Annotated in this window: 42 protein-coding genes, 2 tRNA genes and 1 pseudogene; 19 read left to right on the top strand and 26 right to left on the bottom strand. The window is 68.3% G+C overall.

Features of this window, described 5'->3' with window-relative positions; translation table 11 throughout:
- Window positions 1-233 precede the first annotated feature (233 nt).
- The 7 genes from cckA to SGCZBJ_RS15495 all read right to left on the bottom strand — a co-directional run bounded on the left by cckA (window position 234) and on the right by SGCZBJ_RS15495 (window position 9,004).
- Complete coding sequence (gene cckA / locus SGCZBJ_RS15525; RefSeq protein WP_101718898.1) at window positions 234-2,297, bottom strand: cell cycle histidine kinase CckA; 2,064 nt, start codon at window positions 2,295-2,297, stop codon at window positions 234-236.
- 172 nt (window positions 2,298-2,469) lie between these two features.
- A complete protein-coding gene (gene flhB / locus SGCZBJ_RS15520) occupies window positions 2,470-3,552 on the bottom strand; it encodes a flagellar biosynthesis protein FlhB (RefSeq protein ID WP_101718897.1) in 1,083 nt (360 codons plus the stop codon).
- 9 nt (window positions 3,553-3,561) lie between these two features.
- Entirely contained in the window at window positions 3,562-4,317 is a 756-nt protein-coding gene (gene fliR, locus SGCZBJ_RS15515) for a flagellar biosynthetic protein FliR (RefSeq protein ID WP_101718896.1), read from the bottom strand.
- Between the two features lie 13 nt (window positions 4,318-4,330).
- The gene (fliQ, locus tag SGCZBJ_RS15510; RefSeq protein WP_058349392.1) at window positions 4,331-4,594 is read right to left on the bottom strand and encodes a flagellar biosynthesis protein FliQ; all 264 of its coding nucleotides are present in this window, start codon (window positions 4,592-4,594) and stop codon (window positions 4,331-4,333) included.
- 376 nt (window positions 4,595-4,970) lie between these two features.
- Window positions 4,971-6,644 carry an alkaline phosphatase PhoY gene (gene phoY / locus SGCZBJ_RS15505; protein WP_101718895.1) on the bottom strand — a complete coding sequence of 558 codons (1,674 nt, stop codon included), beginning with the start codon at window positions 6,642-6,644 and terminating at the stop codon, window positions 4,971-4,973.
- Window positions 6,645-6,702: 58 nt separating this feature from the next.
- Window positions 6,703-8,247 carry a glycine betaine ABC transporter substrate-binding protein gene (locus SGCZBJ_RS26380; RefSeq protein ID WP_101718894.1) on the bottom strand — a complete coding sequence of 515 codons (1,545 nt, stop codon included), beginning with the start codon at window positions 8,245-8,247 and terminating at the stop codon, window positions 6,703-6,705.
- A complete protein-coding gene (locus SGCZBJ_RS15495; protein ID WP_101718893.1) occupies window positions 8,240-9,004 on the bottom strand; it encodes an ATP-binding cassette domain-containing protein in 765 nt (254 codons plus the stop codon). The genes SGCZBJ_RS26380 and SGCZBJ_RS15495 overlap by 8 nt, the downstream gene beginning before the upstream one ends.
- Before the next feature lie 118 nt (window positions 9,005-9,122).
- On the opposite strand from SGCZBJ_RS15495, the gene SGCZBJ_RS15490 reads away from it, so the two are divergent.
- Entirely contained in the window at window positions 9,123-9,305 is a 183-nt protein-coding gene (locus tag SGCZBJ_RS15490; RefSeq protein WP_101718892.1) for a hypothetical protein, read from the top strand.
- Between the two features lie 163 nt (window positions 9,306-9,468).
- Here the strand turns inward: SGCZBJ_RS15490 and SGCZBJ_RS15485 are convergent, their stop codons facing one another.
- The 4 genes from SGCZBJ_RS15485 to flgB all read right to left on the bottom strand — a co-directional run bounded on the left by SGCZBJ_RS15485 (window position 9,469) and on the right by flgB (window position 10,970).
- A complete protein-coding gene (locus SGCZBJ_RS15485; protein ID WP_117590382.1) occupies window positions 9,469-9,708 on the bottom strand; it encodes a CsbD family protein in 240 nt (79 codons plus the stop codon).
- A gap of 73 nt (window positions 9,709-9,781) precedes the next feature.
- The gene (gene fliE, locus SGCZBJ_RS15480) at window positions 9,782-10,087 is read right to left on the bottom strand and encodes a flagellar hook-basal body complex protein FliE (RefSeq protein ID WP_101718891.1); all 306 of its coding nucleotides are present in this window, start codon (window positions 10,085-10,087) and stop codon (window positions 9,782-9,784) included.
- 11 nt (window positions 10,088-10,098) lie between these two features.
- On the bottom strand, window positions 10,099-10,518 hold the full coding sequence (gene flgC / locus SGCZBJ_RS15475; RefSeq protein WP_058349397.1) for a flagellar basal body rod protein FlgC: 420 nt from the start codon (window positions 10,516-10,518) through the stop codon (window positions 10,099-10,101).
- Window positions 10,519-10,529: 11 nt separating this feature from the next.
- Entirely contained in the window at window positions 10,530-10,970 is a 441-nt protein-coding gene (gene flgB, locus SGCZBJ_RS15470; protein ID WP_101718890.1) for a flagellar basal body rod protein FlgB, read from the bottom strand.
- A 105-nt stretch (window positions 10,971-11,075) separates the two neighbouring features.
- Here flgB and SGCZBJ_RS15465 point away from each other — a divergent pair, with 105 nt between their 5' ends.
- Genes SGCZBJ_RS15465 through SGCZBJ_RS15455 form a run of 3 tightly spaced genes read left to right on the top strand, consistent with a single transcriptional unit; the run spans window position 11,076 to window position 13,147 of the window.
- Window positions 11,076-11,393, top strand: coding sequence for a flagellar biosynthetic protein FliO (locus tag SGCZBJ_RS15465; RefSeq protein ID WP_101718889.1), 318 nt, complete (start codon window positions 11,076-11,078; stop codon window positions 11,391-11,393).
- Window positions 11,393-12,190 (top strand): flagellar type III secretion system pore protein FliP, encoded by a 798-nt coding sequence (fliP, locus tag SGCZBJ_RS15460; RefSeq protein WP_420808164.1) that lies wholly within the window; start codon window positions 11,393-11,395, stop codon window positions 12,188-12,190. Before SGCZBJ_RS15465 ends, fliP begins: the two co-directional genes overlap by 1 nt.
- A gap of 45 nt (window positions 12,191-12,235) precedes the next feature.
- A complete protein-coding gene (locus SGCZBJ_RS15455) occupies window positions 12,236-13,147 on the top strand; it encodes a ribokinase (RefSeq protein ID WP_101718888.1) in 912 nt (303 codons plus the stop codon).
- Window positions 13,148-13,421: 274 nt separating this feature from the next.
- On the opposite strand, the gene mopJ is transcribed toward SGCZBJ_RS15455, so the two are convergent.
- The 5 genes from mopJ to SGCZBJ_RS15430 all read right to left on the bottom strand — a co-directional run bounded on the left by mopJ (window position 13,422) and on the right by SGCZBJ_RS15430 (window position 18,566).
- Window positions 13,422-13,919, bottom strand: a complete 498-nt coding sequence (gene mopJ, locus SGCZBJ_RS15450) for a motility/cell cycle regulatory protein MopJ (protein ID WP_101718901.1) — start codon at window positions 13,917-13,919, stop codon at window positions 13,422-13,424.
- 224 nt (window positions 13,920-14,143) lie between these two features.
- On the bottom strand, window positions 14,144-14,563 hold the full coding sequence (locus tag SGCZBJ_RS15445; RefSeq protein WP_101718887.1) for a Ros/MucR family transcriptional regulator: 420 nt from the start codon (window positions 14,561-14,563) through the stop codon (window positions 14,144-14,146).
- Between the two features lie 251 nt (window positions 14,564-14,814).
- A complete protein-coding gene (locus SGCZBJ_RS15440; protein ID WP_420808163.1) occupies window positions 14,815-16,026 on the bottom strand; it encodes a DUF2336 domain-containing protein in 1,212 nt (403 codons plus the stop codon).
- Between the two features lie 130 nt (window positions 16,027-16,156).
- The gene (locus SGCZBJ_RS15435) at window positions 16,157-17,041 is read right to left on the bottom strand and encodes a crotonase/enoyl-CoA hydratase family protein (RefSeq protein WP_101718885.1); all 885 of its coding nucleotides are present in this window, start codon (window positions 17,039-17,041) and stop codon (window positions 16,157-16,159) included.
- A 190-nt stretch (window positions 17,042-17,231) separates the two neighbouring features.
- Window positions 17,232-18,566, bottom strand: coding sequence for a cytochrome P450 (locus tag SGCZBJ_RS15430; protein WP_101718884.1), 1,335 nt, complete (start codon window positions 18,564-18,566; stop codon window positions 17,232-17,234).
- 204 nt (window positions 18,567-18,770) lie between these two features.
- Between SGCZBJ_RS15430 and SGCZBJ_RS15425 the strand changes: the two genes are divergently transcribed.
- The 4 genes from SGCZBJ_RS15425 (at window position 18,771) to SGCZBJ_RS15410 (ending at window position 23,299) form a co-directional block, all read left to right on the top strand.
- Window positions 18,771-20,309, top strand: a complete 1,539-nt coding sequence (locus SGCZBJ_RS15425; protein WP_101718883.1) for an acyl-CoA synthetase — start codon at window positions 18,771-18,773, stop codon at window positions 20,307-20,309.
- A 75-nt stretch (window positions 20,310-20,384) separates the two neighbouring features.
- Complete coding sequence (locus SGCZBJ_RS15420; protein WP_101718882.1) at window positions 20,385-21,398, top strand: nucleotidyltransferase family protein; 1,014 nt, start codon at window positions 20,385-20,387, stop codon at window positions 21,396-21,398.
- 53 nt (window positions 21,399-21,451) lie between these two features.
- The gene (locus SGCZBJ_RS15415) at window positions 21,452-22,783 is read left to right on the top strand and encodes an Nramp family divalent metal transporter (RefSeq protein WP_101718881.1); all 1,332 of its coding nucleotides are present in this window, start codon (window positions 21,452-21,454) and stop codon (window positions 22,781-22,783) included.
- A gap of 66 nt (window positions 22,784-22,849) precedes the next feature.
- Window positions 22,850-23,299, top strand: coding sequence for a MaoC family dehydratase (locus SGCZBJ_RS15410; RefSeq protein ID WP_101718880.1), 450 nt, complete (start codon window positions 22,850-22,852; stop codon window positions 23,297-23,299).
- A gap of 145 nt (window positions 23,300-23,444) precedes the next feature.
- On the opposite strand, the pseudogene SGCZBJ_RS15405 reads toward SGCZBJ_RS15410, so the two are convergent.
- A pseudogene (locus tag SGCZBJ_RS15405) lies at window positions 23,445-23,626 on the bottom strand (CsbD family protein); the annotation flags it as partial.
- A gap of 90 nt (window positions 23,627-23,716) precedes the next feature.
- Window positions 23,717-24,565 carry a trypsin-like serine peptidase gene (locus tag SGCZBJ_RS15400; RefSeq protein WP_101718878.1) on the bottom strand — a complete coding sequence of 283 codons (849 nt, stop codon included), beginning with the start codon at window positions 24,563-24,565 and terminating at the stop codon, window positions 23,717-23,719.
- A gap of 105 nt (window positions 24,566-24,670) precedes the next feature.
- Here SGCZBJ_RS15400 and SGCZBJ_RS15395 point away from each other — a divergent pair, with 105 nt between their 5' ends.
- Window positions 24,671-26,851, top strand: coding sequence for a S9 family peptidase (locus SGCZBJ_RS15395; RefSeq protein WP_101718877.1), 2,181 nt, complete (start codon window positions 24,671-24,673; stop codon window positions 26,849-26,851).
- Between the two features lie 136 nt (window positions 26,852-26,987).
- The gene (locus tag SGCZBJ_RS15390) at window positions 26,988-27,533 is read left to right on the top strand and encodes a GNAT family N-acetyltransferase (protein WP_165799335.1); all 546 of its coding nucleotides are present in this window, start codon (window positions 26,988-26,990) and stop codon (window positions 27,531-27,533) included.
- 87 nt (window positions 27,534-27,620) lie between these two features.
- Here SGCZBJ_RS15390 and SGCZBJ_RS15385 read toward each other — a convergent pair whose 3' ends face one another.
- Both SGCZBJ_RS15385 and SGCZBJ_RS15380 read right to left on the bottom strand, forming a co-directional pair.
- Window positions 27,621-28,058, bottom strand: coding sequence for a Ros/MucR family transcriptional regulator (locus tag SGCZBJ_RS15385; protein ID WP_058349415.1), 438 nt, complete (start codon window positions 28,056-28,058; stop codon window positions 27,621-27,623).
- 447 nt (window positions 28,059-28,505) lie between these two features.
- Window positions 28,506-28,579 (bottom strand) — tRNA-Gln (locus SGCZBJ_RS15380).
- 185 nt (window positions 28,580-28,764) lie between these two features.
- Here SGCZBJ_RS15380 and SGCZBJ_RS15375 point away from each other — a divergent pair.
- Window positions 28,765-28,841, top strand: a tRNA-Pro gene (locus SGCZBJ_RS15375).
- A 181-nt stretch (window positions 28,842-29,022) separates the two neighbouring features.
- Window positions 29,023-30,801 carry a signal peptide peptidase SppA gene (sppA, locus tag SGCZBJ_RS15370; protein ID WP_101718876.1) on the top strand — a complete coding sequence of 593 codons (1,779 nt, stop codon included), beginning with the start codon at window positions 29,023-29,025 and terminating at the stop codon, window positions 30,799-30,801.
- A 426-nt stretch (window positions 30,802-31,227) separates the two neighbouring features.
- On the opposite strand, the gene SGCZBJ_RS15365 is transcribed toward sppA, so the two are convergent.
- Window positions 31,228-34,050: a TonB-dependent receptor plug domain-containing protein gene (locus SGCZBJ_RS15365; RefSeq protein WP_101718875.1), complete on the bottom strand. Its 2,823-nt coding sequence runs from the start codon at window positions 34,048-34,050 to the stop codon at window positions 31,228-31,230.
- Window positions 34,051-34,519: 469 nt separating this feature from the next.
- Here SGCZBJ_RS15365 and SGCZBJ_RS15360 point away from each other — a divergent pair, with 469 nt between their 5' ends.
- Window positions 34,520-35,035 (top strand): hypothetical protein, encoded by a 516-nt coding sequence (locus SGCZBJ_RS15360; RefSeq protein ID WP_133149268.1) that lies wholly within the window; start codon window positions 34,520-34,522, stop codon window positions 35,033-35,035.
- Window positions 35,036-35,109: 74 nt separating this feature from the next.
- Entirely contained in the window at window positions 35,110-35,520 is a 411-nt protein-coding gene (locus SGCZBJ_RS15355) for a TIGR01244 family sulfur transferase (protein WP_101718873.1), read from the top strand.
- Window positions 35,521-35,528: 8 nt separating this feature from the next.
- Here SGCZBJ_RS15355 and SGCZBJ_RS15350 read toward each other — a convergent pair whose 3' ends face one another.
- Window positions 35,529-35,681, bottom strand: a complete 153-nt coding sequence (locus SGCZBJ_RS15350) for a hypothetical protein (RefSeq protein ID WP_101718872.1) — start codon at window positions 35,679-35,681, stop codon at window positions 35,529-35,531.
- Between the two features lie 66 nt (window positions 35,682-35,747).
- Between SGCZBJ_RS15350 and SGCZBJ_RS15345 the strand changes: the two genes are divergently transcribed.
- Window positions 35,748-36,644: an MBL fold metallo-hydrolase gene (locus tag SGCZBJ_RS15345; protein WP_101718871.1), complete on the top strand. Its 897-nt coding sequence runs from the start codon at window positions 35,748-35,750 to the stop codon at window positions 36,642-36,644.
- A gap of 176 nt (window positions 36,645-36,820) precedes the next feature.
- Here SGCZBJ_RS15345 and SGCZBJ_RS15340 read toward each other — a convergent pair whose 3' ends face one another.
- Window positions 36,821-38,872 carry a TonB-dependent siderophore receptor gene (locus tag SGCZBJ_RS15340; protein WP_205685396.1) on the bottom strand — a complete coding sequence of 684 codons (2,052 nt, stop codon included), beginning with the start codon at window positions 38,870-38,872 and terminating at the stop codon, window positions 36,821-36,823.
- Between the two features lie 52 nt (window positions 38,873-38,924).
- On the opposite strand from SGCZBJ_RS15340, the gene SGCZBJ_RS15335 reads away from it, so the two are divergent.
- The 3 genes from SGCZBJ_RS15335 to SGCZBJ_RS15325 all read left to right on the top strand — a co-directional run bounded on the left by SGCZBJ_RS15335 (window position 38,925) and on the right by SGCZBJ_RS15325 (window position 42,022).
- On the top strand, window positions 38,925-40,109 hold the full coding sequence (locus SGCZBJ_RS15335; protein WP_101718870.1) for an acetyltransferase domain-containing protein: 1,185 nt from the start codon (window positions 38,925-38,927) through the stop codon (window positions 40,107-40,109).
- 123 nt (window positions 40,110-40,232) lie between these two features.
- Window positions 40,233-41,429, top strand: coding sequence for a GAF domain-containing sensor histidine kinase (locus SGCZBJ_RS15330; protein WP_165799334.1), 1,197 nt, complete (start codon window positions 40,233-40,235; stop codon window positions 41,427-41,429).
- A gap of 98 nt (window positions 41,430-41,527) precedes the next feature.
- Window positions 41,528-42,022 carry a hypothetical protein gene (locus tag SGCZBJ_RS15325; protein ID WP_101718868.1) on the top strand — a complete coding sequence of 165 codons (495 nt, stop codon included), beginning with the start codon at window positions 41,528-41,530 and terminating at the stop codon, window positions 42,020-42,022.
- A 7-nt stretch (window positions 42,023-42,029) separates the two neighbouring features.
- On the opposite strand, the gene SGCZBJ_RS15320 is transcribed toward SGCZBJ_RS15325, so the two are convergent.
- The 3 genes from SGCZBJ_RS15320 to SGCZBJ_RS15310 all read right to left on the bottom strand — a co-directional run bounded on the left by SGCZBJ_RS15320 (window position 42,030) and on the right by SGCZBJ_RS15310 (window position 46,936).
- Complete coding sequence (locus tag SGCZBJ_RS15320) at window positions 42,030-42,353, bottom strand: hypothetical protein (RefSeq protein ID WP_101718867.1); 324 nt, start codon at window positions 42,351-42,353, stop codon at window positions 42,030-42,032.
- A 102-nt stretch (window positions 42,354-42,455) separates the two neighbouring features.
- The gene (locus SGCZBJ_RS15315; RefSeq protein ID WP_101718866.1) at window positions 42,456-43,937 is read right to left on the bottom strand and encodes an FAD-dependent oxidoreductase; all 1,482 of its coding nucleotides are present in this window, start codon (window positions 43,935-43,937) and stop codon (window positions 42,456-42,458) included.
- 92 nt (window positions 43,938-44,029) lie between these two features.
- Entirely contained in the window at window positions 44,030-46,936 is a 2,907-nt protein-coding gene (locus SGCZBJ_RS15310; protein ID WP_101718865.1) for a long-chain-fatty-acid--CoA ligase, read from the bottom strand.
- Window positions 46,937-47,196: 260 nt separating this feature from the next.
- On the opposite strand from SGCZBJ_RS15310, the gene SGCZBJ_RS15305 reads away from it, so the two are divergent.
- Entirely contained in the window at window positions 47,197-48,951 is a 1,755-nt protein-coding gene (locus SGCZBJ_RS15305; RefSeq protein ID WP_101718864.1) for a response regulator, read from the top strand.
- Window positions 48,952-49,037: the final 86 nt, after the last annotated feature.

Genomic DNA, 49,037 nt, shown 5'->3' with positions numbered 1-49,037 from the left:
TCGCCTGGATGTAGGCACGCACCTTCGGCGTCGTCGTCGCATTGCCATGCAGCTTCACGAGCATCGCTGTTCCTCCAGCCAGGCCAAACCGGAGGCTACACCCAAACCATCCCGCCAAGCTCTCGGGACACAACACCTTCGCGGGGACCCGGGTGTTCTATCGTCGAGCCCCGTGGATTTCAGAAAAAGCCTGGGTCCCCGCTTTCGCGGGGATTCTACGGAGAGGGTAGCGTCTAAGCCGCCTGGAGCTGCTGCTTCACGCGTTCGGCCAGGGTCTTGATGTCGATGGGCTTGGGCAGGAAGGTCACGCCGGTCTCGCCTTCCAGCAGGTCGCTGAACTCGGCCTCGGCATAGCCGCTGATGAACATCACCGGCGCATTGCCCAGATAGCCGCGGGCCTTCTTGAGCAAGGTGGGGCCGTCGATGCCGGGCATGATCACGTCGCTGATCAAGAGGTCGATTTGGCCGGCGTTCTCCTCGGCGATGACCAGGGCCTCCTCGCCGTCGCTGGCCTCGAGCACCTCGTAGCCGCGGGCGCGAAGCAGGCGGGCGGCGACGCCGCGCACGGCGTCCTCGTCCTCGACGAACAGGATGCGGCCGGCGCCCGACAGGTCGCGGGCGGCGCGCGGCTTGGGCGGCTCGGCGACCGCGACGGCCGCGGCGGCGGCCTGGGCCGGGGTCGGCTCGTGCACGGGCAGGAAGATGCGGAAGGCCGCGCCCTCGCCCGGACGGCTGTGGACGTGGATCCAGCCGTCGCTCTGCTTGACGATGCCGTAGACGGTGGCCAGGCCCAGGCCCGTGCCCTCGCCCACCGGCTTGGTGGTGAAGAACGGGTCGAAGATCTTGCCCATCACCTCGGGCGGGATGCCGGGGCCGTCGTCGCTGACCTCGATGAAGGCCTGGTCGCCCTCGGCGCCGGGGAAGCCCAGGCTGCGCGCCTCGTCCTCGTTGAGGCGGGCGGTGCGGATGCGCACCACGCCGCCGCCCTTGGCGGCGCGCACGGCGTCGCGGGCGTTGACGGCCAGGTTCATGACCGCGGTCTCAAGCTGGCTCTTGTCGGCCCGCACCTGCGGCAGGTCGCGGCCATAGTCGGTGATCAACTTGACGTCTTCGCGCAGCAGGCGGCGCAGCAGGACCTCGAACTCGGAGATCAGCTCGCCCAGTTCCAGCACCTCGCGCTGGACGGTCTGCTTGCGCGAGAAGGCCAGCAGCTTGCGCACCAGGTCGGCGGCGCGCACGCCGGTCTGGCGGATCTCGTTGAGGCCTTCGTAGGACGGATCGCCCACCGGGTGGCGGTGCAGCAGTTCGTCCAGGCGCAGCTGGATGGCGGTCAGCAGGTTGTTGAAGTCGTGGGCGACGCCGCCGGCCAGCTGGCCGATGGCCTGCATCTTCTGGGCCTGGGCGAGTTGCAGCTCCATCTGCTTCTGCTCGGAGACATCGATCAGATAGGCCACCAGGCGCCCGTCGGCGCGGTAGAGATAGAGATGGGCGATGCGCGAGGGATCGCGGGCCAGGCGCACCTCGAACGGGCCGGCCTTGCCTTCGGCGAGGCGGGTCTCGGCCTCGGCGCGCGACGGCGGATCGATAAGCTCGCCCAGCGCCATGCCGGCGCGAACGGCCCCGGCCATGGCCGAGAGGGCCGGATTGGCCTCGAGGATCGGCGAGTTGAAGGGATCCAGCCCCTCCAGCAGGGCGGCGCCGAACGGCGAGGCGCCGGAGAAGGCGTCGAGCGCGCGCGGCGGCGGGGCGGCCTGGGCGACGACCGGCGCGGTCGGCGGCAGCGGCGCGGCGATCGGCTCGGCGACGGCCGGCAGTCGGACCAGCAGGCGGCCGCCGGTCACGCGGGCGGCCAGGGCGGGACGGTCCTGGCCGGCGACGACGATCACGGCCTCGGCCGCCTCGCCCTTGCGGGCGCGGACCAAGGCCGAGAACAGCGAGGCGTCCTTGGGCAGGCGGCGGGTCTCGCCCAGGGTGTCGCGCCAGGCCTGGTTGGCGGCCAGGATGCGGCCGTCGGCGGCGGTCAGGGCCGCCGGTTCGCCCAGGGCGTCGATGAAGCCGTCGACCACGTCGACGCCGTTGTCATGCGCGGCCGAGGCGCGGATGGCCACCAGGCCCAGGATCGCCACGCCCGCCACGCCCGCCAGCAGCAGCAGGCCGGCCAAGGTGGCCGGGCCGGCGCGCAGGGCCGGAGCCGTGGCGAAGCCGGCGGCAAGAACGAAGAAAACGGCCGCGCCCCAGATCAGGGGGTCGGCGCGGCGGCGGGTCGCCGTCATGTCTTTTCCGGGCGTCTCGGCCATGCCGACCGAAATCCTTCTGCAACCTGGTCGGGTGGAGGGCCCGACGATTCGTCCGGTAAGGATACTCCTTACGCGGCGCGAGAGCGCGTTTATCAAGCAGGCCACTGATTCTACGGCGGAAATGTGATTTCCCGGCGGTTGCGTACCAGGCCTAGGAACGATCCGTTCACCATCAATCGGCCCAGGCGCGCCGCTTGGACTGCTTGTTGCTGAGCACGAAGCCGATGACCTTGGCCACCGCCTCGAAGTGCTCGGCCGGGATCTGCTGGTCGATCTCGACGGCGGCGTAGAGCGCCCGCGCCAGGGGCGGGTCTTCCAGCACGTGGACGCCGGCCTCCTCGGCCACGGCGCGGATCTTCAGGGCCAGCTCGTCGAGGCCCTTGGCAACGCAGATCGGCGCGGGGGTTTCGCCCTGCTCGTACTTCAGCGCCACGGCGTAGTGGGTCGGGTTCATGACGACCACGGTGGCCTGAGGCACGGCCTGCATCATCCGCTGGCGCGAGCGCTGCATCTGGATCTGGCGGCGCTTGGCCTTGATGTGCGGGTCGCCGTCGCTGTCCTTGTGCTCGTCCTTGACCTCTTTCAGGGTCATGCGCATGCGCCTGTTGAAGCGCAGGCGCTGCCAGAACCAGTCGAAGCCGGCGGTGACGACCAGGAAGATCAGCACGGCCCAGAACAGCTTCTTGCACAGGTCGACGGCCAGCGGGAGCATGGCGGCGGGGTCCATGCCGACGAGGCCGATCACCATGCTGGCGTCGGGCTTGAGCACGAACCAGGCGATGACGCCGGTGACCAGGAACTTCAGGGCCGACTTGGCGAACTGCATCAGGCCGTCAGGCCCGAAGATCCGGCCCAGGCCCTTCATCGGGTCGAGCTTGTTGAGGTCGGGCTTCATCTTCTCGGCCGAGAACAGGAAGCCCGACTGGGCGATGTTGGCGGCGGCCCCCATCAGGCCCGAGACCACCATCACCAGCACCAGCGGCGGCAGGGCGGCCATCAGCACCTTGCGGGCGATCAGGTTGGCGCCGCCCTCGATGTCCATCTGGCCGGCCTGGGCGATGAACGGCACGAGCGCCTGGACCATGTCGCGGGCCAGCCAGCCGCCGGCGATGGCGATGACGCCGAACGCGCCGGCCAGCGAGGCCAGCTGCGAGAAGTCCTGACTTTTGGGAACGTCGCCTTTCTTCCGGGCGTCCGCCAGTTTCTTGGCTGACGGATCTTCTGTCTTCGATTCCTGGTCCGTATCGTCAGCCACGGCGCGCTCCTAGTTGAAGACGCCGAGCAGATCGCGATAGCGATCGCTCCACACCATGGCGATGCCGCCCAGGGACAGGGCCAGCAGCGAAAGGCCCAGGATCACGCTGAGCGGCGAGGTGACGAAGAAGATCTGGAACGAGGGCATGACCCGGCCCACCAGGCCAGTCGCCAGGTTGAAGACGATCGAGAACACGATCACCGGCGCGGCCAGCTGGACGCCGAGCATGAAACTTTGAGCGACGGTGCGGACGGCCAGGGCGGCGGCGTCGTTGACCGGCACGCTCTTGGTGAACGGGAAAAGCTCGTAGGACCTGGCCATGGCGCCGATGAACAGGTGATGCAGGTCGGTGGCCATGACCAGGGTCAGGCCCAGCATCGACAGGAAGGTGGCCACCGCCGTGCTCGACGGCGCACCGGACGGGTTGGTGGTCTGGGCGAAGGACAGGGTGGTCTGCAGCGAGACGATCTCGCCGGCGGTGGTCAGGGCGCTCATGAACAGCTTCAGCACCGCGCCGATCATCAGGCCGATCAGGATCTCGTGGATCACCTGGCCGGCCAGGCCGCCGAGCGTGGTGGGCAGCGGGCCGACGGTCTTGGCCACCACGGGGGTCAGGACGACGGCGATCAGCAGGGCGAAGGCCAGGCGGATGCGCGGCGGCACGGCCTGCTCGCCGATGCCCGGCATCAGCATGACCATGGCCCCGATCCGGGCGAAGACCAGACCGGCGACATAGACCTGGGCGGTCGTCGCGAAGCTGTCCACGCCCCGCCCTTCCCTACATCGCCGCGATGCGGGCGGCGATCTGGCGCATGAAGCCAGACATCAGCGCGCCCATCAGCGGCAGGAACAGCAGCAGCGAGATGAAGATGGCCACGATCTTGGGCGCGTAGACCAGGGTGGCTTCCTGGATCTGGGTCAGGGCCTGGAACAGGCCGATGGCGACGCCGACCACCAGGCCGACGATCAGCACGGGCGCGCACAGCTGAAGGGTCAGCCAGATCGCGTCGCGACCCACGTCGAGGACTTCGGCTCCGGTCATGAACGGGCTTTCTGCGTTCGCTCTGGTCGGTTTGGTGTGGCCGCCACCCTGCGCCCGACATGGTTAACAGGGAGTTAGGGACTGTTAACGCCGCGCCTGCGTCACCGCGCCGCAGAGGTGACGCCGCGGCGCCCGGCATTAGTTGCTAGCGAAACTATCCCGCGACATGCAAGCTTCACCAATCAGTCGGGAAAGTGTCATGCATACGAGTACGAATTGGCATTGGTGGCAGCGTCATCCCTTCGTCGGCCTGGCCGTGGGCTGGGCGGCGATCGCGCTCGGGGCGGACCTGGTCGCCCTTCTCCTGCGCCACTGAACGAAGAAGGGCGCGGATCGAAATCCGCGCCCTTCTCCCAAACGACAATCAGCGAAAGCCTCAGCAGTCGTGGCCCGCGCCCAGCGGGCGGCAGCGGCCGTCGATCGCCTTGGGGATCGGCACGCCGGTGACGGCGGCGATGGTCGGAGCGATGTCCACGGTCTCGATCGGCAGGATGCGCTCGCGCGGTTGCGCGCTCTTCCACCAGAACAGGATCGGCACGCGGCGGTCGTAGTCCCAAGGCGTGCCGTGGGTGGCGACATAGGTGTTGCTGGCGGTGGCCGGCACCAGGTTCGGCTTGAAAGCCACCAGGATGTCGCCCGAACGGCCCGGATAGGCGCTGCGGCGCAGGCGTTCCTTGACGCTGATGGTGTCGGGCGAGGTTCCCTTGGCGACCGGCGGCGTGGTCAGGAGGTCGTTGATCTCGTAGGCCTCGGCGACCTCGCCGCGCGAACGCACCAGCGCCAGGGCGGCCGAGGCGATGCGGGCGCGCTCAGTGGCCGGCGGGGTCTTCTTGTCGGCGCCGACGATCACCAGGGTGTCGATCCCGCCGGGAGCAACCAGCGGGTCGTAATCCAGCGACAGGTCCGTGCGCAGCTGCTGGTTCAGGCCCTTGAGCCAGGCCGAGGTGGCGATGCGCGAGACGTCGTAGCCTTCGTCATGCAGGCGCTCGGGGAAGTCCGAACCGCCGTGGTCGGCGCTCAGCACCACCAGCACCTCGCCCTTGGCCTTGCCGATGCGCGACAGGAAGGTGTCCAGGCGCGCGTCCAGGCGGCTGAGGTGGTCGCACATCTCCGGACCGCGGGTGCCGTAGCGGTGGCCGATGAAGTCGGTGGCCGACAGGCTGACGGTCAGCACGTCGACCTGCGGGCCGTCGCCCAGGCCGAACTCGTCGCGCAGGGCGGCGGCGGCTTCCAGGGTCACGGCGTCGGTATAGGGGCTGGCCGACAGGTCGCGCAGGGCCTCGGCGTTGTTCGTGGGCAGCGGACGCGGCAGCTTGGCGTCCCAGGTTCGCTCGCCGGTGGTCCAGGTCTTTTCGAGGGCGGCGCAGGCCTTGTTCTCGTAGGTCCAGACGAAGGGCTTCTTCTTCTGCTCGGCGGCCAGGCGCGCGTTGAGGGCGGCCACCGGCGCAAGCTTGGTCGCGGCGTCCTCGCCCGGCTTGACGTAGGTCGTGAAGCCAAAGCCCGCCTGGTACCAGAAGGCGCCGTCCGGATCGTGGCCGGCCATGGTGATCGCGCCGCGATCCTTGCCCGAGACGCCATAGACGCGGCTCTTGGGCGACACGGCCTTCAGCCACTCGCCATAGGTGGGGACCATCAGGTTCCTGGGGCTGACCGGGTCCTGTTCGGACGGCGCGGCCAGGGTCACAGACTCGTCGAGCAGGCAGTACGACTTCTTGCCGGTCGTGGCGTCGTACCAGTTGTTGCCGACGATGCCGGTGCGGTTGGGGTAGGCGCCGGTGAGCAGGCTGGAGTGGCCCGGGCAGGTCTCGGTCATGCCGTGCGACTGGTAGCCGTTGGGATAGGTCACCCCCTCGCGACCGAGCTTGCCGAGGCCGCCCTTCCACTGGCCGCGCCACTGCTCGAACAGGTTGGCGCTGAACTGGTCGATGGAGATCACCACCACCAGCTTGGGATTGGGCTTCACCTGGTCGGCCGCCTGGGCCGGGACGGAGGCGAAAAGGGCGACGCCGGCCAGCGCCGACAGCGCCGCCGTGTAGGTAAGCTTGCTCATGGCGCGCAACCTGCCCCAATGGCGGGACGGCCGCAAACAAAGCTTCAGCAGACGAAGTTCACTGAGCGACGACGCCCAGTTCGCGCGCGGCCGCGGCCGGAGACTGCTTGGCGGTGTCGCGATCGACGGCGTAGTTGGCGCGGCGCATGGCGTCGACGGTCAGCTTGCCCGACAGCGAGGCGGCCAGGGCGTTGAGGTCCGGATCGGCGGCTCGCCCGGGCGAGACCAGCAGCACCGCGTCGTAAGGCGGCAGCGCGCCTTTCGGATCGGCCAGCACCACCAGGTCGTCGGCGGCGATGCGGCCGTCGCTGGAGAAGGCCGAGATGACGTCGGCCTCGCCCGAGCCGAGGGCGCGGTACATGAAGGTGGGCTGGAACTGGCGGCGGGTCTTGAACTTCAGGCCGTAGGCTTTCTCAACCGCCGCCCATTCGGGCCGCGAGAAGAATTCGAGGTCGCCGCCCATGACCAGGCCGGGCGCCCTGGCGGCGAGGTCAGCCAGGCTCCTCACCCCGAGTTCCTCGGCCCGCTCGCGCTTCATGGCGAAGGCGTAGGCGTTCTCGAAGCCCAGGGGCGCGGCCAGGACGACGCCGTCGCGCCTGGCCAGTTCGCTTCGCAGCGTCTCGAGCACCGCCTGGCGGCCGGGATTGTCGGTGCGGTGCAGAACGTTGGCCCACAGGGTGCCGGTGTAGTCGACATAGGCGTCGATCTCGCTGGCGGCCAGGGCGCGGTAGGCCACCGCCGAGCCGAGATTGATCCGCCGCTCGACGCGGGCGCCCTGCCCTTCCAGCCGCTGCGCCATCAGTTCGGCCAGCACATACTGCTCGGAGAAGTTCTTGGCCCCGATGACATAGGCCTGGGGGCGAGGGGTCAGGGCCGGCGCGGCCAGGGGCGCCAGGGCCGCGGCGAGACCGAGGCCGAGCGCCGCCAGCGCACCGCCCCAGAGGACGGGCCTGCGCTGCTCCAGCCCGCGCCCGACCAGGCCCAGCAGCTGGTCGACGACGAGGGCCAGGCCCGCGGAGGCGGCGCAACCGACCAGCACCATGTCCCACGCCTCGGTCTGGAGACCCGAGAAGATGTAGTCGCCCAGCGAGGTCTGGCCGACGGGCGTGGCCAGGGTCGCGCCGCCGATGGTCCAGACGGCGGCGGTGCGCACGCCGGCCAGGATCACCGGCGCGGCCAGGGGCAGTTCGACCTTCACGAGGCTCTGGCGCGGGGTCATGCCGACGCCGCGGGCCGCCTCGGCCACGGCCGGGTCGACGCCCGCCAGGCCAGCGGCGGTGTTCCGCAGGATCGGCAGCATGGCGTAGAGCGACAGGGCCAGCAGGGCCGGCAGGAAGCCCAGCGCCGGAAAGCCGAAGCCAAGCGTCGCCTTCGCCAGGTTCGAGAGCAGCAAAAGCAGCGGATAGAACAGGGCCAGCAGGGCCAGGCTCGGGATGGTCTGGACCAAGCCGGTGACCGCCAGGGCGATCCAGCGCAGGCCCGGTCGACGCGCGGCGGCGAAGCCCAGCGGCAGGGCGACGGCGAGGCCCAGCGCCAGGGCGGCGGCCGACAGGGCCGCGTGCCAGGCCAGGCGCTGCGGCAGCAGGGCGAGCAGCTCAGCCATCCAGCAGCGCCCTCACCCGCTCGGCCTGGCGGCGCGGAGCGGCCATCAGAGCCTCGACGCGCGGGTCCTCATGGCCGGCCATCAGCTCGCGCGGCGCGGCGTCGGCGATAATGCGGCCCTGGTCGAGCACCACGATGCGGTCGGCCAGCAGCAGGGCTTCGGCCACGTCATGGGTGACCATCACCGTGGTCAAAGACAGCGCCTGGTGCAGGCGGCGGACGTCGTCGCCCAGGGCCTGGCGGGTGATCGGGTCCAGCGCGCCGAACGGCTCGTCCATCAGGAGGATCGCGGGGCGAGCGGCCAGGGCCCGGGCCACGCCCACCCGCTGGCGCTGGCCGCCCGAAAGCGCGGCCGGACGACGTTGCGCCACCGCGCGGGGCAGATCGACGAGATCGAGCAGTTCGTCGACCCGGGCGGCGATCTCGTCCCTGTTCCATCCCAGCAGGCTGGGCGCGACGCCGATGTTCTCGGCCACGGTCATGTGCGGAAAGAGGCCGATCTCCTGGAAGACATAGCCGATGCGGCGGCGCAGGGCCGGTCCGTCGAGGGCGCTGACGGCCTGGCCGTCGATCCTGACGACGCCCGTGGTCGGCGGCGCGAGGGCGTTGATAGTCTTGAGCAGCGTCGTCTTGCCCGCGCCCGAACCGCCGACCAGGGCGACGAACTGACCCTTGGCGATGGACAGGTCGACGCCTTGCAGAACGGCTACGCCGTCATGCGTCTTGCTGACCTCTTCGAGGGCGATGGCTGGCGTCATGCGCACTCACCTTTCCCGCTGCCGGGCGCTGCGACAAGCCGTCCCGCTTGCACCAAGCCAAATCAGACGCGTTAATAGTGATTAACGGGGGTAGTTCTGGCTGGCGTGGAGCATGACGATGGCCGCAACCCTGACCGCGCCCTCCCCGACGGGAGGCTTCAAGGCCCGCAAGCGCCGCAAGGCCGTGCAGCGCCGACTGCGCTGGGCGGTGGCCCTGATGGTGCTGCTGAACCTGGCCGTCTGGGCCGGCGTCGTGGCCGCCCTGCGGGGCGTGGACGTGGCGGGGTTGGTTCCGCTGTAGAAGCGCTCCTCCCCATCGCCCGTCATTCCCACCCTTGTGGCGGGACCCCCTGGTTCCGCTCGCAGGTGAGACGCAAGCGGCGTGCTGAGCACGCCGCCCCACTCGCCTTTGCGGCTGACGGAGGGCTTCCCGCCACGAGGGCGGGAATGACGGGAAAAGCGCCTTAGTCCTTGGCGTCCTTGGCGGCGGCCTTGAGGTCTTCGCCGGCCGACTTCACGCCGCCGACCACCTCGTCCTTCTTGCCTTCCTTCTGCAGGTCCTTGTCGCCGGTGATGTCGCCGACGGTGGACTTGATCTCGCCTTCGGTCTTCTGGGCGTGGCCGGAATCCTTGTCGCCGCAGGCGGTCAGGGCGAGCGCGGCGGCGGCGATGGCGACGAGGGAGAGAGGACGCGTGAGGTTCATGCGGTGGAGCTCCTTGTTCGAGCTCTCAACGCGCCTTCCAAGCCTTAGGTTCGATCCATCGACGGCAAAGCCGTCAGATCGACATCCGCATGATCTCTTGATAGGCCGAGATCACCTGGTCGCGGATCGAGATCACGGTCTCGAGGCTGGCTTCGGCCGACGAGATGGCGGTGACGACGTCGATCAGTTCGGCCTTGCCGGCCGCCTGCTGGGCGATCTTGTGCTCGGCTTGGCGCGAGGCCTGGACCGTGTCGGTCATCGCCGACTTCAGCATGTCGCCGAAGTCCATCTTCTTGGGCTCACCCACGCTCTTGCCGAGCGACAGCGGGGTCGCGCCGGTGGCGGCGTAGGCTTTCGAGGCGGCCAGAGCGGTGATCATCGCCTAGGCCCTTACTTCTTCAGGATGTCGAGCGTGCGCGACTGCATGCTGCGCGCGGTCTCGATGACGTTGAGGTTGGCTTCGTAGGCGCGCTGCGCCTCCTTCATGTCGAGCGCCTCGACCAGGGTGTCGACGTTGGGCAGCTTGACGTAGCCCTTGGCGTCGGCGGCCGGGTTGCCGGGATCGTACTCGGTCTTGAAGTCCTTCTGGTCGCCTTCGACGCGGGCCATCTGGACGCCCTCGGCGCCCTCGACCTTGGCCGGGCGGAACACCGGCACCTGGCGGCGATAGGGGTCGCCGCCGGCCGTGCGGGCCGTCGAATTGGCGTTGGCGATGTTCTCGGCGATGATGCGCATGCGGCCCTGCTGGGCCTTGAGCGCGCTGGCCGCCACGGCCATCGCCGCCGCCGACTGGGATCGGATCTCAGCCATCTAGACGTCCTCTAGCCGTTCGGGCGACGCGCGGCGGTGCGCAGCATCGACATGGAGCGTTGATAGAAGGAGACCGCCGCGTCGTAGTTCATGCGCGCATCGGTCATCTTGAGCATCTGGTCCTCGAGCGTCACGGAGTTGCCGTCGAGGGTGGTCTCGCTGTCGGGGCCCTGCGGCGAGCGCCACAGGCTAGCGGGCTTGGACGGCGCGATGTGGCCGGCGCTGGTGGTCAGCATCTGCAGCGGGCGGCCCATCGTGGCCAAACCGCTGCTGGTCCCGCTGCTCGCCTGGGCGTCGAGCGAGGCCTGAAAGGTGAAGGGCTTCAGATCCCGCGGCTGATAGCCGGGGGTGTCGCCGTTGGCGACGTTCTGGGCGACCACCTTCTGCCGCTCGGTCAGATAACCGAGCCGGTTCTTCAGCATCGAGAAAAGAGGGATGTCGTCGGGACCCATGCGAGCATGGTGAAGAAACAGGGTTAATCACGCATTAAGGACAGTGAGGCACACCAGGGATGCGGCGCCTCGCCGCGCCTCTTTCCTGTGGAATCCGGTCCGCGCATGGACGTCCTTCTTCTGATCCGCGCCGTGGCGGCGCTGGCCGTCACCCTGGGCCTGATCGGCCTGGCCGCCGTGGCCTTGCGCAAGTTCGGCCCCGAGGCCCTGAACCGCATCGTCTCCAAGCGCCGCGAGCGGCGGCTGCAGGTGGTCGAGACCCTGGTGCTGGACCCCGCCCGCCGCCTGGTGCTGTGCCGCCTGGACGGCGAGGAGCGCCTGGTGCTGCTGGGCGACGGCCGCCTGCTTGACTGGACGCCCGCCGGAGCCCCCTCGCCTTCCCTCGCCCCCATCGCCGAGACCCAGCCGGAGCCCGTGGCCTGATGCGCCTGCTCAAGAGCCTCACCGGCGCCACGCCGCAGGAACTGCGCCGCGCCGCCCTCATCGCCATGCTGGCGGGCCTGGCGACGACGCTGGGCCCGTCGCTGGCCATGGCCCAGTCGGCCATCAACGTCGATCTGGGCACCGGCGCAGGCCTGACCGAACGGGTCGTCCAGCTGGTCGGCCTGCTGACGGTGCTGTCTCTGGCGCCGTCGATCGTGATCATGACGACCTCGTTCGTGCGCATCGTCGTAGTGCTGGGCCTCCTGCGCACCGCGATCGGCGTGCAGCAGAGCCCGCCCAACCCGGTGATCATCAGCCTCGCTTTGTTCCTGACCGCCATCGTCATGGGCCCGACCTTCGAGCAGTCCTACGACGCGGGCGTCAAACCGCTGCTCGACAAGCAGATGGAGCTGCCCCAGGCCTTCGAGGCCGCCGGCCAGCCGGTTAAGACCTTCATGCTGCGCCAGGTGGACGAGGACGACCTGGCCCTGTTCATCCGTCTTTCGAAGATCGAGAAGCCGAAGACCGCCCAGGAGACCCCCCTGAAGGTGGTGACCCCGGCCTTCATGATCTCGGAACTGAAGCGCGCCTTCGAGATCGGCTTCCTGCTGTTCATCCCGTTCCTGGTCATCGACCTGGTCGTGGCCAGCGTGCTGATGAGCATGGGCATGATGATGCTGCCGCCGGCGACGGTCAGCCTCCCGTTCAAGCTGATCTTCTTCGTGCTAGTGGATGGATGGCGACTCGTCTGCGGCAGCCTGGTGGAAAGCTTCCAGCGCGGGACCGGCGGCGGGTAAGATCCGGCAAGACACACAGATAACTAGAACAGAAGACCAAGACCGATGGGCGTTTTCGTACTGGGCTCGATCAATCTGGACGCCGTGGCGCGGGTCGACGACCTGCCGCGGCCGGGCGAGACGGTGGCCGGCCTGTCGCTGGAGCTGTTCCTCGGCGGCAAGGGCGCCAACCAGGCCGTCGCCGCCGCCCGCATGGGCGCGCCCACCCGCCTGATGGGCGCGGTCGGAAAGGACGACAGCGGCCTCAGCCTGAAGGGCAAGCTGGCCGGCTACGGCGTGCAGGTGGCCGACGTCGCCGAACTGTCGGGCGCCCCGACGGGCCAGGCCCACGTCTGGGTGTCGAACGGCGGCGAGAACATGATCGTCGTCACCGGCGGCGCCAACATGATGATCACGCCCCAGCAGGTGGCGGCCACGGCGCTGGAAGGCCAGCGCGTGCTGCTGGCCCAGCTGGAGACCCCGGCCGGCGCCATCGAGGCCCTGTTCAAGGCCGGCGCGGCCAAGGGCGGCCTGCGGGTGCTGAACGCCGCCCCCGCCCTGCCCCAGGGCGCGGCGCTGTTCCCGCTGACCGACATTCTGATCCTGAACCAGACCGAGCTGGCGACCTACGCCCGCCTCGACCACGAGCCGGCCAAGCTGGAGGAGGTCTCCAAGGCCGCCCGCAAGCTGATGAGCCGACCCGACCAGACGATCATCGTCACCCTGGGCAAGACCGGCGTGGCCGCCGTGCGCCGCGACGAGGCCTTCCTGGTCGAGGGCCGCAAGGTCAAGGCGGTGGACACCGTCGGCGCGGGCGACTGCTTCTGCGGCGCTCTCGCCGCCGGTCTGGCCGCCAATCTCGACCTGCGCGAAGCCGTCGAGCAGGCCAACGCGGCGGCCGCCCTCTCGGTGCAGAAGCCCGGCGCGGCGCCGTCGATGCCCAGCAAGCGCGAGGTCGAGGTCTTCCTCGAGGGATGAGCCCATCGCCGGCACCCTCGGCGCCTTGCGGATGCCTCCCCGCGAATGCAGGCTGTCGCCCTCAAGGCGGAGAGCGGTCGATGCGCGACGATGCCGGTCCAGGCGCAAGCGAGAAAATGGAAGCCCAGACCCTGACGCCGATCGGCCCGGGGTTCGGCGCGTGGACGCCACCCCTCTTGATCGCGCCGGCCGTGCTAGCGGGCCTCGTTCTGGCGATGATCTGGGTGGCGCTCAACGAGCGTGCAAGCGCCGCCTCAAGCGGCGCTGAGGCCCGTCAGGCGGCGCGGATGCCGCTGAAGCCGCCCTCGGCTTGGGCGCCGACGATGGCGTCGTAGCCGAGGATCATGTCGACGTCCTTGCCGTTGGTCGCCAACGGCAGGCGCAGCCACAGGATCGAGACGTGCGGCGCGCCGCGCCAGGCCAGGCTGTGCACGCCCACGCCCGGACGGCGCTCGTCGACGACCTTGTCCAGTTCCTTACGCCAGTAGTCGCCGGCGGCGGTGTTGTAGACCTCGCCCAGCGCCTTGCCGGTGATCTCGCGGCCATAGACGCCGTAGAGGCCCGTGCCGGCCAGGCGCAGGCGGTAGTCGCGCGGCTCGCGCACGACGTCGATCAGGCTGACCGTCGGCAGCAGGCGCTTGATGCCCGACGGGTGAAGATCACCACGCGCAGGCAGGCTCGCCCCGCGGCGCAGGGACGCCCAGTATGCGAACATTTCCTGATGAGCGCGGGCCGCGGTCGCGGATGCGCTCAGTTGCGCGGACATCTTCAGAGTCCTTAACAAGCCTTTGGAATCACGGTGATTCACCGCTCGTTCACTATGTCTTAAGCACCGAATCGGCGGAAGCGAAAAATCGCCGCCGCCAACAAAGATTCCGTTTGAGAGTCAATCTGGAAGCACAACGCCCGGGCGCTGGAAAAGCGCCCGGGCGTCGATTTTCTCGCTTAGCTTAACCACAAGCGATTGATTGAATTAAGGTAAATGAACGCTCAGACTCAGCCCTTGCGGCCCTTCCCGGCGCCCCGGCCGGTCTGGCCAAGGCCCATCTGGCGGGCAAGCTCCGAGCGCGCCTTGGCGTAGTTCGGCGCAACCATGGGGTAGTCCGAAGGCAGGCCCCACTTCTCGCGGTAGTCCTCGGGGCTCATGTCGTACTGGGTGCGCAGGTGACGCTTCAGCGATTTGAAGCGCCGGCCGTCCTCCAGGCAGATGATGTAGTCGGGGGTCACCGAGCGGCGGACCGGCACGGCCGGCTCCTTGGGCTCGGGCGTCGCGGCCTCGGGCGCGCCCACCGACCGGAGCGCGTCATGCACGCTGCGGATCAAGGCCGGCATCTCGGAAGCCGAAACGGCGTTGCCGCCGACGAAGGCCGCGACGATGCCCGCGGTAAGTTCGACGAATGGGATCTCTTCTTCCATGACGCCTCTCCCGTTCCCTTTATCTTTCTTCACGCGCGACCAGCTTTGGCGCGCGAAGTTGCATCATGGATAAACGCGTCAGTAAAACCGGGCAATAGATGCCGCAGGGGAATATTGACTGTCGATCAATGCGATCATTCGCATCGGCAACTTAAGGTCGCGAAATAAAAATTCAGATTTTCTGGATTTTGACTGAACGCGTTCGCCGAACTTGACCGTACGGACACGACGCGTCGCGTAGATCTCGGCGCCTAGCGGCCGAAATCCCGCGACAGGGCCAGCATCGCCGCGCGTTGCGGCACCGAATACTCGTCGATGGCGTCGGTGTCGCCGTCGCGGATGGCCTTCAGCAGGGCCGGCGTCAGGGCTGACGACAACGACCAGTTCCAATAGCGCAACACGGTCTGGGCCCGATCGACGGCGATGGCGTCGAACACCCCCAGCACGCGCTCCAGCCCGGGCGACGGCGCGCCCTCGGCGTCGGTCTCCGGCCGGCGCAGGCCGCGCCACAGGGCGCGAACGGCCGCGCGCGGCAGGCCGGTGGCCTTGCAGAGGATGGCGATCGGCTCGCCGCCGGCGTCGGTGAAGATCTTGGCGCCGGTCATCGGCTTGAGGCCGGCGAGATACGAGATCTCCTCGGCCGTCTCGCGGGTCAGGCCGCTCTGGGCGGCCGCGACGGCGTCCTCAAGGCTGTCGAACGGGCTCTTGGCGATGGCCGCGCGGTTGCGCTGGCGGCGCTCGATGAACTGCAGGGCCTTGCGCGACAAGGGATCCTGCCAGCCCTCCTCGGAGGCTACCGCGAAGACGTCGCCGACGGCCTCCTGCAAGATCTCGCGCGAGACGGCGAAGCGCTGGAGGATCGTGCGGCGGGCCTCGGCGTCGGCCCACCAGAACATCACATAGGCGTGGCTGGGGCGCAGCTCGGCGCGCCGCAGCAGCAGCGGGATCAGGCTGGGATTGTCGCGCGTCATGGCCACGACGTTCTCGACGCCCTGGTGGCTGAAGCGGGCCAGTTCGTTGCGCAGCAAGGCCTCGACCACCGGCGTCTCGCCCATGTCGACCAAGGCGTCGGCCACCACCTCGCCGACGCCGCGGCGGATGGCGATCAGCCGGCGGTGCTCCTGGGTGGCGTGGTAGAGACAGTCGATCAGGTCGGCGTCCGACAGGTTGGGCGAGTTCTCGAGCAGGGCGCGGGCGACGACGACCTCGTCGCGCAGCAGAAGGCGGACCAGCGAGCCGGGCATGTCGTTGAGGTTGGCCAGGCGGCGGGCGACCTTCTCGCGCTCCTCGACCACCGCCTCGCGCAGCATCTCGACCAGCAGGTCGGCGCACATCGCCCGCTCGAAGGCGTTGATGCGGCTGGCCGGCAGACAGACCACGTCGGCGAGACGCTTGAGGAGGGCGGCGCGCGACTTGGGCGGAACGGCGATCGGCTTGGCGAAGGGCGAAATCGAGTCGGTCATGATCTTCCTGGCGGCGAAGCCCCGGTCGCCGAGTTTCGAACCTAGACGGTAACGCCCTTAAGTTCGAATTAGCGCCAGGGATTCTCCCGCCAGGGGAATTTGCGGCCCAAAGCCTGGCTTCGCCAGGGGGTCAGCGAAATTGTCGCGGTTCCCACTCCGGCCAAATGTCGGGCAGGTCGGTGGAGACGCGATTGGGATAGGCCGGGGCGCGCTTCTCCAGGAACGAGGTCACGCCCTCCTTGGCGTCGCCCGAGGCGCCGCGCGACTGGATGGCGCGGCTGTCGGCCTTGTGGGCCTCCATCGGATGGTCGGCGCCGGCCATGCGCCAGAGCAGCTGGCGGGTGAGGGCGACCGAGACGGGGGCGGTGTTGTCGGCGATCTCGCGCGCCAGGGCCCGGGCGGCGGGCAGCAGGTCGTCGGGGGCGTGCAGCGAGCGGACGAAACCGCTCTCCTTGGCCTCGGTCGCCGGGAACACCCGGCCGGTGTAGCACCACTCCAGCGCCGTCTGCATGCCCACCAGGCGCGGCAGGAACCAGGACGAGCAGGCCTCGGGCGTGATGCCCCGACGGGCGAAGACGAAGCCGAACTTGGCGTCTTCGGCGGCCAGGCGGATGTCCATGGCCAGCTGCATCGTGGCGCCGACGCCGACGGCCGGGCCGTTCACGGCGGCGATCACCGGCTTGAGGCTGTCGTAGATGCGCAGGGTCACCCGGCCGCCGCCGTCGCGATAGACGTCGCCGACCTTGCCCTCTTCCCGCTCCAAAGCCTGAGGAGACGTGCGGTCGAAGGTGGCCCCGCCGCTCGAAAGATCCGCCCCCGCGCAGAACGCCCGGCCCGCGCCGGTGACGATCACCACCTTCACCGCATCGTCGGCGTCGGTGACGTCGAAGACCTCGATCAGCTCCTTCATCATCCGGGCGGTGAAGGCGTTGAGCTTGTCGGGCCGGTTCAGGGTGATCGTCGCGACGCCATCCTCGACGGCATAGAGCAGGGTCTCGAAGCTGGGCTGCGACATGTGGCGGGCTCCCTGGGGCGGTCCATTTTCAAACGATCGTATGATCGCTTGCCGCATGTGCACAACCCCTCCCCCTCGATGGGGGAGGGGCAGGGGTGGGGGTGGATGCGGCGGTAGAAGCCACACAACGTGGCCGGCTCGGCGGGTCACCCCCATCCCCGGCCCTTCCCCCATCAAGGGGGAAGGGAGGTCAGGCCCGCCTCACCCCCAGCTTGCTGATCGCGTGCACGAAGTTGTTGGCCGCGATGTCGATGCTCCCTGTCCATTCCAGGTCGGGGAAGCGGGCCAGGATCTGGCGATAGGCCTCCTCCAGCTGGATCTGGGCGACGCGCTTGCCCAGGCAGGTGTGCGGGCCGTAGCCGAAGGCCACGTGCTTGCCGGCGTTGGGACGGGTTACGTCCAGGCGGTCGGGGTTCTCGAACATGGCGGGGTCGCGATTGGCCGCGCCGTAGTACATGACCACCTTCTCGCCCTCGGCGATCTGCTGGCCGGCCACCTCGACGTCACGCGTGGCGGTGCGGCGCATGTAGATCACCGGGCTGACCATGCGGATGAACTCGTCCACCGCCCCCGGCAGCAGGGACGGATCCTCGATCAGCCGCTGCTTCTGCTCGGGAAACTCGGTCAGCAGCCGCATGGCGCCCGACAGGGTGTTTCGCGTCGTGTCGTTGCCGGCGAAGACGATCAGCAGCCACGAGCCGTCGAGATATTCGTCGGCCAGCAGATCGCCGTCGACCTGGGCCCGCGCGATCGCCGTCATCAGATCCTGCCTGGGATCCTCGCGCCGCTTGAGCAGCATGGTCCGGCCGTAGTCGAACATCTCCTCGATGTTGTCGTTGAAGTCGGCCACGAACTGCATGAGCTCGAGCGTGGGCGTGATCGGCGCCTGGGCCTGCTGCACGGCCAGGTCCTGGGCCCGCTCCAGATAGTGCATCCAGCGCAGGAACTTGGCCCGGTCCTCGGGCGGCACGCCCAGGATCTCGCATAGGGTGAACAGCGGCAGGATCGACGAGAAGTGCTCGACCATGTCGATCTCGCCGCCGCCGGCCAGCAGCGGCTCCATCTCGTCCAGCAGCCGCGTGACCTCTCCCTTCACCCGGTCGGTCAGGCCGCGCAGGTAGGCGGCGGTGAAATAGGGCATGTGCTCGCGGCGCAGCTGCAGGTGATGCGGCGCGTCGAGATTGATCATGGTGTCCATGGTCGCCCGGAACAGCAGGGCGTGGCGCTTGTCGGGCGGCCCCATCGACATCAGGATCCCGCCCTTCTGCGAGGAGAAGGTCTCCGGGTCGCCGTTGACCCGCATGACGTCGTCGTAGCGGGTGACGGCCCAGAACCCCGGCCCGCCGAACGGCTCGCCGTGCCACATCACCGGCGCCTCGTCCCGCATCCGCGTGAAGTCGGCGAAGGGCTGGCCCCTGGTGAAGCGGAAGATGTCGGCCAGGTCGACGCCTTCGAGGGTGGGATAGGCCCTGGCCGCGCCGGGTCCCGGCCGGCCGTCGACCACCGTCTTGCTGATCAGCTCCATGCGCTCGCCTCCCGTCGAACATCGTTGTGGGACACACGATCACCCAGGATTGCGCGGCCGCCAACGGCGCCCCTACGGCAACTTGCGCGAGCGTCCGGCCTTGGGTCATGCTGCTGACTGAACGCCGATCATGCGGGTCACACGCAGGCGGCGGCAGGGAGAGAAACGGCCGCCCCGGCGACGACCGGCGGCCCAGGAGGTCGCATGCATCCGAGCGTCCACGCCCGCACCCAGCCCGACAAGCCCGCCTTCGTGATGGCCGGCTCGGGCGAGATCGTCACCTACAAGGAGCTGGACGACCGCTCCAACCAGGGGGCCCAGCTGTTCCGGTCGATGGGGCTTCAGGTCGGCGACGTGGTCGCCATCCTGCTCGACAACCATCCGCGCTATCTGGAGATCGCCTGGGCGGCCCAGCGGGCGGGGCTCTATTACACCTGCATCTCGACCAAGCTCACCGCGCCCGAGGTCGAGTACATCGTCAAGGACTGCGGAGCCAAGGCGCTGATCGCCGGCCCGGCGATGGACGGCGTTGCGCAAGGCCTGGCGCCGCTGATCCCAGGCGTGGCGCTGCTGCGGGTGGACGGGCCCAGCGGCCCCTATGCCGACCTCGACGCCGCCCGGGCGGCCATGCCGGCCAGCCCGATCGCCGACGAGACCTCCGGCTCGGACATGCTCTATTCGTCGGGCACCACCGGCCGGCCCAAGGGCGTGAAGCCGGCGCTGAACGGCGCGCCGATCGATGCGCCCCACGCCTTGCAGATGATGGCCCAGCACCTGTTCAAGCTGGACGGCGACAGCGTCTACCTCTCGCCCGCGCCGCTCTATCACGCCGCCCCGCTGCGCTGGTGCATGAGCGTGCACAAGCTGGGCGGCACGGTCGTGGTGATGGAGAAGTTCGATCCCGAGACGGCCCTGGCCCTGATCGAAGAGCACAAGGCCACCTGCGGCCAGTTCGTGCCGACCCACTTCGTGCGGATGTTGAAACTGCCGGAGGCGACGCGGGCCAGGTACGACGTCTCGACCATGCGTTCGGCGATCCACGCCGCCGCCCCCTGCCCCGTGCCCGTGAAGGAACAGATGATCGCCTGGTGGGGGCCGGTGATCTACGAATACTACGCCGGCACCGAGGGTAACGGCTTCTGCTGGATCGACAGCAAGAACTGGCTGGAGCGGCGAGGCTCGGTGGGCCAGGCGGCGCTGGGCGAACTACGCATCTGCGACGAGGCGGGCGATCCCCTGCCCGCCCGCGCCGAGGGCGTGGTCTATTTCGCCAACGGCCCGGCGGTGACCTATCACAACGCCCCGGAGAAGACGGCCGAGAGCTACAACAAGCACGGCTGGACGACGCTGGGCGACGTGGGCTGGGCCGACGAGGACGGCTATCTCTACCTGACCGACCGCAAGAGCTTCATGATCATCTCCGGCGGGGTGAACATCTATCCGCAGGAGATCGAGAACCTGCTGATCACCCACCCCAAGGTGGCCGACGCGGCCGTGGTGGGCGCGCCCGACGAGGAGATGGGCGAGAAGGTGGTCGCCGTCATCCAGCCGCTGGACTGGGACGATGCGGGAGAGGCCCTGGCCGCCGAACTGCTGGCCTTCACCCGCGACAACCTCAGCCACGTGAAGGCTCCGCGGCAGGTGGACTTCGCACGGGAACTGCCCCGTCACCCGACGGGCAAGCTCTACAAGCGGCTGGTACGGGACGCCTACTGGGGCAAGGGCGAGGGGCGGATCGTTTGATCCAAAACCACTAGAAAGTTGATTTTCCAAATCTTTGCCACCACTTTGTTGAAAGTGGTGGCAAGGACCAATCCCGTGACCCTCCAGCGCCTACCCTTGGCGATCCACACGAACGTCGCCGATCTGATCGACCAGCTTCGCGCGACCCAGATCAGCGAGTTCGGCGACGGCGCCAGCTTCCTACGGCGCGAGCGCGGCGGTCGCCCTTACTGGTATGTCCGTTCACGGCAGGTGCGAGGCGAGCGGCTGGAACGCTACCTTGGCCCCGAAACGCCCGAGTTGCTGGCAGCCATGGAAACGGCGAAGACCATCAACGGCGCCGCCGACGGGCGCCGGCAAATCGTGAGGGGGTTGCGCGCGGCGGGACTGCACACGCCGGACCAGCGCACAGGCCGTGTCCTGCAAGCCTTGAACAAGGCCGGCGTGTTTCGGCTGCGCGCCGCCGTCGTCGGCACGGTGGCCTTCCAAACCTACGGCGCCTTGCTGGGCTTCACCTTGCCCGCACAGGCCGTGCGCACGGGCGATCTCGACATCGCCCAGGACTACGGGATCTCGATGGCCATCGACGATGCAATGGACCGGCCCTTCATCGACGTGCTGCGCGCCGCCGACCCGAGCTTCTCCCCCATCCCCAAGCTCGATCCGAGCAAGAGCGCCGCCTACCGGACGCCCGATGGCTATGCAGTGGACGTGTTGACGACCAGCCGGCATGCGGCCGACGATGAGACCTCCCGCCTCGTCGCCCTGAACACCGACGCAACGCCCCTGCGCTTTCTCGATTTCCTGCTGCGAGATACGGTGGAAGCCGCCGTGCTGCACGATGATGGCGTGCTCGTGCGCGTTCCCGCCCCGGCGCGATATGCCGTGCACAAGCTGATCATCTCGCGCAAGCGCAGCCAAGCCAACCCCAAGCGACGCAAGGACGTGGAGCAGGCTCAGGCCCTGATCCGTGCCCTCGCCGAAGACGATCCCTTCGCCCTGCGTGACGCCTATGCCGAGGCCCGCGGACGCGGCGAGGCGTGGCGCAAGCTGCTGGATGAAGCGGTCAGCCTGCTGCCCGGAGATGCAAGGGCGGTGCTGGAGGGCTGAACCAGCGCACGTTGCTTCTATACGGGACGGGATTCCCGCCACACGGTCGGGGCATGCTTTCCGCCCTGCTCGACCGCCTCCCCAAGACTGCGACCGCTCCGTTCTGCCCGGCCGAGGTGCGGGGCGCCGTGCCCGTCCCGGACGGGCTGCCGACCTGGAAGCGGATGCTGCGCACGGCGGGGCCAGGGCTGCTGGTCAGCGTCGGCTACATGGACCCTGGCAACTGGGCGACCGACATCGAGGCAGGGTCGCGCTACGGGACATCCCTGCTGTTCGTGGTGGTGCTGTCGAGCCTGGCGGCGATCCTGTTGCAGACCCTGTCGATGCGGCTGGGCCTGGTGACCGGCAAGGACCTGGCCCGGATGTCGCGCGAACGGTTCGGGCCGTGGACGGTCAAGGCGCAGTGGGTGCTGGCGGAGCTGGCCATCATCGCCTGCGACATCGCCGAGGTGCTGGGCTCGGCCCTGGCCTTCAAGCTGTTGCTGGGCGTGCCCCTGTGGGCAGGGGTGCTGCTGACCGGGCTCGACACGGTCATCGTGCTGGGCCTGAAGGGCAAGGGCTTCCGCCAGTTGGAGGCGATCATCCTGGGCCTGATCTCGACGGTCGGGATCTGCTTCCTGGTGCAGCTGATCATCGTGCCGCCCGACGCCGGGGCCGTGGCGCGGGGGCTGGTCCCGTCGCTGGCGGCGCTGCAACAGGGCAACGCGCTCTATCTGGCGATCGGCATACTGGGCGCGACGATCATGCCGCATAACCTTTATCTGCACTCATCGATCGTGCAGACACGGCTGACGCCGGAAGACGTCGCGGGCAAGCGGGCTGCGATCAGGCTGGCCACGATCGACACCGTGGTCGCCCTGGTGCTGGCGCTGTTCATCAACGCCGCGATCCTGGTCCTGGCGGCCTCGGCCTTTCACGGTAACGGGTTGCGCGAGGTGGCCGGCATCGAGGAGGCGCACGAGCTGCTGGCGCCGATCACCGGCGCGGCGGTGGCGGGGATCCTGTTCGGGATCGCCCTCTTCGCCTCGGGCCAGAGCGCCACCTTCACCGGCACCATCGCCGGCCAGGTGATCCTGGAGGGCTTCCTGAACCTCAGCATCCCCTGCTGGCAGCGGCGGTTGATCACCCGGGGCCTGGCCATCATCCCGGCGCTGATCGGCGTGCTGACGCTCGGCGACCATGCGGTGGGAAGCCTCCTGGTGCTGACCCAGGTGGTGCTGAGCGCCCAGCTGCCGTTCGCCATCTGGCCGCTGCTGCGGTTCACCGACGACAAGGCGCTGATGGGTCCGTTCGCTAACGGCCTGGTCACCCGCCTCGTCGCCTGGGGGCTGTTCCTGGTGATCTCGGCGGCGAACGTCTGGCTGGTGGTTTCGACGTTCGCGTAGCTGCCGGGAGTTGCCCCGGGCGATCGCCCGTGATCTCTTCCAAACAAACGTTTGGGAGAACGCCTCATGAAAGAGATCGCCTTCGCCGACATCGCCAGCCTGGTCGGGCAGGAGGTCGGGGTGTCCGACTGGGTCGAGATCAGCCAGGAGCGGGTCAACCAGTTCGCGCAAGCGACCGGCGACCACCAGTGGATCCACATCGACGTCGAGCGGGCGACGCGCGAGATCGGCGGGCCGATCGCCCACGGCTACCTGACGCTGTCGCTGATCCCTATGCTGGGCGCGGGGATCCTGCACGTCACCGGCGTGACGCGCGGCATCAACTACGGCTGCGACAAGGTGCGGTTCACCAGCATGGTGCGCGTGGGCAAGCGGGTGCGGATGCGCCAGAAGCTGGTCAGCGTCGAGCCCAAGGCCGGCGGCCTCCAGATGAAGAACGAGTGCACGATCGAGATCGAGGGCGAGGAGCGCCCGGCCTGCGTGGCCGAGACGATCTCGATCATCTACGGCGGTTAGGGGCGAATGGGCGGTCAGCTTTTCGGAAGCTGAAAACGGCCCCCCTCCGGCGCTTCGCGCCACCTCCCCCAGAGGGGGAGGATCTGAAAAAGACAAAGGCCCCGGATTGCTCCGGGGCCTTCGTTTCTGGGGATCGGACCAAGCCTAGCGCTTGATCGCGTCGCCGATCTTGTCCTGGGCCTGGCCGACCTTGTTCTGGACGTCGCCCTTGACCTTCTGGGCCTTGCCCTCGGCTTCGAGGCGTTCGTTGTCCGTGGCCTTGCCGACGGCTTCCTTGACGGCGCCCACGCCCTTGTCGATGGTGCCTTCCACACGATTGGTGCTCATTGGCTTGCTCCTGCTAGCGTTGAACTCCCCATTCGAACGGGGCCCCGGGAGCAATGGTTCCTAGCTTGGCTGGAGCCGATTTAGTCAAAATCAGCGATTGAAGCCGGGCGCGGCGACGGCCTGGACCGCGACGACGTCCTGGGCGGCCGCCACACTGGGCGGCTTGGCCGGCGCGGCCTGGATCAGCGGCGGCCCGGACGGCTTGTCGAGCAGGGCCACGGTCTCGCGGATGTACTTGGCGTGGGTGACGATGCCGATCTCCAGGCGCTCGCCCGACAGCTCGACCTGCTGGGTCAACATGCCGGCGACGAACTGCACCTCCTGGCTTTCGGTCGAGCCCGGACGGCGGCGCGCGCCTTCGGCCATGAACACCGGCCCGCCCGAATTGCCAGGGAAGACCGAAAAATCCATCAGGAAGGTCGGGAAGGCGCTGGCCGGAGCCAGCGGATAAGACGCAACCCGACCCGAACGCAGGATCGGGAAGCCCGCGGTGTTGGCCGACAGGCCGCGGGGGAAGCCCAGGGCCATCATCTCGTCGCCGGGGCCCAGGCTGTACTTGTTGAAGGTGTCGTCCTGCGCCAGCCAGGCCAACGGAATGGCGGCCTTGGCGAACTCTGGCGGGGCCTCGACGACGATGGCGGCGACGTCGCGGCTGGGATGCTTGACCCACAGCGGGTGGTCGCCGTCGCGGATCTTCAGGGTGCGAGGGTCATAGCGCCAGACCCCCTCCTTGCTCTGCACGCGATAGCCGATCTTGGCCGACACCGAGGGCATGCGGTCGAAGACGTGGGCGGCGGTGACCAGGATGGTGCGCGGCCGGCCGTCGGGCGTGGGATCCTCGATCAGGAATCCGGTGCCGACCGTGCGCGAGCCATCGGCGAGCGGCTGCTCCAGCTGCACCGTCGCCTGGATCAGATCGACCGACAGGTCCCAAGCCATGTACGCCTCGTCCTCCGATTTAACCTTAGACGTCGTATGAGTTTGACCAGACGCCCCTGCCGCAACAAGTTGGCGTTCTGACGCATCCGAGGGGGAATCTGTCCAATGAACCGGCGCGAAATGATGACGAGCGTTGCCGCCGTCGCCGCCACGTCCTCCGCCCTCATCCCCGGGAGTTCCATGTCCGCCACCGCCAAGCCCGTTCCTCCTGTCGCCAAGAAGGTTCCAAAGCGCATCGAGCAGCTGGGCCGGGTGCGCGTCGACGACTACGCCTGGATGAAGGACGACAACTGGCAGAAGGTCCTGCGCGATCCGAGCCTGATCAAGGCCGAGGTCAAGGAGCACCTGACCGCCGAGAACGCCTATGTGAAGGCGATGCTGGCCCCGACCCAGGACCTGCAGAAGGCAATGTTCGAGGAGATGAAGGGCCGCATCAAGGAGGACGACTCCTCTGTCCCCTCGCCTGACGGCCCGTACGACTACTATTCGCGCTTCGCCCTGGGCGGCCAGCATCCGATCTACGCACGGCGTCCCCGTGGAAAGACGGACGGCGAAGAGGTGCTGCTCGACAGCGACGCCCTGGCCAAGGGCAAGGCCTACAGCCAGGTCAGCGCCGCCGACCACAGCCCCGACCACAAGCTGTTCGCCTATGCCGAGGACGCGCAGGGCTCGGAAGTCCACAAGATCTACGTCAAGGACCTGGCCACCGGCGAAATCCTGCCCGAGCCCGTGGACAGCAGCACCGGCGACTTCACCTGGTCGCCCGACTCCAAGTGGCTGTTCTGGACCCACCGCGACGACAACGGCCGCTCCGACAAGATCTATCGCCGCCCCGCGCGCGGCGGGCTGAAGGACGACGTGCTGGTCTATGAAGAGCCCGACGACGGCTTCTTCGTCAGCGTCAGCGTCACCGGCTCGGACGCCTTCATCGTCATCAGCGCCGGCGACCACGAGACGTCGGAAACGCTGCTGATCCCGGCCAGCGACGTGAACGCCAAGCCGAAAGCCGTGGAGCCGCGCACGCCGGGCCTGCGCTATTCGGTCGAGCACTGGGACGGCAAGTTCGTCATCCTGACCAACGCCGACGACGCCATCGACTTCAAGCTGGTCGAGGCGCCGGTCGACAATCCGGGCCGCGCGAACTGGAAGGACTTCGTGGCCCACAAGCCGGGGACCTTCATCACCGGCCACGCCGCCTACAAGGACCACCTGGTCCGCGTCGAGCGCGTCAACGCCAACACCCGCATCGTCATCACCGACCGCGCCACCAAGGCCGAAAAGCCGATCGTCGTCGACGAGCAGGCCTATGTGCTGAGCGTCGAGGGCGGCTACGAGTTCGACACCCCGACCCTGCGCTACGTCTACCAGTCGCCGACCACGCCGCGTCAGTGGTTCGACTACGACATGCGCAGCGGCGACAAGGTGCTGCGCAAGACCCAGGAAATCCCCTCGGGCCACGATCCCAGCAAGTACGTGACCAAGCGCCTCTATGCGAAGGCGCCCGACGGCGCCGAGGTGCCGGTGACCGTGCTGATGAAGAAGGACGTCAAGCTCGACGGCAAGGCGCCGCTGCTGCTGTACGGCTACGGCAGCTACGGCATGTCGATGGACCCGTCGTTCTCGATCCGCAACTTCAGCCTGGTCGACCGCGGCTGGATCTGGGCCACGGCCCACATCCGCGGCGGCTCGGAGAAGGGCTACGGCTGGTTCCTGGACGGCAAGAAGTTCAAGAAGAAGAACACCTTCACCGACTTCATCGCCTGCGCCGAGCACCTGCACGCGGGCGGCTACGGGGCCAAGGGCCGTACGGTGGCCTATGGCGGCTCGGCCGGCGGCATGCTGATGGGCGCGATCACCAACCTGCGGCCGGACCTGTGGTCGGGCATCATCGGGGCGGTGCCGTTCGTCGACGTGCTCAACACCATGAGCGACACCTCCCTGCCGCTGACCCCGCCGGAGTGGCCCGAATGGGGCAATCCGCTGGAGGACAAGGAGGCCTACGACTACATCGCCAGCTATTCCCCGTACGACAACGTCACGGCCAAGCCCTATCCGGCCGTGCTGGCCACCGGCGGCCTGTCGGATCCGCGCGTCACCTACTGGGAGCCGGAGAAGTGGGCCGCCAAGCTGCGGGCCAACACCACCAGCGGCAACCCGATCCTCCTGAAGATCAACATGGAAGCCGGCCACGGCGGCGCCTCGGGCCGCTTCGACTTCCTCAAGGAGATCGCGCTCGACTACGCCTTCGCCGTGTGGGCTGTCGACAAGGGCTGGACGAAGGCCTGAGAAAGCCCCTTCCCCCTCGCGGGGAAGGGGTTGGGGATGGGGGCGCCGACGCTGTCATTGGCCGGCACGGTGCCGACACCCCCACCCCTGCCCCTCCCCGCAAGGGGGAGGGGTTCATGTGTTTCTGGAGTTTCGCTTGATCATCCGCCCCTCCACCGAGGCCGACATCGGCGCGATCACGGCCATTTACGGCTGGAACGTGCTCAATGGCCTGGGCACCTTCGAGGAAGTCCCGCCCGACGAGGCCGAAATGACCCGTCGGCGCGCGGCGTTCCTGGACCGCGGCCTGCCCTACCTGGTCGCCGAACTGGACGGAAAGGTGCTGGGCTATGCCTATGCCGGTCCGTTCCGGCTGCGGGCGGCCTATCGCTATACCGTCGAGGACAGCATCTATGTCGCCCCCGACGCGGCCGGAAAGGGCGTCGGCAAGGCGCTGCTGAAGGCGCTGATCGAGGCCTGCGAGGCCCTGGGCCTGCGCCAGATGTGCGCGGTGATCGGCGACAGCGGCAACGCCGCCTCGATCGGCGTCCACGCCGCGCTCGGCTTTACGCACAAGGGCGTCTTCCCGGCCATGGGCTACAAGTTCGACCGCTGGGTCGACCTGGTGTGGATGCAGCGCCCCCTGAACGGCGGCGGCGACACCCCGCCCGACGCGCCCGGCATGTCGCTGAGCGGCGTCTAGGTCGCCGCAACGCCACTCAAAGCAAAAGCCCCGCCGGCGGACCGGCGGGGCTTTCGTGTTTTCGGGGCTCTTTAAAAGAACCGAGGATCAGGCCTTGCGGGCGCGGGCCTTGCCCGGAGCCTTGGCCTTGCGGCCGCCTTGACCCAGGCCGAGGGCCTTGGCCATGGCCGAGCGGGCTTCGCTGTAGGACGGCGCCGTGGTCGGATAGTCGGCCGGCAGGCCCCACTTCGACTTGTATTCGGCGACGGTCATGCCGTGGGTGGTCAGGTGGCGCTTCAGCGTCTTGTAGGGCTTGCCGTCCTCGAAGCTGATCAGCGCGTCCGGCGTGATGCTCTTGCGGATCTGGGCCGGAGTAGCCTTGGTAACGGCTTCGGTCACCGGCGCTTCCGGCGAACCAAGACCGGCAAGGGCGTCGTGCGTGGCCCGAATCAGAGCCGGCAGGTCAGAGACCGAGGTCGTGTTGTTGGCCACATAGTTGGCCACAATCTCGGCGGTCAGCTCGATCAGGGTCGATTTGTCTTCCACGGCGTCACTCCACAATGACTTTAAATTCGGAAATACACCCGCCCCGTGGAATTACAAGTACACAAATACGCAATCGAACGAGCAACGCTCCGCGAAAACAGGCTTTATTTCGTAGCAACAATGTCGATGGCGGATTTTCAAAGCCTTAGCCGTAAGCGATTGCGCTCGCCTTCAAGTTCAGTTTCCACCACGGACGTTTTCGCAGTCGCGAAGACCGGAAAGGTTCGCGTGCAACTGCACTTTTGAACAGGGCCGGGCGCGGGATCGAGATTCGCCGCGCGCCTCACCGCCATCTTCAGATCGAAGCGAACATGCCGGGAGGATCGTGCAAGGGCTCGGACGCGCGACGGCGCGGGCCGGTAAAGCACAGCTTGAAGGAAGAAGGAGATCGCGATGTAAACGCCGCTCCGGAAGGGAGCTGCTGATCAGCGAAGAGATTGAAGAGAGTGGCTGGGGAACTAGGACTCGAACCTAGAATGACGGTACCAAAAACCGCAGTGTTACCATTACACCATTCCCCAGCAGGAACGGCTGCCGACCCAGTGGGCCGCGGCGAGGCGGTGGAGATAGCTCAGGATTCGGACGGTGGCAACGCCCTCCAAATTCTTTTTTTGGGTCTATTTTCACGCTTGCGACTCTCCCGACCGCCGCCTATAAGCCGCCTCCCAAGTCGAGCACAGCCAACCGGCGGCGCGGCTTCGGAAGTCGGAGTGTGGCTCAGTCTGGTAGAGCACTGCGTTCGGGACGCAGGGGTCGCAGGTTCAAATCCTGCCACTCCGACCATCTTCTTTCCCGAGAAAATCCCTTCATCTGCACCGCACGGGCGATAAGTTCGGCAGGTTGCTTGCTGTTCATTTGACCGCAACGCGACAGCCGCTAGCTTGCGACGACATTGAAGCGCGACGGACGCACGACCACCTGTGCTTTTCCGCCGCCGCGCCTTGGCTATCGCAACGGGACCCCGATGAAGCAGTTTCTCATGACCGTGGCCGGCGTGTTCGTCGGACTGGTGCTTTTTCTCGTCGGGGTTCCCTTCATATTGATCGTGCTGGCGGCCGGCGCGGCCCGCCCTGCCCCGGTGGCGACCAACTCGGTCGTGCAGCTGGACCTGCGCGGCGGTCTGTCGGACCAGGATTCGCAGAATCCGTTCGCGGCCTTCGGCGGCGGCGGCCAGTCGGTGATGGGCGTGATCGAGGTGCTGCGCCGCGCCGAGACCGACGACAAGGTCAAGGCGGTGTTCGTGCGCCTGCCGGAGGGCGGGATCGCCCCGGCCTCGGCCGACGAGATCGCCCAGGCCTTCAAGCACTTCCGCAGCGTCGGCAAGAAGCCGATCATCGCCCACAGCCAGGGCATCTATCCCTCGGGCATGTCGACCTCGACCTACCGCCTGGGCGCGGCCGCCAGCGAGTTCTGGATGCAGCCGGACAGCGCGCTGCAGGCCGTGGGCGTGGCCAGCGAGACGATGTTCTACAAGCGCCTGTTCGACAAGTACGGCGTCAAGGCCGACTTCGAGCAGCGCTATGAATACAAGAACGCGGTCAACCCTTACCTGAACAGCGACTTCACCCCCGCCCACCGCGAGGCGACGCTGTCGTGGATGGGCTCGGTCTACACCAGCGCCCTCACCGCCGCCGCCCAGGACCGCAAGCTTGAACCGGCCCGCCTGATCAAGGCCATCGAGGCCGGCCCCTACAGCGCCCAGCAGGCGCAGGGACTGGGCCTGATCGACAAGGTCGGCCAGGTGAAGGAAGCCCAGGACGCTATGCTGGCCCGCGCCGGCAAGGGCGCCAAGCTGATCGACTTCTCCGACTACGCCTCGCGCTCGAAGAAGGACCTGCCCAAGACCGGCGCGGCCATCGCCGTGATCGGCGCCGAGGGCCCGATCGTCACCGGCACGGCCGGCCAGGCCTCGCCGTTCGGCGGCGACAGCACCATCCACTCCGACGAGACCGCCAAGGCGATCTACGACGCGATCGAGGACAAGGACGTCAAGGCCATCGTGCTGCGCGTCTCCTCGCCCGGCGGCTCGGACACGGCCTCCGAACAGATCCTGGCGGCCGTGAGGGCCGCCAAGGCGGCCGGAAAGCCCGTCGTGGTCAGCATGGGCACCTACGCCGCTTCCGGCGGCTACTGGATCAGCAGCCAGGCTTCGGCGATCGTGGCCCAGCCCTCGACCCTGACCGGCTCGATCGGCGTGTTCGGCGGCAAGTTCGCCCTGGGCGAGGCCCTGTCGCGCTTCGGCGTCGACACCCGCCAGGTGACCGTCGGCGGCGACTACGCCGGCGCCTTCGGCACGGGCCAGGAATTCACCGCCGACCAGCGCGCCCGCTTCTCGGCCTGGATGGACAATATCTACGCCGGCTTCATCAATCGCGTGGCCGAGGGCCGCAAGCTGCCGGTCGAACGCGTGCGCGAGATCGCCAAGGGCCGCGTCTGGACGGGCGTCCAGGCCAAGGAACTGGGCCTGGTGGACCAGCTGGGCGGCTTCTACGACGCCGTCGACAAGGCCAAGGCCCTGGCCAAGCTGACGGGCGACGTGCGCCTGAAGAAGATCGGCGGGCCCAAGTCGCCGTTCGACGCCCTGGAGAAGGCCCTGGGCGTCAGCTCGGCCTCGATGCGCACCGTGGCCGCCGCCGCCTGGATCCTGGGCGACCCGCGCTCCGAAGCGATCCTGGACGAGATGGCCAAGACCCGCCTGCGCTCGCAAGGCGCCAGCGTCCTGGCCGATACGCCGTCGTACTGATCGACAGACCGGCTTCACGAGAAGGGCCGCTCCGAAAGGGGCGGCCTTTTTTGTTTGGGCGCGCTCACAAAGACGCTCCCCCTGAAGGGGGAGCTGTCGCGAAGCGACTGAGGGGGAAGTGACTTCCCACGTCGGCGCTCGGCTCAGGCTCATCAGGAACTTCCCCCTCCGGCCCTTCGGGCCACCTCCCCCTTCGGGGGGAGGGTCTGAGGCGGCGCCCCCTCTTGGGGAGGCGGCCGGCGGGGGGCCGGTTTCAGCTTTCAGGGCGTCAGTCGGTTTCGTGAGGGCTCCCCCCACCGATCGCTGCGCGATCGCCTCCCCACGGGGGGCCTTGCGCGCAAACAAAAACGGCGGGTCCTTTCGGACCCGCCGTCGATGCCGTCTGTCCCGGCGGTCTTGCGACCGCCGGGGCGAACGCCAGGCTGCTTAGAAGCGCAGCTTGGCGCCGAGGAAGTACGAACGACCCAGGATGTCGTAGGTGTTCGGGTCGGTGTTGCCGTCCGGCGAGTTGTCGAACACCGGCGGCTTCTTGTCGCCGAGGTTGCGAACGCCGCCGAAGACTTCGACGTTGTCGTTGACGTTCCAGCGGGCGCTGACGTCGTGATACATGAAGGCCTTGACGGTGTTGTAGCCGCCATCCTCGAACTCGGGGATGTTGCCTTGGTTGTCCATCTTGCCGATGTAGGTGCCGGTGTAGGCCAGGCGGACCGGGCCGACATCATAACCAACGCGCAGGCTGGCCTTCCATTCCGGCAGCGAGGCCGAGATGTTGTAGGCGCCGATGGTGCCCTTGTAGTCGATGCCGTCCAGCTCGTAGCTGTCGAGATAGGTGCTCGACAGGTCGAACTGCAGCTTGTCGCCCCAGATGCCGCCGGCCCACGGAACGTTCCAGCCGTACGAGACGGCCACGTCGATGCCCTTGGTCTGCAGAGCCGACACGTTGCCGAGCGGCGCGCGGGCCTTCAGGTTGCCGGCCGCGTCGCGGTAGATCAGCGGCAGGTTGATGCCCGAGTCGAAGCAGGCGGCCGAGGTCAGGCTGCCCGAGGCGAAGCAGTCGTTGACGATGCCCGAGACGCCGCCCTTGATCGTGCCGATGTAGTCGTCGATCTTGATATCGTAGTAGTCGACCGTGGCGCTCAGGCCCGAGATGAAGCTCGGCTGCCAGACGACGCCGAAGGTGATCGTTTCCGACTTCTCTTCGTTCAGGCTCGGGTTGCCGTAGAAGAACGACTCCGTCTGGGTGTTCTGGGCGACGAAGTTGCCGGCGACCGGATCATAGCCCAGCTGAGCGGTACAGAAGGTGCGAACCGAGGCCGACAGGGTGCGAGCAGCGCCCGTGCCCGGGTTGACGGTGGTGCAGGGGTCGAGCACGGCCGGGAAGCCTTGGTCGCCCGACTGGTACAGTTCGAACACCGACGGAGCGCGGCTGGCCTTCTGGAACATCGCGCGCAGCTTGATGTCCGAGATCGGCTTGTATTCCAGACCGACCTTGTAGCTGTAGACGCTGCCGACCGACGAGTAGTCGGAGTAGCGGCCGCCCAGTTCCAGGCCCAGGTACTGCACGCCGGTCACGTCGGCGACCAGCGGAACCACGGCTTCGGCGTAGAGTTCGCCCACGCTCGAGGCGCCGCCAACGGCGCGTTCGGCGTTGAAGCCGAAGATGTCGCCGGCGTTCTTGGCCGCGTCGGGGGTGAAGGCCAGGCTGTCTTCGCGCCATTCGGCGCCGACGGCCACCGACAGGTCGCCGGCCGGCAGCTTGAACAGCGGACCGGTGGCGTACACCGAACCGACGTTACGCTCGAACACGGTCAGGTCCGAGAAGTTCAGGCGGATGAAGTTGGCCGCGGCGGGCGAGATCGTGCCGGCGCCGAACATGTTCAGCGGGGCGCAGGTTGGGAACAGCGCCAGCGAGGCGGTCGAGCAGCTCGTGGTGCTGGCGCCGGCGCCCGAAGCGATCGCCGCGGCGACCTTCGAACGCGAGACGTCGTTCTGCACGCCGACGCGGAACTCGGTGCGGCCGAAGCTGTAGAAGGCTTCACCGGTCCAGCCGTGGCCCAGATCGGCCTTCAGGCCGAGGTTGATCTGGTACAGGTCGGAGTCGCGGGTCTCAACGCGCGGGCCGACTTCTTCCATACGGCGATCGAAGAAGATCGGGGCCGTCGGGTTCGGACGGGTGGCCAGCAGGGCGGCCAGGGCCGGCGAGACGAAGGGGTTGTTGTACGGGATCTGGATCGCGGTGGCCGGGGTCGGGGCCAGCTGAGCCGAGTTGCGGCTGTCCGAGTAGAACAGTTCAGCCGTCGCGGTCAGGCGGTCGGTGATCTCGTAGTTGCCCAGAGCGGTGATGTTGAAGCGCTCGCCCGGCGACAGCAGGTTATTGACCGGCGAGAAGTTGTAGCGGTCGCCAGCCAGGGTGTTGACGAACGGACGCGGGGTGCCGTTGGTGTTGAAGCCGTAGCGGACGTTCAGCGGGCTCGAGGTCGAACCGCCGAAGGGGTTGGTGCCGATGGCGCTGGCGGCGCCCGTCACGCCCGTGCCCGAACCGCCGGCGTTGGACACCAGCGACCACGGACGGTCGGCGTTCGGCAGGATCTTGTCGCGGCTGTAGTAGTTGGCGTAGGCGGTGACGTTACCCTTGCCGTCCGGCGTGTTGGCGCCGATCAGGACGTAGGTGTTGGTGGTCTTGCCGTCGCCGATTTCGGTGCCGGTCCACTGGGTGCCGACTTCGACGCCTTCGAAGTCCTTCTTCAACTGGAAGTTCACGACGCCCGACAGAGCGTCCGAACCGTACACGGCCGAGGCGCCGCCGGTGACGATCTCGACCTTGTCGATCAGGGCGGTCGGGATGTTGTTCAGGTCGACGGTGTTAGCGCGCGTCGACGGGTTCATGCGGTGACCGTTGACCAGCACCAGGGTACGCGACGCCCCCACGCCACGCAGGTCGACGGTGGCCGTGCCGTCGGACGGGTTGTTCGAAGCGGCGGTCAGGCCGGGCATCACCTGCGGCAGACGGTTCAGCACGTCTTCGGTGGTGGTCGAACCAGCGGCCTGGATGGCCTCCGACGTCACCGTCGAGATCGGGCTGTTGGCCACGTAGTCCTGGCGCGCGATACGCGAGCCGGTGACCACGACGGCTTCGATTTCCGTCGACTCGCCTTCGGGAGCCGTCTGGGCCGACGCCACACCGGCGCTGGCCGCGGCGATCGCGAGGCCGCTGATGATGGTCGTCGTCAGCAGGCGCTTACGCGTCATCTGAATCTTCAATGGAATCCCTCCGAGAATGGGCCGGCAGGGACGAAGTCTCCAGCCGTCATGCCCACGTCTTGCAATCCCAGGCTGCTCACAGCCCGGTTGGCGGGGACGTTAGGAGCGCCCGCTCTCGGCGGTCAATTTCCGATTACGGTTATGTAACCTGAAGCATCGTGCCTGTCGCAAATTGAACACACTGCTGTCGCCTATGCGGCAGATTACAGCCGCTAGAACCGCGTTATACGGCCAAGCTAGCGCATGATTGTTCAAATAAGGCGGCTTAGTGGCAATTTTCTCCGCTTTGAAATAACGCCACTACCGGAATATGTTCACTTCCTGAAACGCGATTCTCGCACGACGATCCCCTTGCGGGCTCGTGAGCGGCCATAGTGGCGCCACAATCTGACCGCGTGTCGTCCGCGACACATATCGGTCTCCCCCGGGACCGCTTCCTCGCCAGTCGGATCCGTTCATGCGCTCGATTCAGCTTCCGCTCGCCCTGCTCGTCCTGGGCACCCTCCCCGCCTCAGCCCTGGCCGCCGGCCCGACCGCGCTGGACGCGGTGACCGCGTGCCGCGCAATCGCCGAGGCCGATGCCCGCCTGGCCTGCTACGACAAGGCCGCGAGCGCGCTGGTGGCGGCCGATGCGGCCGGCGACATCGTGGTGCTGGACCGCCAGAAGGTGGAGACCGTCAAGCGCGAGGCCTTCGGCTTCAACCTGCCCAAGCTCGACCTGTTCGGCGGCAAGGGCGAGAAGCCCGAGGCGCTGGACCGCGTCGAGGGCGTGGCCAAGCAGGCCTGGCAGAATGGAACCGGCGGCTGGACCATCGTGTTGGAAGACGGCGCCAAGTGGGACCAGGTCGGTCGCGATCCGGTGCGCCGCGCGCCCAAGCCGGGCTCGAAGATCGCCATCCGCAAGGCGTCGATGGGGAGCTTCTTCCTCAATATCGACGGCCAGACGGCCATCCGGGCGCGCCGCGTCGACTAGTAGGGCTTGCCCTGGCCGCCCGCGCCGCGCATCTGAAGGACCTTGTTATAGAGGTTCTTCGAGGCCCGACGCCCATGACCGATTTCCGCCGCGTGACCGACAGCCTGTCGGTCAGCCCCCAGATCAGCACCGACGACGTGGCCCGGGCCAAGGCCGAAGGCTTTTCGCTGATCGTCAACAACCGTCCCGACGGTGAAGACCCCAGCCAGCCGACCAGCGCCGAGATCGAGGCGGCGGCCAAGGCCGCGGGTCTTTCCTACCTGCACGTGCCGGTGCGCGGCGGACCGACCCAGGAGCAGGTGGACGCGGTGCGCGAAGCGGTCGAGGCCGCCGACGGCCCGGTCCTGGCCTTCTGCCGCTCGGGCACCCGCTCGATCGTCACCTGGTCGATCGGCCAGGCGCTGTCGGGCGCGGCCGATCGCGAGACGCTGGTGAAGCAGGGCTATGAGGCCGGCTACGACCTCTCCGGCGTCCTGCCGCACTGAAATCCCGTCTAGTAGCCGCCCAGCGTTCCGACGCGAGCGGCCATCGGGCTGGGTTCGGGCTCGCAGGACGCCAGCACGAACTGCGCCGTAATGAGACACAGGATGGCGAAGGCCGCGCGCTGGAGCCGTTTTGAGACAAAAATCGCCGTGTCGGCCGCCATGATCCGTACTCCGCAGGGTTTACGAGTCGTTAAGCGCAAGACCGGCGCCGCTCAGGATGGGTCGCGATGATCCCCTTCGTCCGCGAGATCGAGTTCGAGTACGGCCGCTGCGACCAGGTCTCGCCGCTGATCCGGCGTGTGATCGCCGACAATCCGGGGCCGTTCACCTACACCGGTACGGGGACCTACATCGTCGGCCGCGGCGTCGTGGCGGTGATCGATCCGGGCCCCGACATGCCCGCCCATCTGGACGCCCTGCTGGCGGCGATCGAGGGCGAGACCGTCAGCCACATCCTGGTGACCCACCACCACGCCGACCACTCGCCCCTCGCCGGCCCGCTGGCGCAGAGGACGGGGGCCAGGATCTGGGGACGGCCTGCGCCGGCGCTGGAAGTCTCGGAAGAGACGGGTGTGCAGCTGGACGCCGAGGACGACGGCCAGTTCCGGCCCGACATCGAGATCGCCGACGGCGACGTCTTCGAAGGTCCCGGCTGGACGCTGGAAGCGATCACCACGCCGGGCCACACCTCCAACCACGTCTGCTTTGCGCTGAAGGAAGAGAACGCCCTCTTCAGCGGCGACCACGTCATGGGCTGGTCCACGACGGTGATCACCCCGCCGGACGGCGACATGGGCGACTATTTCGCAAGCCTGGCCAAGATCCAGGCCCGGGATTTCGAGACCCTGTGGCCGACCCACGGCTCGCCGGTGCGCGAGGTGGCGCCCTTCCTTGCGGCCTATGTCGACCACCGCCGGGCGAGGGAAGCCCAGGTGCTGGCCGCGCTGACCGGTGGCCCCGCGCAGATCAAAGCGATGGTGCCTGTGCTCTACGCGGCGGTGGATCCGCGCCTGCATCCGGCGGCGGCGCTGTCGATGCTGGCGCACCTGGTGCTGCTGGTGCGGGAGGGCCGGGTGGTCTGTGACGGGCCGCCAGGGCTGGACAGCGAGTATCGGCTGGCCTGAGGCGTTCCCCTACTTCGTCATCCCGGGCGTAGCGCAGCGTAGACCCGGGACCCAGGGGTCGCCGCAATGCATCGGATACCGGCTGGGCGGCGAATCTTGACGCCGCGCCCGGTCCCCCTGGGTCCCGGATAACGGCTTCGCCGTTTCCGGGATGACGGGCTTTTGAGGCCGTAGATTTACAGCCGCGCCTTGACGCTGGCCCGCAACGTCCGCGGCGCGCCGGGGAAGATCCAGACGGGGCTGTAGGAGCTCTGGGCGTAGTGCTCGTCGAAGAGGTTGTCGACCTCGAGACGGACATCGACCCTCGGCGTCACGGCGTACTCCACCGTCGCCTTGGCCTTCCAGTAGGACGGCAGGATCAGGCCCGAGCCGTCCAGCGCCCCCGCCCGGTCGCCCATGTAGCTGGCGCCCACCGTCAGCGACCACCTGTCGAAGGTCCCCACGGCGAAGGCGCCGCCCGAATGCTCGGGCACGTTCAGCACCGCGTCGCTGGCGAAGGCGGTGTCGTCGGCCTTGGCGTCGGTCCAGGCGTAGTTGACCACCACGCGCCAGGCGGCGCTGACCTCGAACGAACCGTCGAACTCGACGCCCCGGCTGGTCAGCTGGCCGACGGGGGCCAGGAAGCTGGCGTCGACGGGATCGTTGGCCAGGATGTTCTGCTTTTCGATGTCGAACAGCGCCACCGCCAGGTCGACGCCCGGCCAGCGGCCCGAGAGCCCCAGCTCCCAGCCCTCGCCCTTCTCGGGCGCGAAGCCCTGGCCGGTGCGGCCGGTGCCGGAGTTGAGCAGGAACGAGCGGCCGAAGCTGGCGTGGGCGGTCAGGGCGTTCGTCAGCTGATAGCGGGCGCCCAGGCGGTAGTCGACGGGCGAGCCCTCGCCGCGCCCGACCGCGCCGGTGCGGTTGTTGCGCACGGTCTGGCGGTAGTCGTCGACCCGCACGCCGGCCAGCAGGCTGAGGCGCTCGGAGACCTGCCACAGGTCCTGGGCGTAGAGGGTGGTGACGCGGCGGGTCTCGCGGTTGTCGGTGAAGGGCAAGAGCGGCAGGGCCTGGCCGCCATAGACCAGCGCGTCGATCGAGATGGCGTGCGGCGCGGCGGCGGTCGGGTTCCGGCGCAGCAGGAACTCGCTGTAGTCGAGGGTGTAGCCCTTCACCCCGACATTGAGGTGGTGCGCGCCGATGCGGCCGTCCAGCTCGAGGCGGCCCGAGACGTCCTCCACCGCATAGTCGCGCTCGCGCCGCTGGCGCCACAGCTGGCGGCCGACCAGGCGCGACTGGTCGCTGGAGAAGCCGTGCATGTCGCCGGTGCGGTAGGCGAAACCGGCCGTCAGGCGCCAGTCGGACGACAGTTCGTACTCGCCGGTCAGCTGGTGGCGCTCGTTGCGGAAGCGGGTCGTTCCGTCGCCCGGCTCGCCAAAGAAGCGCGAACGCGGGATGGCCAGGGCGTCGCCGTTCACCGCCGGCACGCCGCGGTCGAAGGGCGCGTCGAAGACGGTGAACTCGCCCACATAGGTCAGGCGCAACGCGTCGGTGGGCCGCCAGGTCAGCGACGGGGCGATGGCGCGGCGGTGCAGGTCGACATGGTCGCGCCAGCCGTCGCTGCGTTCGTCGGCGACCACCAGGCGGGCGGCCAGGGTGTCGGACAGCGGACCGGTGAAGTCGATCTCGCCCCGGCGCAGGCCGAACGAGCCGACGGTGGCGGCCACATGCCCGCCGCGCACGAACTGCGGGGTCTTGGAGACGATGTTGACGCGGCCGGCCGGATCGATGTCGCCGAACAGGGCGCCGGCCGGGCCTTTCAGGATCTCGACGCGCTCTGCCGTGGCCGGGTCGCGGGGCGGCGCCAGGCCCCGGTTGGCCAGGAAGCCGTCGACATAATATTCCGCCCCGCCGTCGGGCGTGCCGAGAAAGCCGCGGATGGCGAAGTTGTCGAGGAAGCCGCCGCGGTTGTTCTGCTGGGACACGCCGCTGGTCAGCTCCAGCGCGTCGGCCAGGCGCCCGGCCCCGACGGCGTCGAGCAGGTCACGCTCGACCGAGCGGCTGGACGGCGAAGTGGCCTGGGTGATCTCGCCCGCGCCCAGGGTGACGTCGCGGGCTGCGCCGCGTCGCCCCAGGATGACGATCTCGCCCACGGCGTGGGGCTCCGTCTCGGCGGCCGGGACGGTTTCCGGCGGCTCGGCGGCGGACAGGGCCAGCAGGCATGCGCTGACGCAGCTCCACGACAGGGGCAAGAGATCAACTCCGTTTGTAATGTTATTTCATATCAGCTATGCCGCCCGAGTGATGCTGTCAACCAACGCCGTTTCCACCGCCCTTCCCGCTCCAGCCGCGAGCCGGATCGCCGCCATCGACGCCCTGCGGGGTCTCGTCATGCTGCTGATGATGGTCGACCACGTGCGGGAGTTCTTCTTCATCCACGCTCAGGTGTCGGACCCGATGGACGTGGAGGCGACGGCCCCATCCCTGTTCTTCACCCGGCTGGCGGCGCACCTGTGCGCGCCGGTGTTCGTGGCCCTGACGGGCCTCGCCGCCTGGCTATACGGCCGCAAGGCCGGCGGGAACGATCCGCGCGCCATCGCCCACGCCGCCTCGGGCTTCCTGTTCAAGCGGGGCCTCTTCCTGGTGTTCCTGGAGCTGACCTTCGTCAGCTTCGCCTGGACCTTCGACCTGACGCCCAGGACCTATTACCTGCAGGTGATCTGGGCGATCGGCCTGTCGATGATCGCGCTTTCGGCCCTCGTCCACCTGCCCCGCGCGGCGCTGGTCGCCGTGGGTCTCGTGATCGTGCTGGGCCACAACCTGCTGGATCCGATCAGCATAGCGCAGGGCCAGCCCGGCCACGCGCTGTGGGCGATCCTGCACGACCGCGGCTTCATCGACCTGCCCTGGGGGGCGCAGGCCCGCACCTCCTATCCGCTGCTGCCATGGATCGGGGTTGTGGCCCTGGGTTTCGGCATTGGCCCATGGTTCGTCGGCGCCTGGCGCGACCGGCGCAATCGCCTGCTGCTGACCGGCTTCGGGGCGCTGGCGCTGCTGGTGATCCTGCGCAGCCTGAACGGCTATGGCGAAACGCCCTGGGTCGCCGGCTCAAGCCCGATCCGCACGGTGATGAGCTGGCTGAACTTCACCAAGTACCCGCCCTCGGCCGACTTCCTGCTGCTGACACTGGGTCTGGGCGCCCTGCTGCTGGCGGGGCTGGAGAAGGCGCCGGCGCGGCTGGTGTCATGGCTGGCGGTGCTGGGCGGCGCGCCGCTGTTCTTCTACCTGATCCACCTCTACGCCCTGCACCTGCTGCAGCTTGCGGCGGTCGCGGCGATGGGCCCGAACCAGGGCGAGGTGTGGAGCCTGCCGGGCGTGGCCTCGATCTGGCTGACGGCGGCGCTGGTGGCGGTTCCATGCTGGCAGGCCTGCCGGTGGTTCGGTCCGGTCAAGCGGGCCAGCCGGCAGCCGTGGATGAAGTATCTCTGATAACTCCCTTCCCCCTAGATGGGGGAAGGGTCGAAGGGTTTGTCCGATACTCGACACACGCCCCCGCTCCGGGTGAAATGGCGGTTCGGCGTCTCCCCCGCGCCGGCAGCGTTACAGGACCCGATGTTCACCAGCGACGAGACCGCGCGCCTGGCGGCCCTGCATGAGTACGGCCTCGTGGACACCCCGCCCGAGGCGGCGTTCGACCGGATCACGGCCCTGGCGGCCGAACTGTTCGACACGCCGATCGCCGCCGTCACCCTGATCGACGCCGACCGGCAGTGGATCAAGTCGATCGTCGGGCTGGAGCCGGGCGGCACCCCGCGCGAGGACGCCTTCTGCCACTACACCATCGAGTCCGACGAGGTGATGGAGGTGCTGGATCCGGAGGGCGACGACCGCTTCCGCGACAATCCCTTCGTCACCGATGATCCCAACATCCGCTTCTACGCCGGCGCGCCGCTGAAGCTGCACAGCGGCCATCGGCTTGGGGCGCTGTGCGTCATCGACCAGCGGCCGCGCCCGCCGCTGACCGCCGAGGAGAAGCGGCGCCTGAAGGCCCTGGCCCAGATCGTCGTCACCGAGATGGACCTGCGGCTGCTGAACGCCCGCAACGAACTGCTGACCCGCCGGGCGCAGGCCGCCACCGAGGCCAAGAGCGAGTTCCTGGCCAACATGACCCACGAACTGCGCACGCCGCTGACCAGCGTGATCGGCTTCAACGGCCTGTTGGCCGCCTCGCCCAACCTGCCCGAGCGCGAGCGGATGCTGGCCACCAAGGCCAAGTCGGCCGGCGAGAAGCTGCTGACCATCGTCAACGACGTGCTCGACCTGGCGCGGCTGGAAGCCGGCGTCGCCGACCTGGCCGCCGAGCCGATCGACGTGGCCGAGGTCGCGCGCTCGGCCGTCGAACTGTTCGCTGAACGGGCCCTGGCCAAGGAGATCGCCCTGACCGCCGAGATCGCCGGCGCCCTGCCGACGGTGCGCGGCGACGCCTCGCGCCTGCGCCAGATCCTGGTCAACCTGCTGGGCAACGCCCTGAAGTTCACTGAACGGGGCCAAGTCAGCCTGGTCATCGCGCCGCGCGGCGGCGAGCTGGTGATGACCGTCACCGACACCGGCGTCGGCATCCCCGCCGACCAGCTGGAGCGGATCTTCGAGCGCTTCGAGCAGGCGCCGGGCGCGGCCAGCCGCTTCGGCGGCACGGGCCTGGGCCTGGCCATCTCGCGCCGGCTGGCCCGTCAGATGGGCGGCGAGATCACGGTGAGTAGCCGGGTCGGCGAGGGCTCGGTGTTCACGGTCATCCTGCCGGGGCGCTAACCGAGCCGGGCACAACTTTACATGGAGGTGAAAATCACCATTCCCTGGCCTCGGGGAGCGCTGGCGAGGGCCAATGGCTCGATGTCGAGGAGGCCGCCTTGCTGCTCAAAGGAACCCAGATCGCGGTCGACGCGACGGCGTTCAAGCCTATTGAATGCTTCCAGGTAGGCAACCCGGTCTCGACGGCCGGGCTGAGTCTCGGCTGGACCGAAGAGTTCGTCCAGTTCTCGAACGGGACCGGCGACGCCGGGCCCTCGAGCGCCATTCAACTCCATGCCGGAAACGATAGCGAGCTGATCGGCTCGCCGGAGCAATACGTTCTCACGTCCAGGGGTCTGGTCCCAATGAAAGACATCAGCCCCGGCAACACGCTGATCCAGGCCGATGGCCAAGACGCCGAAGTATTGGCGGCCACGATGGAGATGCTCGATCTGGGGATGTGGTCGATCGCGACTTCACAAGAGTTCGCTGTGTCCATCGACAAACACCTGCTGGTCGCGAACGGGTTCGTCGTCGCCGACTATGCGCTGTGTCTGGCTCTGCAAGCCGGCATGCTGCCGACGACGATCAGCTCGGCAGGCCAGATCGCCTGACGCCCGATCACGGGCCGGAGGGACCCTCCCCTTCGCCCGCGACCTGGTTGATGCTGTTATAGAGGGTCTGCAGGTAGTTGAAGTCGACCGAGAACAGCTCCTCGATCACCTTGGTGTTGATCATGTCCAAGGTTCCGAGCCTGACGATGACACGGCTCAGCACGATGATGGTCAGATAGGCCGGATTGGCCTGCACCCGGTGATCCTTTAGCGGCAGGATTTCGTCGGCGGCGGTGGCCAGGCGCATCACGCCCTGCCTGTGCAGATTGCCGTCGGCGTCGCGATAGCCGACCGGCAGCGTGAACTCGAACTCGGTCGCGAATGGATTCATGACGCGTCTCCCCCAACTGAATGCAGCCGTCAGGCGTCCAGGCCGCGGACGCCATCAAGATCGCGCATGGGTTGACGCACCATTACGCTTCGAGCGGTGGGATCAGGGCGCCCCCACCCTGCCCCGCAGGTGCTCGGCCAAGCGGATCGACAGGGTGATGATCGTGAAGGTCGGGTTGGAGATCCCGGTCGAGGGAAACACCGACGAGCCGGCGACATAGAGGTTGTCGAGGCCGTGAACCTTGAGGTCGGCGTCGACCACGCCCTCTTTCGGGTCGGCCGACATGCGGGTTGTGCCGATGTGGTGGCCGTTGACGGTGAGCCCCTCCTTCACGGCGGGCCAGGGCTGGTAATAGACGTCGCCGCCCAGCTCCTCGACCGCGGCTTTGAACAGCGCCGTCGTCTGGGTGTAGGTCGCCTCGTCGCGGTCGCTGAGCAGCCAGGTGATGTGGGTCTGGCGCTGGCCGAAGACGGGGTCGACCGTGTCGGCCAGGGCGACCCGGCTGTCGGGATTGGGCGCCATCTCGAAGTAGTACTGGCCGTAGTTGGCCCAGAACCAGCAGCTGCCGATGCCCAGGCGCTTCTGCTCGTCGGCCGTGGGCGAGAACCGGCCCGAGACGCGAACGCCGTTCGCATCCTGCCAGGGCACGGCGCGGTTGCCGCTGAGGGTCTGGCCAGCCATCAACCGGGTCTGGGCGTCGGTCAGGTAGGCGCCGCTGGCGCTGAGCACCGGCCCGTTCGACAGCGGATGGCACATGAAGTAGCGGCCGACCTGGTCGTGGTCGTTGCCGACGTCCGACAGCAGGAGCTGGCGGGCGTTCTCGACCGCGCCGCAGGCCAGCACCACCATGTCGGCCTTGATGGTGAACTCGGTCGCCTTCTTGGACGCGCCGGCGGCGCCGTCCATGCTGGCGACCCGCAGGCCGCACACCCGGCCCTGGCGCTGCTCGATCTCCAGCAGGGTGGCGTTGACGATCACGTCGACGTCGGTGTCGGCGATCGTGACGCCGTCAAAGGTGCGCAGGGCGAAGTTCAGGTAGTTCTTGCCCAGGTACTGGTAGATCGTGGTGTCGAAGCCGGTCAGCTCGGGCACCTCGGCGCCGAGGATCTCGGCCCAGGCCTGGGGACTGAAATCGTCGCCGTGCAGCAGGCACAGCTGCGCGGCCTTGGCGTAGTAGGGATCAAGCTCGGCGCGGTCGATCGGCCAGCCGGGAAAGCCTGGGCGGGCCTCGAAGTCGATCGGGTCGAGCGGCCGCGACTGTCCGCCCCAGTGGGCCGAGGTGCCGCCGAACATCCGCTCGCGCTCCCAGGGACCGCCGGCGCGATTGTAGGGTCGGATCAGGAAGTCGGGCTCGCTTTCGGCGAACTGGCCGTCGGCCTTGCCGGCGTAGAGCACGCTCTTGTCGGGCCAGGTGGGATCGAGCGCGCCCTTGGGACTGTCGGGGCCGCCCTCGATCAGCGTGACCTTCACGCCGGCCTTCTGAAGTTCCCAGGCGGCGGTGATACCGGCGGGGCCGGACCCGACGATGCAGACCTGTGTCTCAATCACCGCGCCGTTGGCGATGTCCTTGCCATTGCGGAGCATGAGAGCCTCCCCCGTTCGCTCTCATGCAACTTGCCGCGCCAGACGCCCGAAGGTTGTATCAAATCACACACCCGGATGGGTGGAATGAAATTCTAGCCCTCGATCGCCTTGAGCACGCCGGTGACGCGGCCGCAGTTGCGGCCCAGGTCGCCGCCCTCGTCGCGGGCGACCGAGCGGACGTCGACGCGGGCGCCGCCGGCGTCGGGACGGACGCGGACGACGAGATCGTCCTTCAGACCGTACCAGAAGCTGGCTCCGGCGGCTTCCAGGCGGCCCTCACCCGGGTCGTCGGTGACCAACGTCAGGCCCTTGGCCTGAACGGCGGCCTTGGCCGCCTCGTAGGCGTCGGCAGGCGAGCGGGTCAGCACCAGGGTGCGAGCGGCCGGACAGGTCTCGGCGTTGACCTCGGCCACGCGGCGACCGGCGAACAGCTCCGAACCGACCGGCAGGCTGGGCTCGTCGAGCACCGGGGCGGCGGCCTCGCCGCGCTGGGCCAGGACGTTGTCGGAAAAGCCCAGCGGCGCCTTCCAGTCGGTGGCGACATCGCCGACCGGAGCGGCGCGAGCGCTTGTGCCCGTGGCCAGGAAGAACACGCCCAGGGTGGCGACGGTGATGGCCAGGGCCAGCAAGGCCCGGCGCCAGTGGCGCCGTATGCCGCCGATCATGGCCACGACCACCCCCAGCAGGCCGGTCAGCAGGCTGAACCAAGCGATCAGCGGCGCCAGGTCGCGGGTCAGGAAGTCGTAGGCCAGGGCCTTGTCGAGCAGGCCGGTCTTGGCGCCCAGGGCGCCGACCACGACCAGGACCGCCGGGGCCAGCGCGATGGCCACCGCGCCGGTCAGGATCGGCGCGGCCCAGCCTCCCTTGTCTCCCGACGAAGCCTTGTCGCCCGACGAGGTCTTGGCGGCCTTGGCCTTGCGCGGCTTGGCGCTGCTCAGCGGCATGGCCAGCGGCGCCTCCTCGGCGACGAACACCGGCGGGGCGTCGAAGGCCTCTTCGGGCGTGGCGGCCAAGGGTTTCGCCTGCGGCTCGACCAGGGGCGCGTGCGGGAAGACGTCTTCGGGCGAGATCGGCTCGGCCGCTTCGAGATGAGCGACAGGAACCGGTTCGGGATCGGGCAGAGCCGCGGCCAGGGCCTCGACGCTCAGCGGTTCGGCGGCGGGCTCTATAGCGGCCTGTGCGGCGACCACCTCGGGCTCGTGGACCGGCTCGACGGGGGCTTCGGCCTGCGGGGCCTCCCCCTCTTCGATCACGTCCTCCGGCGCCTCGACCGGCTCGGGGGCGTAGAGCACGGCGGCCTGGGCGCCGTCGGCGGCGGCCAGGGTGGCCGAACCCGTCGCGGCCGAACCGATGGTCGGCAGCACGTAGTCCTTCATCCGCTGGCGGATCAGCTTCTTGTCGATCTTGCCGGTGGCGCCCAGCGGGATCTCATCGACGAAGACGACGTCGTCGGGCATCCACCACTTGGCGATCTTGCCTTGCAGGAAGTCGAGGAACTCTTCCTTCGTCGCGGTCTCGCCCTCCTTGAGCTTGACCAGCAGGATCGGTCGCTCGTCCCACTTGGGGTGCGCCACGCCGATGACGGCGGCCAGGGCGGCCTTGGGATGTCCGACGGCGATGTTCTCGATCTCGATCGTGCTGATCCACTCGCCGCCGGACTTCACGACGTCCTTGGCGCGATCGGTGATCTGCATGAAGCCCATCTCGTCGATGGTCGCCACGTCGCCGGTGTCGAAGAAGCCTTCCTCGTCGAGGATCTTGCCGCCGGCGCCCCTGAAATACTCGGCGGCGATGATCGGCCCACGGATCTTCAGGTGGCCGAAGGCCTTGCCGTCGTAGGGCAGCGGCTTGCCGTCGTCGTCGGTCAGCTTCAGCTCGACGCCCATCGGCGGGCGGCCCTGCTTGAGGCGGTAGGGGATCTGCTCGTCGTAGGACAGCTTCTCCAGCTGGTCGGTCATGGTCGACAGCGTGCCGACCGGCGAGGTCTCGGTCATGCCCCAGGCGTGGACCACCTCGACGCCGTATTTCTCGTGGAAGGCGCGGATGATGCTTTCCGGGCAGGCCGCGCCGCCGATCACCACCTTCTTCAGCGTGGTGATCTTCGAGCCCGTGCTCTCAAGATGCTGCAACAGCATCTGCCAGACGGTGGGCACGGCGGCCGAGAAGGTGACGCCCTCGGTCTCCAGAAGTTCGTGAATCGCCGCGCCGTCCATCCTGGCGCCCGGCATGACGATCTTGGCGCCGGTGGCCGGGGCCGAGAACGCCACCCCCCAGGCGTTGGCGTGGAACATCGGCACCACCGGCAGGATCACGTCGCGCTGCGACAGGCCCATCACGTCGGGCTGCATGGTGATGAAGGTGTGCAGGAAGTTCGAGCGGTGCGAGTACATCACCCCCTTGGGGTCGCCCGTCGTGCCCGAGGTGTAGCAGAGGCCCGCGGCCGTGCCCTCGTCGAACCCGCCCCAGACACAGTCGGCCGACTGCTCGGCGACCAGGTCCTCGTAGCAGAGCAGGCCCTTGAAGTGCGGGGCCTCGCCAGAGAGGTGGAAGTCCTTGGGCATGTGGTCGCGGTCGGTGAACACCACCACGTGCTCGACCTTGGGCAGGCGGGGAATGATCCCCGCGATGATCGGCAGGAAGGTCAGGTCGGTGAAGATCACGCGGTCGCCGCCATGGTCGGCGATCCAGGCGATCTGCTCGGGGAACAGGCGCGGGTTCAGGGTGTGGCACACCGCCCCGATGCCCATGATCCCGTACCAGGTCTCGATGTGGCGGGCGGTGTTCCAGGCCAGGGTGCCGACCCGGTCGCCCGGCTTGATCCCCAACGCCAGCAGGAGGTTGGACACGCGCTTGGCGCGGCCGTGGATCTCGGCGTAGGTCGTGCGGACGATGGGCCCCTCGACCGACCGGGTGACCACCTCGCGGCCGCCGTGCCACTGGGCGGCGTGATCGATGATCTTGTCGAGCGTCAGAGCGCCATGCTGCATCAAACCTTGCATCGAAACCGCTCTCCCGCGTCCTGCTTATCGTTGTTCAGGAGAGGCTAGCGGCGTGCGCTCGGCGGCGCAACGCATGGCTCGCCCCAGGCGAGCAAAGGCGCGGCCCGACTTTGCGCGCATCTGCACGGAGGCGTAGAGTGTGTACATCTACACACGGCCGCGCTGATCGGCCGCATGGCCCGTTCACTCCCAGAACGCCGTTTTGCGGTTAGCTTCAGCACGGCCTGGTTCGGTCCAGGTCCGGGACGGGGTGCGCGGCCATGCAATGGCTCGATGCTCTAGGCGCCGACGAACGGCTCGACGAGGTGGCGAACGACACGCGCCGCCTGACGGTGTCGCGCCTAGTCTCCGCCGCCTTGGTGGCCATGGTCGTCGGGATCGCTCTGGGTCCAGCCATGGCCGCCGGCTGGTTCGCGGCGCTGGCGGCCGGCGAGGCGCTGGCCTCGCTGGTCATCCGCCGCTTCACGGGGCCCACGACCGACCGCCTGCGGGCGCTGTTCGTGCTGGCCTCCATCCCGATCAACGTCGTCTGGTCGTGGCTGGCGGTGGCGCTGTGGATGTTCCCCGACCAGGACCTGCGGCTGGCGGCCCTGGGGGTGTGCGCGGGCCAGATCATCTTCACCCAGAACTTCCGCCACCAGCCGATCAGCCTGCTGGCGATCACCACCGCCCCGCCCCTGCTGTGCCTGGTCGCCTTCCCGTTCCTGACCAACGCCCCGCACGGGGTAGGCTCGCTGACCAACCGCTGGGCCATGCTGATGCTGGTGGCGACCACCATCAACGCCATGCTGCTGAACCGCGCGGCCGCCCGAAAGATGGACGAGCTGACCCGCGGCCTGCGGCAGGAAAAGGAGCGCGCCCTGGCCGCCTCGCGCGTGAAGTCGGTGTTCGTGGCGACCATGAGCCACGAGATGCGCACGCCGATGAACGGCCTGCTGGGCCTGGCCCACGCGCTGAAGGCCACCGACCTGGACGAGCGCCAGCGCGACTATGTGGAGCTGATGATCCATTCGGGCGACAGCCTGATGCAGCTGCTCAACGACGTGCTCGACATCGCCCGCCTGGACGCCGGCGACGCCGACCTGACGCCCTGCGACTTCGACCTGCGCGACCTGGTCCACGCCGTGGCCGACACCTGGCGCGACATGGCCATGGTTCGCGGCCTGGCGGTGGACGTGCGCATCGACGCCACCGCGCCCAAGCGCCTGCACGCCGATCCGGCCCGCATCCGCCAGGTGCTGGGCGGCCTGCTGTCGAACGCCCTGAAGTTCACCCGCGTGGGCGGGGTGACCATCGAGGTCTCGGGCCAGGGCGCTGCGCCCGACGGCCTTGAGACGGTGGCGATCCGCATCACCGACACCGGCCCGGGCATCGACCCGGCCTTCGCCGAGCGGATCTTCGAGAGCTTCACCCAGGCCGACGAGAGCGTATCGCGGGCCTATGGCGGCATGGGCCTTGGGCTGACCATCGCCCGGGCCCTGGCCCGCCGCATGGGCGGCGACCTCAGCCTGGAGCCGGCCGAGCGCGGCGCGCGGTTCCTGCTGTTGCTGCGCGCGCCCCGTCCCGAGGCCCCGCCCCTGCCCGCCCCCGCGCCTCAGGCCGTCGAGGACGACGGCGCGACGCCGCGCGTGTTGATGGCCGAGGACAATCCGATGAACCAGATGGTCGTGCGGCTGATGCTGGAAGCCGCCGGCGTCGACCTGACGGTGGTCGAGGACGGCCGCCAGGCGCTGGACGCGCTGAAGGCCTCGCACTTCGACTGCGTGCTGATGGACATCAACATGCCGGTGATGGACGGAGTGACGGCCCTGTCGGAGATCCGCTCGGGCGCGGCCGGCGCGGCCAACACCCCGGTGATCGCCCTGACCGCCTCGGCCATGGCCGGCGACCGCGAACGCTTTCTCAAGCTGGGCTTCGACGAGCACCTGGGCAAGCCGGTCAAGCCGCTGGACCTGATCTCGGCCATCGCCATGGCGGTGGACCGGACGCCCCCGCCGGCGGCGGCGGTGGGGTGAGACGCCTTCGGCGCCCCCTCCGGCCCTCCGGGCCACCTCCCCAAGAGGGGGAGGATTTAATGCGCCAAGATGCTCCCCCACTGGGG

Source organism: Caulobacter zeae, assembly GCF_002858925.1.
In the GTDB taxonomy this organism is placed as follows: Bacteria; Pseudomonadota; Alphaproteobacteria; order Caulobacterales; family Caulobacteraceae; genus Caulobacter; species Caulobacter zeae.
This window is presented reverse-complemented; position numbering and strand designations above follow the sequence as displayed.

Bases quoted from the DNA above. Each gene is read 5' to 3' on its own strand.
- SGCZBJ_RS15345 (WP_101718871.1), top strand. From the start codon at position 35,748: ATGATCCCCTTCGTCCGCGAGATCGAGTTCGAGTACGGCCGCTGCGAC.
- SGCZBJ_RS15410 (WP_101718880.1), top strand. From the start codon at position 22,850: ATGAAAGAGATCGCCTTCGCCGACATCGCCAGCCTGGTCGGGCAGGAG.
- SGCZBJ_RS15440 (WP_420808163.1), bottom strand. From the start codon at position 16,026: ATGACCGACTCGATTTCGCCCTTCGCCAAGCCGATCGCCGTTCCGCCC.
- SGCZBJ_RS15400 (WP_101718878.1), bottom strand. From the start codon at position 24,565: ATGGCTTGGGACCTGTCGGTCGATCTGATCCAGGCGACGGTGCAGCTG.
- sppA (WP_101718876.1), top strand. From the start codon at position 29,023: ATGAAGCAGTTTCTCATGACCGTGGCCGGCGTGTTCGTCGGACTGGTG.
- SGCZBJ_RS15430 (WP_101718884.1), bottom strand. From the start codon at position 18,566: ATGGAGCTGATCAGCAAGACGGTGGTCGACGGCCGGCCGGGACCCGGC.
- SGCZBJ_RS15495 (WP_101718893.1), bottom strand. From the start codon at position 9,004: ATGACGCCAGCCATCGCCCTCGAAGAGGTCAGCAAGACGCATGACGGC.
- SGCZBJ_RS15425 (WP_101718883.1), top strand. From the start codon at position 18,771: ATGCATCCGAGCGTCCACGCCCGCACCCAGCCCGACAAGCCCGCCTTC.
- SGCZBJ_RS15355 (WP_101718873.1), top strand. From the start codon at position 35,110: ATGACCGATTTCCGCCGCGTGACCGACAGCCTGTCGGTCAGCCCCCAG.
- cckA (WP_101718898.1), bottom strand. From the start codon at position 2,297: ATGGCCGAGACGCCCGGAAAAGACATGACGGCGACCCGCCGCCGCGCC.
- SGCZBJ_RS15320 (WP_101718867.1), bottom strand. From the start codon at position 42,353: ATGAATCCATTCGCGACCGAGTTCGAGTTCACGCTGCCGGTCGGCTAT.
- SGCZBJ_RS15465 (WP_101718889.1), top strand. From the start codon at position 11,076: ATGGACGTCCTTCTTCTGATCCGCGCCGTGGCGGCGCTGGCCGTCACC.
- SGCZBJ_RS15315 (WP_101718866.1), bottom strand. From the start codon at position 43,937: ATGCTCCGCAATGGCAAGGACATCGCCAACGGCGCGGTGATTGAGACA.
- SGCZBJ_RS15365 (WP_101718875.1), bottom strand. From the start codon at position 34,050: ATGACGCGTAAGCGCCTGCTGACGACGACCATCATCAGCGGCCTCGCG.
- SGCZBJ_RS15310 (WP_101718865.1), bottom strand. From the start codon at position 46,936: ATGCAAGGTTTGATGCAGCATGGCGCTCTGACGCTCGACAAGATCATC.
- SGCZBJ_RS15360 (WP_133149268.1), top strand. From the start codon at position 34,520: ATGCGCTCGATTCAGCTTCCGCTCGCCCTGCTCGTCCTGGGCACCCTC.
- SGCZBJ_RS15485 (WP_117590382.1), bottom strand. From the start codon at position 9,708: ATGAACCTCACGCGTCCTCTCTCCCTCGTCGCCATCGCCGCCGCCGCG.
- fliQ (WP_058349392.1), bottom strand. From the start codon at position 4,594: ATGACCGGAGCCGAAGTCCTCGACGTGGGTCGCGACGCGATCTGGCTG.
- SGCZBJ_RS15415 (WP_101718881.1), top strand. From the start codon at position 21,452: ATGCTTTCCGCCCTGCTCGACCGCCTCCCCAAGACTGCGACCGCTCCG.
- SGCZBJ_RS26380 (WP_101718894.1), bottom strand. From the start codon at position 8,247: ATGGCTGAGCTGCTCGCCCTGCTGCCGCAGCGCCTGGCCTGGCACGCG.
- SGCZBJ_RS15395 (WP_101718877.1), top strand. From the start codon at position 24,671: ATGAACCGGCGCGAAATGATGACGAGCGTTGCCGCCGTCGCCGCCACG.
- flgC (WP_058349397.1), bottom strand. From the start codon at position 10,518: ATGGCTGAGATCCGATCCCAGTCGGCGGCGGCGATGGCCGTGGCGGCC.
- SGCZBJ_RS15490 (WP_101718892.1), top strand. From the start codon at position 9,123: ATGGCCGCAACCCTGACCGCGCCCTCCCCGACGGGAGGCTTCAAGGCC.
- SGCZBJ_RS15305 (WP_101718864.1), top strand. From the start codon at position 47,197: ATGCAATGGCTCGATGCTCTAGGCGCCGACGAACGGCTCGACGAGGTG.
- SGCZBJ_RS15445 (WP_101718887.1), bottom strand. From the start codon at position 14,563: ATGGAAGAAGAGATCCCATTCGTCGAACTTACCGCGGGCATCGTCGCG.
- SGCZBJ_RS15330 (WP_165799334.1), top strand. From the start codon at position 40,233: ATGTTCACCAGCGACGAGACCGCGCGCCTGGCGGCCCTGCATGAGTAC.
- fliP (WP_420808164.1), top strand. From the start codon at position 11,393: ATGCGCCTGCTCAAGAGCCTCACCGGCGCCACGCCGCAGGAACTGCGC.
- SGCZBJ_RS15350 (WP_101718872.1), bottom strand. From the start codon at position 35,681: ATGGCGGCCGACACGGCGATTTTTGTCTCAAAACGGCTCCAGCGCGCG.
- fliE (WP_101718891.1), bottom strand. From the start codon at position 10,087: ATGATCACCGCTCTGGCCGCCTCGAAAGCCTACGCCGCCACCGGCGCG.
- SGCZBJ_RS15455 (WP_101718888.1), top strand. From the start codon at position 12,236: ATGGGCGTTTTCGTACTGGGCTCGATCAATCTGGACGCCGTGGCGCGG.
- SGCZBJ_RS15335 (WP_101718870.1), top strand. From the start codon at position 38,925: ATGCTGTCAACCAACGCCGTTTCCACCGCCCTTCCCGCTCCAGCCGCG.
- flgB (WP_101718890.1), bottom strand. From the start codon at position 10,970: ATGGGTCCCGACGACATCCCTCTTTTCTCGATGCTGAAGAACCGGCTC.
- phoY (WP_101718895.1), bottom strand. From the start codon at position 6,644: ATGAGCAAGCTTACCTACACGGCGGCGCTGTCGGCGCTGGCCGGCGTC.
- SGCZBJ_RS15435 (WP_101718885.1), bottom strand. From the start codon at position 17,041: ATGTCGCAGCCCAGCTTCGAGACCCTGCTCTATGCCGTCGAGGATGGC.